This window comes from Methylobacterium sp. yr668, from assembly GCF_900116245.1.
Taxonomy (GTDB): domain Bacteria; phylum Pseudomonadota; class Alphaproteobacteria; order Rhizobiales; family Beijerinckiaceae; genus Methylobacterium.
This window is the reverse complement of sequence record NZ_FOZY01000001.1, coordinates 458426-514641: the sequence shown is the minus strand read 5'-3', so window position 1 is coordinate 514641 and position 56216 is coordinate 458426. Positions and strand designations below refer to the sequence as shown.

Here is a 56216-nt window from a genome sequence, read left to right as displayed (position 1 = left end):
AGAGGTGCTTCAGCGAGTCCTTGAGGGCCGGCGCGTAGGTCGACCCCATGCCGTCCGGGCCGTGGCAGACGTGGCACTCGGCGTGATAGCGGCGGTAGCCCGAGTAGGTGTACCAGTCGAGCATCTTGCCGTCCTGGGTCACATGGAACGTCGGGTGGCCCTCGGCGTCGAAGTACTTGCCGTCGTCGACCTTCACGGCCGCGTCCTTCTTCAGGAGCTTGTCATCCTGCTCGGCGGTCTTGTCGTTCGCGTTCAGCGAATTCGCCAGCTTGGGGTCGGCGGGCTTGGCATCCTCAGCATGTACGGCAACCGTCGAGACGGTCGCTAGGGCGAGGGCGGCGATAACCGGCCGCGTTACGATCTTGCTGAGGTTGAGCAACGCATGTGTCTCCCTTGATCGAGGCTCTTGGTCTCCCTCCGAGACGCAGCCTCTTGCGAGAAAGTCTAATCACAAGGATGCCGGCGCGGGAACCCGCGCCGGCACCATTTTTCACTTCAAACCCTGCGGCCGATTAGTTCGGCAGGGCGAAGACCGTCAGCTGACCGCCGAGGTTGGTGTACTGCGACAGAGCCGCGTAGCCACCCACCGCGCCGAGGCCGGCGTTCGGGTCGGTCAGGCCGGCCGCGAGGCCGATGCCGGCCCAGCCGCCGACGCCCGAGAGGACGCCCACGTACTGCTTGCCCTTGTGCTGGTAGGTCATCACGTTGCCGATGATGCCCGACGGGGTCTTGAACTTGAACAGCTCCTTGCCGGTCTTGTCGTCGACAGCCTTCAGGTAGCCCTCAAGCGTGCCGTAGAACACGACGTCGCCAGCGGTGGCCAGAGCACCGGACCACACCGAGAACTGCTCGGGGTTCGTCCACTTGATCTTGCCGTTGACGCCGTCCCACGCGATGAAGTTGCCCATGCCGCCGTGCGAGTTCGGGGCCGGGTACATCGAGAGGGTCGCACCGACGTAGGGCTGGCCCGGGGTGTAGGTCACCCGGAACGGCTCGTAGTCCATGCAGACGTGGTTGGTGGGCACGTAGAACAGGTTGGTCTTCGGCGAGAAGGCCGCAGGCTGCTGATCCTTGGTGCCCAGCGCCGCCGGGCAGATGCCCTTGGAGTTGGTGTCCTCACCGTTCTGCTCGGTCGAGTACTTCGACACGACCAGCGGCCGGCCGTAGTTCTTCGAGCCCTTGTCCATGTCGACCTTGGTCGCCCAGTTGACGGCCGGGTCGAACTTCTCGGCGACGAGGAGGGTGCCGTCCGCGCGGTTCAGCGTGTAGCCGAAGCCGTTACGGTCGAAGTGGGTCAGGAGCGGCTGCTCCTTGCCGTCGATCTTCTGATCCGTGAGGATCATCTCGTTGATGCCGTCGTAGTCCCACTCGTCGTGGGGGGTCATCTGGTAGACCCACTTGGCCATGCCGGTGTCCGGGTTACGCGCCCAGATGGTCATGGACCACTTGTTGTCGCCCGGACGCTGCTTGGGGTTCCAGGTCGAGGGGTTGCCCGAGCCGTAGTACATCAGGTCGAGCTTGGGGTCGTACGAGAACCAGCCCCAGGTGCAGCCGCCGCCGGTCTTCCACTGATCACCTTCCCAGGTCTTCAGCGAGGAATCCTTGCCGATCGGCTTGCCGAGCGAGGTGGTCTTCTCCGGGTCGACGATCAGCTGATCGTCCGGGCCCTCGGAGTAGCCGCGCCACACCTTCTTGCCGGTCTTCAGGTCGTAGGCGGTGACGTGGCACTGCACGCCGAACTCGCCGCCCGAGATGCCGACGATGACCTTGTCCTTGACCGGCAGAACCGTCGCGGTGTTGGTCTCGCCCTTCTTCGGGTCGCCGTTCACGACCGACCAGTTGACCTTGCCGGTCTTGGCGTCGAGCGACACGAGGGTGGTGTCGGCCTGGTGCAGGAGGATGGCGCCGTCGGCGTAGGCCAGACCACGGTTGACCGTGTCACAGCACATGACCGGGATCACGGACGGATCCTGCTTCGGCTCGTACTTCCAGACGATCTTCGCGTCGTGGTCGAGGTCGAGGGCGTACACGATGTTCGGGAACGGCGTGTGCACGTACATCATGTTGCCGACGACGAGCGGCGAGCCCTCGTGGCCGCGCAGCACGCCGGTCGAGAACGTCCAGGCGACCTGCAGGTCCTTGACGTTCTTGGCGTTGATCTGGTCGAGCTTCGAGTAGCGCGTATTCGCGTAGTCTACCGTTTGAAGAACCTGTTCCGCCGGGTTGGCGATGCCCTTCATGACGCTTTCATTGGCCAGCGCCGGCGCGGCGACGGCCGCGACACCTGCGCCGAGCGCAAGGAGATGTACCGCTCTCATGGGTTCCTCCGACAAGTCTTGAGAGTTCTCACGGCGCGCGAAGAGAGTGGCGTCGCTCGGACTCCGACCTGACTGTTTGCGACAGGGATGGACGCCTCGGTAGCGGGCATAGTGGACTTCGAGGAGATCTACTGATCCCCTAGCCAGGAGCCGCCATCCCTGAGGCGTCTCCCTCGAAACCGAGGCTTGCCCGGACCTTAAGAGATTTTTGAGCGCCGTCAACTCGCTGTTCGAGGCCTGTGGGCACACGGTGAAAGCTTCTTTTCGAGTGACACAGGCACGACGGATGTCATGCGTTTGCGAAAAGAAATGTTGCGACGCACAAGAGATGCTGCCTGCTCTGGCCTCGGTCTCACGGGGTTGTGTCCGTCTCCCATGCAGACCTTGCAAACAGGCGAGCTTTGCTGCGCTTAAGCATGCGTCCCCCGCGCGGTGTGCGGGATTCAGGCGCGCCCGGGCGCGCGGCCGTTGCGGGTCCGCGGACTGCACTGCAAGACGCTTCGGTGGCTATCGGTTGCCGAAATTTCCCGGGATCCGGCTGTGCGCCCAGTCGCCGCATCCCGTTTTTCCGCGGATCCCCGCGTGATCGGTGGGGTTCGCGCGCGACAAATTGCCGAATCATCCCGACTTCGGGAATCGGCATGGGTCGCGCACGCGGACCACGGGGTCGGTGGCGGAAGCTGCTGAACGGCTTTTGCCGGCGTCAGACCGCGCCGACCGGCCCGGTGCTCTCGAACTCCGCAGTGTCGCCGATCAGGTCGGTCACGGAGATATTGAGGCGACGGCCGTTGGACAGGCGGAGCTGGGCATCGGGCTCGAGCCAGACCGGTCGCAGGCCCGCGTAGCTGCCGTACAGATTGCCGTAAGCGACGACACCGCCTTCGCGCCTCTCGACCACGACCCGGTAGCGGACGCGGACGGCCTCACACCCTTCGGCCGACACGAGACCGCGTCCGGTCAGCGTCTTGAGGATCTCGTTCGGCTCGAACATACGCGGGACGCAGGGGCGGGATTAAGCGGCAACCGAATTGCCATTTAATCCCGGACCCGCGGCGAGTCACGCCCGCCAGTGCGGATTGTGCGGTCAGTGCCGCCGCGGCGTCATCGGTCCGGGTCGGCGCCGCTGCCGACAGGTTCGGCTTCCAGGGGACGGACCACGATGCGACCGGACTCGACCGAGAGGGCCAGCCGTCCCTGCTTCAGCGCCAGCGCCTTCTCGCCGAACAGCGTCCGGCGCCAGCCCTGCAGCGCCGGGACCTCGGCGTCGTCGTCGTCGGCGACCGCCTCCAGATCGTCGACCGTGGCGATGATCTTCGGCGCCACGCCCTCGGCCTCGCAGACCGCCTTCAGCAGGACCTTCAGGAGCTCGACGATCGCGCCGTTGCCGCCGCTCCGCCGCACGCGCTCGGGCATCCGGACGGCGCTCGTGTCGCGGGCGAGACCGCGCTCCACGGCGGCGACGATGTCGGCCCCCGTCCGGGAGCGCTCGAAGCCCGCCGGGATCGTCCGCAGCCGCCCGAGCGCCTCCGCGCTCCGCGGCGCCGCCGAGGCGATATCGATGACCGCCTCGTCCTTCAGGACGCGCCCGCGCGGCACGTTGCGCGTCTGCGCTTCGCTCTCGCGCCAGGCCGCGACCTCCATCAGCACGGCGATCTCCCGCGGCTTGCGCATGCGGCCGGAGAGGCGGCGCCACGCCTGCGCGGGATCGGCGCGGTAGGTCTCGGGAGACGTCAGCACCGCCATCTCCTCGTCGAGCCACGCGCCGCGGTCGGTCCGCAGCAGCTCGGCGACGAGGACTTCGTAGATCTTCACCAAGTGGGTGACGTCGGACAGCGCGTAGGTCAGCTGCGCCTCCGAGAGCGGGCGCCGCGACCAGTCGGTGAAGCGGGAGGACTTGTCGATCTTGGCCTTCGCGACGTCGTTGACGAGCTGCTCGTACGAGACGGAATCGCCGTAGCCGCAGACCATGGCGGCGACCTGCGTGTCGAAGAACGGGTGCGGCAGGATCCCGCCGATCAGCCAGATGATCTCTAGGTCCTGGCGGGCGGAGTGGAACACCTTGACGGTGCCCTCGTCGGCCATGAGGGCGATGAACGGCCCGAGGTCGATCCCCGGCGCCAGCGGATCCACCAGGACGCCGGTCCCGTCCGGTGCCGCCATCTGGATCAGGCACAGTTTCGGATAATACGTCGTCTCGCGCATGAACTCCGTGTCGACGGTCACGAAGGGCTGCTCGGCGAGACGTGTGCAGATCTGGCGCAGCGCGTCAGTGGTGGTGATCAGGTCCATGCACCGGCTATACGCAACCGCGGCGGACATGGGGAGACGCGGCTTCGCAGGTCCCCATCTTTCACGCGTTCACGGGCGGCCCGATGACCGCGATCACGCCACGGCCGCGACCGCCGCCTTCCGGCGCGCCCGCGCCTGCCGGCGGATCCGCAGCGCGTCGGCCCGACGCTGCGCCTCGGCGCGCGCGAGCAGGCGGTCGAGGATGCCGGTCTCGATCCGCTCGCCGGTGGCCCCGTCGACGAGGCGGCGGATCCGGTCGACCCGGAACCCGCGATAGCCGCCGCGCCGGGCATCGATGCCGCCGAGCAGCGTCCGCCCCGGCCCGAGCCTGAGCTCGCGGGCGTCGAGGGAGCGGTTGCTCCAGGCCCCGGCCGCGTCCTCGTAGACGAGGTCGAAACGGCCCTCGAGGGGCAGCGTCCGCCACCCGGCCGCGGCGCGTTCGGGCGCCGCCTTCGCGGGGCGCTCCAGATCGAAAAAGAGGTTGTCGTTCATGGAGATGATATGGGGATTCGGGGTCTTCTGCGGTAGGCCGGCAGGCGAGTCGCGCGCGGCTTTCGGCGCCGTTCTGCGCGCCCCGCGCTTGACTTGGGGGGCCTCGCGTGAATGGTGCCGGCCTTCCCACAGAAGAAGCCCGTCATGCACCGTTACCGTTCCCACACCTGCGGGGCGCTCCGCCCGTCCGATGTCGGGCAGAGTGTCCGCCTCTCCGGCTGGTGCCACCGCATCCGCGACCACGGGGGCGTGCTGTTCGTCGATCTGCGGGACCATTACGGCCTGACCCAGTGCGTGATCGATTCCGACTCCCCGGCCTTCAAGGCCGCCGAGGCCGTGCGCTCGGAATGGGTCGTGCGGATCGACGGGCGCGTGCGCACGCGCCCGGCCGGCACCGAGAATGCCGAGCTGCCGACCGGCGCGGTCGAGGTCTACATCGACGACCTCGAGGTGCTGGGTCCGGCGGGCGAGCTGCCGCTGCCGGTCTTCGGCGACCTCGAGTACCCGGAGGAGACGCGGCTCCGGTACCGCTTCCTCGACCTGCGCCGGGAGAAGCTCCACGCCAACATCATGAAGCGCGGCGCGATCATCGACTCGCTCCGCCGCCGGATGCGCGAGGGTGGCTTCTTCGAGTTCCAGACCCCGATCCTGACAGCCTCGTCGCCCGAGGGCGCCCGCGACTACCTCGTGCCGTCGCGGGTCCATCCCGGCAAGTTCTACGCGCTCCCGCAGGCGCCGCAGCAGTTCAAGCAGCTGACGATGATCGCGGGCTTCGACCGCTACTTCCAGATCGCGCCGTGCTTCCGCGACGAGGATGCCCGCGCCGACCGCTCGCCGGGCGAGTTCTACCAGCTCGACATCGAGATGAGCTTCGTCACCCAGGAGGACGTGTTCCAGGCGGTGGAGCCGGTGCTGCGCGGCGTGTTCGAGGAGTTCGCCGAGGGCAAGCGCGTCACCAAGGAATTCCCGCGGATCACCTACGCGGACTCGATGCTGAAATACGGCGTCGACAAGCCGGACCTGCGCAACCCGCTGATCATCGCCGACGTCTCCGACCTGTTCGCCCGCGAGGACGTGGCGTTCAAGGCGTTCAAGGGCGTGGTCGCCTCGGGCGGCGTCGTCCGGGCGATCCCGGCGACCGGCGCAGCGAGCCAGCCGCGCTCGTTCTTCGACAAGCTCAACGACTGGGCCCGCTCCGAGGGCGCGCCCGGCCTCGGCTACGTCGTGTTCGAGGAGGAGAACGGCGCGCTCACCGGCAAGGGACCGATCGCCAAGTTCATCCCGGCGGAGGTTCAGGCCCTGATCGCCGAGCGCTCCGGCGCGAAGGCGGGCGACGCCGTGTTCTTCTCCGCCGGTCCGGAGGCCAAGGCGGCCGGGCTCGCCGGCAAGGCGCGCGTCCGGATCGGCGACGAGCTCGGCCTCTGCGACAAGGACCAGTACGCGTTCTGCTGGATCACCGACTTCCCGATGTACGAGTGGAGCGAGGAGGAGAAGCGGATCGACTTCTCCCACAACCCGTTCTCGATGCCGAACATCGACCGCGAGGAGTTCCTCGCGCTCGATCTGGACGCCCTCGCGAGCGAGGACGAGAACGGCGCGAACACCAAGCGGATCCTCGGGATCAAGGCGTTCCAGTACGACATCGTCTGCAACGGCGTGGAGCTGTCCTCGGGCGCGATCCGCAACCACCGTCCGGACGTGATGGAGAAGGCCTTCGCCATCGCGGGCTACGGGCACGAGGTGCTGGAGCAGAAGTTCGGCGGCATGCTCAACGCCCTGCGCATGGGCGCCCCGCCGCACGGCGGCATCGCGCCGGGCGTGGACCGCATCGTCATGCTCCTGTGCAACGAGCCGAACATCCGCGAGGTCGTGCTGTTCCCGATGAACCAGCGCGCCGAGGACCTGATGATGGGCGCGCCCTCCGAGGCGACCCCCAAGCAGCTGCGCGAGCTGCACATTCGCCTCAACCTGCCCGAGAAGAAGGCCTGAGGCGCCCATAGTCCCCCGCGGTGGCGAGCCTCGTCGCGATCGTCGTCGCCCACGACAGCGCCGACGTGCTGCCGGCCTGTCTCGCGGCGCTCGCCGGCGAGCATGTGCCGGCGATCGTCGTGGACAATGCCAGCCGGGACGCCTCCGCGTCGGTCGCGGAGGCGGCCGGCGCGCAGGTGATCCGCAACGCCCGCAACGAGGGCTACGGCCGCGCCAACAACCGGGGCGTCCGCGCGGCCGAGACGGCGAAGCACGTCCTCGTCGTCAACCCGGACGTCGTGCTGCGGCCGGGCACCGTGGACGCCCTGCTGGACGCGGCCCGCACCTGGCCGGATGCCGGGCTTATCGCCCCGCGCCTCGTCGAACCCGACGGGCGCTTCTTCTTCCAGGCGCGGTCCCTGCTCGCGCCCTACCTGACCAATCCCGCGGGCCGGCTCGCGCTGCCGCAGGGCGATGCCTGCGCGCCGTTCCTCTCCGGGGCCTGCCTGATGATGCCGCGCGCCCTGTTCCTCGACCTCGGCGGCTTCGACGAGAACATCTTCCTGTTCTACGAGGACGATGACCTGTGCCGGCGCGTGGCCGACAGCGGCCGCGCCCTGATCCACGTCCACCGCGCCGAGGCGCTGCACGGTCGCGGCCGATCGTCGGCGCCGGAGCCGGGACGGGTGTTCCGCGCGCGCTGGCATCAGGCGTGGTCGCGCGCCTATGTCAGCCGGAAGTACGGCCTCCCGGACCCGAGCCTCGCCGTCCTGGGCGCCAACCTGCCGAAGGCGCTGCTGTCGGGTCTGGTCCTCCGGCGGGCCGGACTCGAGCGCTACGGCGGCTCGGCCGCGGGCGCCCTCGCCTTCCTGCGCGGCCGGACCGCGCTGGCCCGCGAGGGTCTGACCGGATGAGCGCGCCGACGATCGCGACCGCGCTGGCGCGCGGGCGCAACGGCTTCACCGGCCTGCGGCTGATGTTGGCTCTGGCCGTCGTGGTGTCCCACGCGTTCAGCGTCGCGACCGGCGCGGCGGGCGACGAGCCCCTCGCCCGGCTGACCGGCTACACGCTGGGCGAACACGCGGTGAACGGCTTCTTCGCGGTGTCGGGCTTCCTGGTCACCATGAGCTGCGACCGCCGCGGCCTCCGGGACTACGCCCTCGCCCGGACCCTGCGGATCCTCCCGGGACTCGTGGCGGCGACGCTCGTCGTCGCGCTCGGGCTCGGCGCGGCCCTGACCCGCCTGCCCGTCACCGAGTACTGGCGCGATCCCGCCCTGTGGTCGTTCATCCGCGGGACGCTGACGACCTTCAAGAGCAACGCCGCCCTGCCCGGCGTCTTCGAATCCCACCCCTACCGGGCACCCCTCGGCACGGTCTGGACGCTCAAGTACGAGGTGCTGTGCTACCTCGGCGTCCTCGTCGCCGCCCTGTGCGGCCTGCTCCGGCGCCGGTGGTCGGCGCCCCTGATCGTGGCCGGCCTGACGCTCGCCCTGACGATCGCCTGCGGCCTCCGCGGTCCGGACCTGCCCAAGGGCACCGAGACGGCGCTGCGCCTGCCGCTGATCTTCGCGGCCGGGGCGTGTCTCTACCTTGGGCGCGACCGCCTGCGTGTCTCGGCCGCGGCCCTCGCCTGCCTGGTCTTCGGCGCCTTCGTCCTCGCGCGGACGCCGGCCTACCCGGCCCTGCTGTTCCTCGCCGAGGCCTACGGCGTGGTCTGGCTCGCCCTCGGCCCCCTCGCGCGCGGCCTGTTCGACCCTGCGGCCGACCTCTCCTACGGGATCTATCTCTACGGCTGGCCGGTCCAGCAGACGCTGCACGCCCTGTGGCCGGCCGCCTCCGGGCCCGCGCTGCTGGTGCCGGCCCTCGCCCTCACGCTGCCGGTCGCGGCGCTGTCCTGGTACGGGGTCGAGCGGCCGGCCCTGTCGCTGAAGGCGCGGGCGCTCGGGCGGCGCCGCCTCGGCACGATCGAGCCGGCCGGGCCGTGACCGCCGACGGGCCTCTCCCGCCGCTGAAGACGCTCGCTCGCGCGGCGCGGATGCTGGAGGCGGACGGCTTCGCCATCGTCGCCCGGAACGAGCGCGGCGACAGCCTCTACCTGCGGCGACCGGACTGCGCCTGGCACCTGCGCGTCTCGAACCACCGGCGCACCGCCAAGCAGCGCGCTCGGCGCTCCGATATCCTCGCGAGCCTCGTCATCGACGGGCCGCGCTCCTCGGATCAGATCGGGAACCTCGTCCGCGAGGCCGTCCGGAACTTCGAGGCCGCCCTGGCGCGGGTGGCGGATCAGGCGTCCGCGGCGGGGTCGCGGAAGTAGGGCTCCACGGTGCCCTTCAGCTTCACCGTCATCGGGTTGCCGGCCCGGTCGAGGGCCTTGCCGGCCGAGAGGCGGACCCAGCCCTCGCTCACGCAGTACTCCTCGACGTTCGTCTTCTCGACGCCCTTGAACCGGACACCGACCCCGCGCTCCAGCACCTTCTCGTCGTAGAACGGGCTGTTCGGGTTGGAAGCGAGGCGGTCGGGGGGCGTGTCGGTCATCGTCCGGATCTCGGATGGTCTTCGTATGGGGCCCCGCCGGTACGGGAATCCGCGCCCGCGCGCAACGCCGCGAGCAGGTCGGCGATCCGCCCGCTCTGCAGCAGCGGCACCAGCCGCGTCACCGCGTCGTGCGGGAGATCCCACCACGCCGCCGCCACGAGCGCCTCGACGGTCGCCGCGTCGAAGCGGTGGCGCACGATCTTGGCCGGGTTGCCCGCCACCACGGCGTAGGCCGGCACGTCGCGGGTCACCACGGCGCGGGCCGCCACCACGGCCCCGTGCCCGACGGTCACCCCTGAGAGGATCATGCAGCCCGATCCGAGCCAGACATCGTGCCCGATCACCACGTCGCCCCGGGAGGCGTGGAAATCCTCCGGCGCCGCGGCGTCCGGGAACAGCCCGCGCATCGCCGCGAACGGATAAGTCGACGCCCAGTCGAGGCGGTGATCGCCGCCGAGCAGGATCTCGACCTTGTCAGCGATGGAACAATAGCGGCCGATCGTCAGCCGCCGCCCGCTCTCCGGGAAGCGGACTTTTGGACGCCCGTACGAATAAGCGCCTATGGAGAACCCGTGGGTCCTCGCCAGCTCGGCGAGGTGGATCCGGGTCTCGTTGTGCGGGTTGCGCCCCCTGCGCAGCCGGTGCAACAGACCGGTCATGACGCGAGCCCGCGCGATGCGCGACCGCGTCGTCCTCGGTGAAAAAGGTGAGCGGGAGCGTGGGCGATGGCCGATAACATGTCCGAGGACCTCAAGGCCGGGGCGCTCGTCTACCACCGCCTGCCCAAGCCCGGGAAGCTGGAGATCCAGGCGACCAAGCCGCTCGGCAACCAGCGCGACCTCGCCCTGGCCTACTCGCCCGGCGTCGCCGCGGCCTGCATGGCGATCCACGACGACCCGCAGCAGGCCGCCGAACTCACGGTGCGCCAGAATCTCGTGGCGGTGCTGTCCAACGGTACGGCCGTGCTCGGCCTCGGCGATATCGGCCCGCTCGCCTCGAAGCCCGTGATGGAGGGCAAGGCCGTCCTGTTCAAGAAGTTCGCCGGCATCGACGTCTTCGACATCGAGGTCGACCAGAAGGACGTGTCGAAGCTCGTCGACGTCGTCTGCGCCCTCGAGCCGACCTTCGGCGGCATCAACCTCGAGGACATCAAGGCGCCCGAGTGCTTCGAGGTCGAGGAGCAGTGCCGGGCCCGGATGAACATCCCGGTCTTCCACGACGACCAGCACGGCACCGCGATCATCGTGGCGGCGGCCGTCCTCAACGGCCTGGAGCTCGCCGGCAAGAATCTCGCCGACGTCCGGATCGTGACGTCGGGTGCGGGCGCGGCGGCGCTCGCCTGCCTCAACCTGCTCGTGTCGCTCGGAGCGACCCGCGAGAACATCACGGTCACCGACATCAAGGGCGTCGTCTACAAGGGCCGCGCCGAGCTGATGGACCGGTGGAAGGACGTCTACGCGCAGGAGACCGACAAGCGGACGCTCGCCGAGGTGATCCCGGGGGCCGACGTGTTCATCGGCCTCTCGGCCGGCGGCGTGCTGAAGCCCGAGTACCTGAAGGAGATGGCCGAGAAGCCTCTCATCATGGCTTTGGCCAATCCCTATCCGGAGATCATGCCGGATCTGGCCGAGAAGGAGCGGCCGGACGCGATGATCTGCACCGGCCGGTCTGACTTCCCGAATCAAGTCAACAACGTCCTGTGCTTCCCCTACATCTTCCGCGGCGCGCTTGATGTCGGCGCCCACAAGATCAACGAGGAGATGAAGAAGGCCGCCGTGAAGGCGATCGCGGGTCTGGCTCACGAAACGACCTCGGACGTGGTCGCCCGCGCCTACGGCGGCGAGGCCCGGCCGTTCGGGCCGAGATCCCTGATCCCGAGCCCGTTCGACCCGCGCCTGATCCTGCGCATCGCACCCGCGGTGGCGAAGGCCGCGATGGATTCGGGTGTCGCCGGTCGGCCGCTCCCGGATCTCGACGCCTACGTCGAGAGCCTCGACCGGTTCGTGCACCGGTCCGGCCTGATCATGAAGCCGCTGTTCTCGAAGGCGAAGGCCGAGCCCAAGCGCGTGATCTACGCCGAGGGCGAGGACGAGCGCGTGCTCCGCGCCGTCCAGGCGATCGTCGAGGACAAGGTCGCCCTGCCGATCCTGGTCGGCCGGCCGCGGGTGGTCGAGACCCGCCTGAAGCGCTTCGGCCTGTCGATGGTGCACGGCCGCGACTTCGAGCTGATCGATCCCGAGGACGATCCCCGCTACCGCGCCTACGTCCAGACCTACCTGGAAGTCGCCGGTCGCCGCGGCATCACGCCGGACGCGGCCCGGACCCTGGTCCGCACCAACAACACGGTGATCGGCGCCATCGCGGTCCGCCGCGGCGAGGCCGACGCGCTGATCTGCGGCCTGGAGGGCCGGTTCGAGACGCGCCTGCGCATCATCCGCGACGTGATCGGGCTCGCGCCGGGCGTGGAGCAGTGCGCCGCGATGAGCCTCGTGGTGACGCATAACGGCGCCTACTTCCTGGCCGACACCCATGTCCGCCAGAACCCCACCGCCGAGGAGATCGCCGACGTGGCGCAGGCCTGCGCCAGCCACGTCAGCCGGTTCGGGATGACGCCGAAGATCGCGCTCCTCAGCCACTCGGATTTCGGCCAGTCGGATTCGCCCTCCGCGATGAAGATGCGCGACGCCCTCGCGCTCCTGCACACGCGGAATCCCGAGCTGCAGGTCGACGGCGAGATGCAGGCCGATTCCGCCCTCAACGAGATGGTGCGCGAGCGCGTCCTGCCGGGCTCGCGCCTCAAGGGCGCGGCCAACGTCCTGATCTTCCCGAACCTCGACGCCGCCAACATCGCCTTCCAGTTCGCGAAGGTGCTGGCGGACGCGCTGCCGGTCGGCCCGCTCCTGATCGGCCCGGCCAAGCCCGCCCACATCCTGACGCCGTCGGTGACGGCGCGCGGCATCGTCAACGTCACGGCCGCCGCCGTGGTCGAGGCCCAGGCGGACGAGGCCGTCGCGCGCGCCGAGGAGGGCGGCGTCGGCATGCTCTCGGAGTGAGGGGCGCCCGTCGGCGGCCGCCAGCGTGGCCGTCGATTTGCTTGCCCGCCCCGGGACCACGAAACCACCGGGAGACGACGCGATGTGCGCGGGCGACGATCCAACCTGCCACGCCTTCGAGGAGCACCGCCGCCGGTTCCGGCGGGATCTCGAGCCTGAGCGGCGCGCCTTCCTGAAGAGCGGCTTCGCGGCGACCGGCGCCGCGGCCGCGGCCCTCGCGGCCGGCGGTCCGTCGCTCGTGAGCCCGGCCCTGGCCCAGGCGAGCGGCGCCAAGATCGCCGCCACGGCGCATTACCACCTGCCGGCGAATGCCGAGACGGTCCACTGGGGCTTCTTCAGCCGCAGCCTCAAGCCCAAGGTCGAGATCGGCTCGGGCGACTTCGTCACGATCGAGACGCTCACCCACCAGGCGAGCGACGATGCCGAGCGCATGATCCAGGGCGATCCGGGCGCCGAGAGCGTCTATCTCTGGACCAAGGACAAGATGGGCGTCTCGCCCCGCGGAGCCGGCGCCATGGACGCCAAGGTCGGCCCCGGCGGTGGCCTCGGCGTGCACATCTGCACCGGCCCGGTGGCGATCCGCGGCGCCGAGCCCGGCGACGTCCTGGAGGTGCGCATCCTCGACGTCGCCCCCCGCCCCTGCGCCAATCCCAGGTACAAGGGACTGGCCTTCGGCAGCAACGCGGCGGCGTGGTGGGGCTACCACTACAACGACCTGATCACCGGCGATAAACCCCGGGAGGTCGTGACCATCTACGAGGTCGACGCCACCGGCGAGCGCGACTGGGCCCGGGCGGTCTACAGCTTCCGCTGGCCCGGCGTGACCGACCCGTTCGGCGTCTCCCACCCGACCATCGACTATCCCGGCCTGCCAGTGGACCACACGAAGACCCAGAAGACCTTCGAGGTCCTGAAGGGCATCCGCGTGCCGATCCGGCCGCATTTCGGCACGATGGGCGTCGCGCCCGCCGAGGCCGACCGGGTGAACACGATCCCGCCGAGCTACACCGGCGGCAACATCGACAACTGGCGGATCGGCAAGGGCGCGACCCTCTACTACCCGGTGGCGGTGCCGGGCGCCCTGTTCTCCGTGGGCGATCCCCACGCCAGCCAGGGCGATTCCGAACTGTGCGGCACCGCGATCGAGTGCTCGCTCACCGGCACCTTCCAGTTCATCCTGCACAAGAAGGCGGACCTGCCCGGCACGCCGCTGGAGGCGCTCGACTTCCCGATGATCGAGACCCGGGACGACTGGGTTCTGTCCGGCTTCAGCTACCCGAACTACCTGCGGGATCTCGGTCCGGACGCGCAGAGCGCGATCTTCCAGAAATCCTCGATCGACCTCGCCATGCGCGACGCCTTCCGGAAGATGCGCCAGTTCCTGATGCACGCGAAGGGCCTCACCGAGGACGAGGCGATCTCGCTGATGTCGGTGGCGGTCGATTTCGGGATCACGCAGGTCGTGGACGGCAACTGGGGCGTCCACGCCGTGGTCAAGAAGGCGATCTTCTCCGATCGCGTCGCCTGACGCCTGACCCGGTCACGCGGCCTTCGCGGCTCCGGTCATCGTCATGAGGCCGGCGATGACCCGGTAGGTCTCGGTCCAGGCTTCCCGCACCTCCGGCGTGAAGTCCGGGCCGAGCCCCTGCTCCAGGGTCCAGAGCAGTGCCGCCCCGACCGCCTCGAAATGCGCCTGCAGCGCGCCGTAGCCGACGTGCCGGTCCCCGAGATCGCGCACGGCGGCGACGAGGGCCTCCGGCTTGTCGAGGTTGGCCACCGCCAGTGCCAGCATGGCGACGAGTTTGCGCTTCTGCGCGGTCATGTCGTCCGGGAAGAGCGACCGGACCTGCGGCGCGATGTCGAACAGGCGTCCGTAGAACAGCTCTGCCGCGGTGTCGCCGAGCGCCTGCACCGTCGCGAAGCTGCGCTGCACGATCGCGACCTGGGCGGCGGAGACCGCGTAGGACACGCGAACGCTCGCCAGGAACCGTTCGACCTCGGCGGTCAGACGGTCCGACTGGTCCGACAGGGCGGAGGCCGCCGCGAGAACCTGGCTCGCGGCCAGGCCGGTGCCCTCCGCCGCCTGCGCGACGCCGGTCATGGTCGTGGTGACCTCGCCTGTGCCGGTGGCCGCCTGCCCGACGTTGCGGACGATCTCCTGGGTCGCCGCACCCTGTTCCTCGACGGCCGCCGCGATCGTGGTCGCCGCCCCGTTGATCTCGCGGATCCGCGCGGTGATCGCCGCGATGGCCTCCACCGCCTGCCCGGTGGACGCCTGCACCTGCGCGATCTGACCGGAGATCTCGTCGGTGGCCTTGGCGGTCTGCGCGGCGAGGGCCTTCACCTCGGAAGCCACCACCGCGAAGCCGCGGCCGGCTGCGCCCGCGCGGGCCGCCTCGATGGTGGCGTTGAGCGCCAGCAGGTTGGTCTGCTCGGCGATCGACGAGATCAGCCCCACGACGGCACCGATCTGGTCCACGGCGCTGCTCAGGTCCTGAACGCGCGCGGCGGTCCGGTCGGCCTCGGCCGCGGCCCTCTGCGCGAGATCCGCCGATCCGTCGGCCTGCCGCCCGATCTCCTGGACGGAGGTGCCGAGCTCCTCCGCGGCCGCCGCCACGGTGTTGACTTTGCTCGAGGCCCGCTCGGCGGCGGCCGCGACCGCCGTCGACTGCCCGGCCGTCTGGGTGGCCGTCGCGGTCATCGTCTGCGCCGTGACCTGCAGGGCGTTGGCCGAGGACGCGACCGAGCCGATCATGCCTCCGACGGCCTCCTCGAACCGTTGCGCCATCTGGCGCAGGCTGTCCCGGCGCTGGTCGTCGGCGTCCAGCCGCGCCCGCTCGGCCCCGGCCTCGAGGTCGCGCGTGCGGATCAGATTGTCCCGGAAGGCCTGCACGGCCACCATGATCGGCGCGAACTCGTTCCGGTACGCTCGCACCGGGACGGCGACGGCGGTGTCGCCCCCCGTCAGCGCGCGCATCGCGGTGGCGATGATCCGGAGGGGGCGCAGCACGCCCCCGAACAGAGCCATGAGGCCCAGCCCGACGAGCAGCAGGACGGCCAGCAGCGCCGCGGCACTGTGCAGGAGAACGCCGTCCGCCTCCGCGGCGAGGCTCTCGGCCCGCGCCACCATCTCGGCGAGGGCGGCATTGGCGAGATCGACGATCGTCATCTGCTCGACGCTGTTTCGCTTTCGGAGGTCTTGGAACGCGATGGGGGACGCGCGATGCTGGCTCAGGGCGTCGAAGATCGCGCGCGCCGCCTCCGCCGCCTCGCCCTCGAAATTGCTGCGCTTGGCCTTCTCGAACGCGGACCGCACGGCGTCCGAGCTCTGGGCGGCGGCCTCGCTGGTGCTCGACCACGCCGACTGGACCCGCGCCCGCTCCTCGGCCGCCGCCACGGTCTCGGGCAGCGACCACGACGTTCCCGCCGCCAGCGAGGTCTGCACGCGCAGGGCGACGTTCCCGATCGCGACACGGGTCGCCCAGGCGGACCGCTTGAGGACGAGGTAGTGCTGCAGGATGGCGTCGGAGCGCGGAATAGCCGAATCCACGGCGTCCGTGGTCGCCGTCAGCGCGTCGAGAAGTTCCTGAAAGGCCGTCAGCACGGCGGGCAGCAGCGCCGGGTCCCGCTTCGGCTTCGGTACGCGCAGGGCTTCATCGATCCGGGGGCGGAGCAGGTTCACGGCGTCCTGAGCCGCGTTGAGCCTCGCCATCGTCGCCGTCACGGAGGGCAGATCCCGGTTCCGCAGCAGGTCCTGAACGCTCGCGAAGCCCGCGACCATCGCATCCCGGTTCGTCGCGTAGGCCTTCAGGCTCTCCGGGTCGGCGGACGCATCCCCGCCCAGGGCGAGCGCTGCCCCCCGCTCGAGGCGTGTCGGCAGGATCGTCCCGAGCAGCTGGCGACTCGCGCGGGTCAGCGTGACCGCGTCCCGGGCCTGTCGCGCCTGAAGACGCGCGTCGAGCAGAGCATTCCCCGCGTAAGCCAGTAACATCATCGCCATTGCGAGTATCGTCGTGCACATGACGACTCGAATCGAGACGTAGCCAAGCCATCTCATCGCGTGAACATTCCGATGTGCGAGTGGGATCTGCGTGTTGCTCGCATCATAGGGCGAACGGCGCGCGCGTTCACGCTGCCGCTCGGCAGTGTTCGACAGTCTATCGTGCCGACATATTTTGCGGGCGGCGCGCTTTATTCCGGATTCAGAGGAGAATCGACATCAACCAATAAAAAAGTTGGCTTGGTGAATTAAGCCGACGTTACCGCGGCGATCTCGGTCGGCAGGCGCACGCTCACCGTTCCGGCGGCGTGCGGTGAGCGCCGGTGCGACGGTCATGAGGCCGCCCTCGGCCTCGGCCCGCGTGAGCTCTCCCGCGCGACGGGCCCGGGCCATCGTGCGAGACCGGACCGCGGCGACGAGCGAGGCCCTGCCCGGGTTCGGCGCCCGCGCCGCGCGGATCAGGGCGCGTCGTCCGCGAGCTCGACCCGCCCGTCCAGGCCGATGATGCGCCCGAGGCCGCGGACGCGGTTCAGCAGGCGGTCCCCGTTCAGGGCCTCCCAGTCCCGCGGCAGGCGCAGCACCACCCGTCCCTCCTCGACGGTGAGCGGCGCCCGTCCGAGGGCGCCGTCCATGCCGGCCGAGATCGGGAAGGCGATCCGGAGCAGGGCGCCCAGGAGGCGGGCGCGCTCGAACAGGCGCGGGCCGGCCACGCTCCGGAGCATCGGGTTCGCCTTCTCGGGGGCCAGGCCGGTGTGCCTCAGGGACACCGCCAGGGCGAGATAGGCCCGGCCCGGATGATCCACGCCGACGAACGCGGCATTCTGGATCACCGCGATGCTCTGCTCACCGCGGTAATCCGGATGCGCCCGCCAGCCGACGTCGGACAGCAGGCAGCCGGCGTGCCGCAGACGGCGCTCGTCGGTGGTCTCGTGGCCGTCCAGGGTCGCGACGAACCGGTCCGTCCAGGTAATCAGCTCCTCGCCGTGGCGGGGCGAGCGCGCGCGCAGAACGTTGAATTCCGACGCCGAGGCCAGCAGCGGATCGATCAGACGGGTGTCCCGGTCGAGCTGCTCGAACAGCAGACCCTCGCGCACGCCCGATGCCGAGATCGCCACCTCGCGGGGGCGCCCGACCCGGATGATCTCCTCGAGGACGACGGCGCCGTAGGCGAGGAGCGGGCGCCGCGCCTCGGAGATCGCGTCGACGTCCTGCAGCAGCGCCACGTCGGTCTGCTCGACGACCTGCAGGAAGCTGAGTTCGTCGGTGGGCTCCACCGTGTAGCCGTGCATCACGTGGACGGGGTAGCCGCGGGCCGCCTGATGGAGCCGCGCGATGGCCCGCCACGTGCCGCCGACCGCGTAGAAGGTCCGCCCGCGCAGGGTCTCGAGCTGCGGGGCGGCCTTGCGCATGTACTCGCGGACGATCTTGGCGGCCTTCTTGACCGAGCCGCCGGACAGGTCCTGCAGGGCGAGGCCGCCGAGGGGCATGGTCACCCCCTGTCCGACGACCGCCCCGCGGACGTCCACGAGTTCGAGCGAGCCGCCGCCCATGTCGCCCACGACGCCGTTCGGCGCGTGGAATCCCGAGACCACGCCGAGGGCCGACAGCTCGGCCTCGCGCCGTCCGGAGAGGAGCTGGATCTCCTGGCCACAGGCCGCCTCGGCGGCGCGGAGAAAGTCGGGACCGTTCTCGGCGTCCCGCGCCGCCGCCGTGGCGAGGACGTAGACCTGCCTGACGCGCATCGTCTGGCACAGCACCCGGAACCGCGCCAGGGCGGCGAGTGCGCGCGTCACCGCCTCCTCGTTCAGGCGGCCGGTCGTCAGGACGTTGCGGCCCAGGCCGCAGAGCACCTTCTCATTGTAGAGCGGCGTCGGCGCCCGGGTCAGTCCGTCGTACGCGACGAGGCGGACCGAGTTGGAGCCGATGTCGATAATCGCCACAGGATGGCGCGCGGTGCTGTCGATCGCCTCCGCGTCGTGCGCGAGGGTGAGGTTGGCAAGAGGGCTGCCCAAACGTCCGAGTCCTTCATCAGCCCGGCGCGCCGCCGGCGCGCCGTGCGGGAGGTTTAGCCCAGCGACGCCGCGCAGCGAAACTCAGCTGCGTTGGGCGCGGCGGCTCAGCGCCCGCGGGCTCGACTTCTTCGAGGCCTTGCCGCGCCCAGAGAGGCTGGGATTGGTCATGAAATACTTGTGGGCGTTGAACGGCTCCTCGCCCTCGGCGGGCTGGATCCGCTCGCAGCCGCCCGAGGCGAGGAGCCGCCAGCTCTGGCGGTTGTCGAGCAGGTTGGCCAGCATGATCTGGTCGAGCACCTGCTGATGCACCGTCGGGTTGGTGATCGGCAGCAGCGCCTCGACGCGGCGGTCGAGGTTCCGGCTCATCAGGTCGGCGGAGGAGATGTAGACCGTCGCCTTGGGGTGCGGCAGCCCGACGCCGTTGCCGAAGGCGTAGATTCGTCCGTGCTCTAGGAAACGACCGACGATCGACTTCACCCGGATCGTCTCCGACAGTCCGGGGATGCCCGGGCGCAGGCAGCAGATGCCGCGGACCACGCAGTCGATCTGAACCCCGGCCGCCGAGGCGTCGTAGAGCGCATCGATGATCTGGCTGTCGACCAGGGAGTTGCACTTGATCCAGATCGCGGCCGGATGCCCGGCCTTCGCGTGGGCGACCTCCGCCTCGATGTGCTCCAGGAGGCGGTTCTTCAGGGTCAGCGGCGAGACCGCCATGCGCTCCAGCTCGGCCGGCTCGGCGTAGCCGGTGATGAAGTTGAAGATCCGCGACACGTCCCGCGCGATCGCGGGATCGGCTGTGAAGAACGACAGGTCCGTGTAGATGCGCGCGGTGATCGGGTGGTAGTTGCCGGTGCCGACGTGGCAGTAGGTGACGAGCCTGTCGCCCTCCCGCCGGACCACCAGCGACAGCTTGGCGTGGGTCTTCAGCTCGACGAAGCCGAACACCACCTGCGCGCCGGCCTTCTCGAGGTTGCGCGCCCAGCGGATGTTGGCCTCCTCGTCGAAGCGCGCCTTCAGCTCCACGAGGGCGGTGACGGACTTGCCGAGTTCCGCGGCCTCGGCGAGGGCCGCCACGATCGGCGAGTTGGACGAGGTCCGGTAGAGCGTCTGCTTGATCGCGACCACGTTCGGGTCACGGGCGGCCTGCGCGAGGAACTGCACCACCGAATCGAAGGATTCGTACGGGTGGTGGACGATGAAGTCCTTCTGCCGGATCGCCGCGAAGACGTCGCCGCCACTCTCGCGGATGCGCTCCGGGAAGCGGGGATTGTAGGGCTTGAACTTCAGGTCGGGACGGTCGATCCCGACGACCTGGGACAGCTCGTTCAGGGCCAGCATGCCTTCCACGAGGAAGATCGCGTCCGCGGCGATCTCCAGCTCGTCGGCGACGAAGCTGCGCAGATCCTCCGACATGCCCGCCTCGACCTCGAGACGGATCACGACGCCGCGCCGCCGCTGCTTCAGCGCCGTCTCGAAATGCAGGACGAGGTCCTCCGCCTCCTCCTCGATCTCCAGGTCAGAATCGCGGACCACGCGGAACGCGCCGCTGCCCTTGACGAGGTAACCCGGGAAGAGCCGCCCGGTGAACATCCCGATCACCTGCTCGATGGTGATCAGACGGGCGGAAGTCTCGCTGTCGCTCACCGGCAGGCGCACGAAGCGGTCGATGACGCCCGGCAGCCGGATCAGGGCGCGCAGCAGCCGGCCGTCCTTCGGCCGCACCAGCATCAGCGCGATGGTGGTGCCGAGATTCGGGATGAACGGGAACGGGTGGGCCGGATCGATCGCCAGCGGCGTCAGGACCGGGAAGACGTGGTTGAGGAAGTACTCCTCCAGCCACGCCGCCTGCTCGGCCGTGAGGGCCGCGGGCTCGACGATGTCGATGTCGCTCGTGTGCAGCTCCGTGCGCAGTTCCCGCCAGCGGGCCTGCTGGTCGGCGGCGAGGCGCGACACCTCGGCGCCGATCCGGACGAGTTGCTCGGACGGCGACAGGCCGTCCTGCGACGGGACCGTGATCCCCGCCCGGACCTGATCGATGAGGCCGGCGACGCGGACCATGAAGAATTCGTCGAGGTTGTTGGCCGAGATCGACAGGAAGCGGAGGCGCTCCAAGAGCGGGTGGTTGGGGTTCGACGCCTCTTCCAGCACCCGCCGGTTGAACTGCAGCCAGGACAGCTCGCGGTTCACGTACCGCTCCGGTGAGTGGCGCAGGGTTCGCCCGGCTTCCACCACCGGCTCGCGAGCCGCGCCGACCGGCGGCTCCGCGGGAGTCGCGGCCGCCGAGGCCGGCCACTCGTCGTTGGCGTCCGGAATGGCTTCCGCCGGAGCCGCCGCCCCCGCGACCGGATCGGCCTGCAGGCGCTTGGGCGCGACCGCCCGCCGCGTCGCCGGATTGGCCGTCGCGCGCCGACGGGGCTCGGGCGCCTCATCGGCGGCGTCGCGGTCCACGGGCTTCTGCGTCGATTCCATCCCGGATCCCTGTCTCTGCTCCTCGCGGCGGCGGAGCGTGTATCACCCTAGACCGGCGGCCTTCACGACAGTTTCGTGACGGCCACTGCATTCCTCCTTCAGGCGTTCGGGTCCGGCTCGTCCTCCAGCCCCATGCGGCGCAGGACGGCCAGCGCGAGCGGCCGGCTGATGCGGCGGCCGCGCCCGAGGGCGTCGCGGTCGAGCTCGGCGACGACGTCGCGGGCTCGGCCCAGCGACCGGTCGATCCGCAGGGCCAGCGCCTCGATGACGCCGAGATCGACCACCAGCTGCCGGTCCACGAACAGCTTGACCAGGACGGCACGCAGGAGCGCGTCGTCCGGCGCCTCGATGGCGATGCGCGGCGCGAGGCGAAGCCGCGAGCGCAGATCAGGCGTCGTGAGGCCGAGGGCGTCGATACCCGTGGCGCTGGTCAGCAGAACCGGGCAGCCTCGCTCGCGGGCGCGGTTGAGCAGGTGGAACAGCGCCGCCTCGTCGCGCCGCTCCGCCCGGTCGATGTCCTCTACGACCAGCGCCCCGTTGGAGACGAGGTGCTGGACCGCGTCGGCACCCAGCTCGGCGGCCGGGAGGGTCCAGGCGTGGGCCCGCTCGGCCCAGATCGCCGCGAGGTGGCTCTTGCCGCTGCCGGAGGGGCCGGTGAGGACCAAGACGCTGTCGGGCCAGTCCGGCCACGCCTCGATCAGCGCGTAGGCGGCCTCGTTGGCCGGTCCGACGAGGAAATCCTCGCGCCCGTAGCGGGGGTCGAGCGGCAGGTCGAAGGCCAGCTGCCGGGGTGGGGCGTTCTCGCGCATAGGCCGCTCAGGATCATCCCGCGCCCGCGGAGGTCAAGGCCGAAGCGTCCTTGCCCTCGTGCTCGATCAGGATCGGCTGCCCGGCGTGGTAGAGGCGGCTCTCCAGGTAGCGGGCCAGGGCGAAGCGGACCAGCACGCCGATCGAGGCCGCGATCGGGACGGCGAGCAGCAGCCCGACGAAGCCGAACAGCGTCCCGAAGGCGAGCAGGGCGAACATCAACCAGACCGGGTGCAGCCCAGTGGAATCGCCGACGAGCTTCGGCGAGATGACGTTGCCCTCCAGGAACTGGCCGACGAGGAAGACGGCGACGGTCAGGCCAAGATGCAGCCAGTCTCCGGAGGGCCAGAACTGGACGAGCGCGACGCCCACGGAGAGCATGAAGCCGGTGAGCGTGCCGACGTAGGGGATGAAGGTCAGGAACCCGGCGATCAGGCCGATCAGCACGCCGAAGTTGAGGCCGACCAGCCAGAGGCCGACGGCGTAGAAGCTGCCCAGGATGAGGCAGACCAGGGTCTGGCCGCGGACGTAGCCGGTGACCGCTCCGTCGATCTGGCGCGCCAGCTCCCGCACCGTCGCACGGTGCCGGGGCGGCACCCAGCCGTCGATGGCGGCGACCATCCGGTCCCAGTCGACGAGGATGTAGAAGGCGACGACCGGCGTCACGACCAGCAGAGAGGCGATCGAGATCAGCGCCTGGCTGCCCGACCAGAGCGATTTCAGGAAGGCCAGGAGCCACGTGCCGGCCTGGGTGGCGAGCGTGCCCACCGAGGATTGCAGCTCGTTGAGGACGTTCGCGCCGCCGACGCGCTCGAGCAGGGTCCCGGACCGCTCGGCAATGATCGCCTGGAGCCGCGACACCATCCCGGGCAGCGCGTTGACGAGCGCCACGACCTGGTTGGCCGTGAGCGGGATCAGGATCAGCAGCGTCACGACGAGGACGACGACGAACAGCGCCAGGATCAGCAGGCTGGCCGCCAGACGCCCGAGGCCGAGCCGCTCCAGCCGGTCTGCCAGGGGGTCGAGGAGGTAGGCCAGCGTGATGCCGGCCACGAACGGCAGCATCACCTCCCTCAGAAGATAGACGACCAATCCCAGGGCCACGACAGCGGCCAGCCCGATCACAGCCCGTGCGCGCACGATGACGCTCCCCCCAGCAGCACACCACGCCAGCGGGCAGAGTGGGTATGCGGAGCGCGCCGATCAAGGCGCCGCCGACACGACTCGCGCGGCGCGCGGGAAGCCGCTAGAGCGGGGCCAGTATTCAGCGAGGTGGCGCGGGCATGACGGCCAAGGATGGCAACGAGCCGAAGACGGGGCTGACCTACGCGGCGGCGGGCGTCGATATCGATGCCGGCAACGCCATGGTCGAGACGATCAAGCCGCTGGTGCGCTCGACCCGGCGCCCGGGCGCCGACGCCGAGATCGGCGGGTTCGGCGGCCTGTTCGACCTGAAGGCCGCGGGCTTCCGCGACCCGATCCTGGTCGCGGCCAACGACGGCGTCGGCACCAAGGTGAAGATCGCCATCGAGACCGGCCGCCACGACACGATCGGCATCGACCTCGTGGCGATGTGCGTGAACGACATCATCGTCCAGGGCGCCGAGCCGCTGTTCTTCCTCGACTACTACGCGACCGGTAAGCTGGTCCCCGGCGTCGGCGCCGACATCGTGCGCGGCATCGCCGAGGGCTGCCGGCAGGCCGGCTGCGCGCTGATCGGCGGCGAGACCGCGGAGATGCCAGGCCTCTACGACGGGTCCGACTACGACCTCGCGGGCTTCTCCGTTGGTGCCGCCGAGCGCGGCGCCCTGCTGCCGCGGCCCGGCATCCGGCCCGGCGACGTCGTGCTCGGCCTCCCCTCCTCCGGCGTCCATTCCAACGGCTTCTCGCTGGTCCGCCGGATCGTCGCGAAGACGGGTCTCCGCTGGGACGCGCCGGCCCCGTTCGCCCCGGGCCGCAGCCTCGGCGAGGCGCTGCTGGAGCCGACCCGGATCTACGTGAAGCCGCTGCTCGCGGCGCTGGGCGCCACCGACGGGATCCGGGCGCTCGCCCACATCACGGGCGGCGGCTTCCCCGACAACCTTCCCCGGGTCCTGCCGGACGATGTCGGCATCGCCGTCGACCTCGATGCCGTGACCCCGCCGCCGGTCTTCGGCTGGCTCGCCCGCGAGGGCGGCGTCGCCGAAGCCGAGATGCTGCGGACCTTCAACTGCGGGATCGGCATGGTGGTGATCGCCGCCGCCGACGCGGTCGACGACGTCGACGAGGCCCTGACCCGGGCCGGCGAGACCCCGGTCCGCCTCGGACGGATCACGGCGCGCCGCCCCGAGCCGGTGACCTTCAGCGGCCGCCTCGCCCTGTGATGGCGTCCGCCCGCAAGACCCGCGTCGCGATCCTCATCTCGGGGCGCGGCTCGAACATGCTGGCGCTGCTGGAGGCCGCGAAGGATCCCGCCTTCCCGGCCGAGATCGTGCTGGTCCTGTCGAACCGCCCGGAGGCCGCCGGCCTCGCCCGGGCGGCCGAGGCGGGCATCCCGACGCAGGCCATCGATCACCGGGCCTTCGCCGATCGGGCCGGTTTCGACGCCGCCCTCGACGCGGCGCTGCGCGCGGCGGAGGTCGACCTCGTTTGCCTCGCGGGCTTCATGCGGATCCTGACGACCGACTTCGTGGCGTCCTGGGCCGGCCGGATGCTCAACATCCACCCGTCGCTCCTGCCGCTGTTCAAGGGCACCCACACGCACCGGCAGGCGCTGGACGCGGGCGTGCGCCTGCACGGCTGCACGGTCCACTTCGTCGTGCCGGAACTCGACGCCGGACCGATCGTCGCCCAGGCCGCGGTCCCGGTCCGCCAGGACGACGATCCCGACAGCCTCGCCGACCGCGTGATCGTGCAGGAGCGGCGGCTCTACCCCGCGGTGCTCGCCCTGGTGGCGGGCGGCCGCGCCCGTCTGGACGGCGATCGCGTCGTGATCGACGAGAGGGCGCCGGACGGCGCTCTGTTCAGCCTCTAGGCGGCGGTAGCACGGGCGCTTCCGTCCGCGCGAGCGGGGCGCCGCGATCCGGCCGCGCCACGCTCGCCATGTTCCGCCCCCGGGGCTGCTCCGCCGACGAAGACGGTGCGCGAACCCGGAGGCCTTCGAAGCGCTGGGCGCTCAGACCGGGCGCTGGAGCTTGCAGCTGTCCAGGGCCGAGAGCGCCTTGGCGCGGGCGGTGTCGTTGAAGTAGCCGGTGGTCCGGTAGGCCTCGATCTCGGAGGCGTCGAGGCTGCGCAGCGTCTGCCGCGCGTAGCAGCCGCAGGGGCGCTCCAGGGAGGCCTCGCTGGCGCTGGTCATGCGGGCCTGGACGACCGTGCAGGCGTGGCGCACGCGGCCCTCGAGGTTGGTCTTGCTGGCGGTCTTGAGAGCGGGGTCCGGCTCGTACTGCTGGAACGGGGCCGAGGATCCGCCCGCGAGGGCGGCGGTCGCGCCGAGGGCGAACAGGCCGGTCGCGATCAGCAGGGGCAGGCGGCGCATCGTCATGGTCGGGGTCGTCCGGGGGCTGAGATTGGCTAAGCTCGGCCGTTGGACGCTCCCGGGCTCCGTCCCGTCAAGGACGACCCGGTCACACAGGGCGGCATTCCCGGCGCCGCCGGGTACGGGGCGCGCGAATGGCGGATCGGTGTGCCCAACCCGCCACCGCGCGTCGCCTCGCCTCAGGCGGCGATGTCGGAATCCTTGAAGAACTGCGCGATCTCGAGCTTGGCGTTCTCGGCGCTGTCGGAGCCGTGGACGGTGTTCTCGCCGACGGACTCGGCGAACCTCTTGCGGATCGTGCCCTCGGCGGCTTGGGCCGGGTTCGTGGCACCCATCACCTCACGGTACTTGGCGACGGCGTTCTCGCCCTCGAGGACCTGGACCACGACCGGGCCGGAGGTCATGAAGGTCACGAGCTCGCCGAAGAACGGGCGCTCCTTGTGCACCTCGTAGAACTTCTCGGCTTGCTCCTTGGTCATGCGGATGCGGCGCTGGCCGACGATGCGCAGGCCGGCCTCCTCGATGACGGCATTGACCGCGCCGGTCAGGTTCCGCCGCGTCGCGTCGGGCTTCAGGATCGAGAAGGTGCGCTCGGTGGCCATGGTGCGTCCGGTCTGTCTGTGGAAAAGATCTGCGGCGCGCCGGCAATCCGGACACGCCGCGGCAGCGAGAATTTCGCTTCGGCGCCGGGCTTATAGCGGGCGCCCCCCGGTGCCTCAAGCTGCACGGCGCGCCCTGGCGGGGCAAGCGCGGCCGTGGCTCTGCCGCAACACCGCCGAAAAATCGCCCGATTGCGGCGGCTCAGTCGCGCACCAACCGACTTCGTCCACCCCTCGGGCGCCCGCGGCGCCCCAATCCCGGAGACGAACCATGCGACTCGCTCTCAGCGCCAGCCTGCTTCTCGCCGGCCTCACCGCCGCCTCCGCCGACACGGGCAAGGACCCGTCCGGCACCTGGCTCACCGGCGACGGCCGCGCCAAGATCCGGATCGACCGCTGCGGCCCCGGCCAGAAGCTGGTCTGCGGCAAGGTCGTCTGGCTCAAGACGCCGACCTTCGACAACGGCGCCCCGCGCACCGACCTCAAGAATCCCGACCCGAAGAAGCGCGCCCGTCCGGTGATCGGTCTCCAGCTGATCGAAGGTCTGAAGCCGGACGACGCGAAATTTACCGGCGAGCTCTACAATATCGAGGAAGGCAAGATCTACACGGTCAGCCTTGAGCGGGAGAGCGAGGCCGAGCTCAACGTGTCGGGCTGCATGCTCAAGATCCTGTGCGGGTCGCAGACCTGGACCCGCGTGCCGGACGTGAACCAGCAGGCCGCCAATAAGAACTGAGCTTCGTCAGATCGCCGCGAGGCCGCGCTGCACTGCCGGCCTCGCCAGGATGCTCTCGAGCCACCGGGCGACGTTCGGGAGGGTGTCGATGTCGACACCCTGCTTGAAGTTGAGCTTCGCCCAAGTGAACGTCGCGATGTCGGCGACGGAGTAGTCCTCGGCCAGGAAGGCGCGCCCCTCGAGGCGCCGCTCCAGCACACCGTAGAGGCGCTTGGCCTCGGCGGTGAACCGGTCGATCGCGTAAGGCAGCTTCTCGGGCGCGTAGATCTTGAAGTGGTGTGTCTGCCCGAGCATCGGCCCGAAGCCCGCCACCTGCCAGAACAGCCACTCGTCGACCGCCACGCGGGCGCGCTCGTCGGTCGGGTAGAACTGCCCGGTCTTCCGGCCGAGATACTGCAGGATCGCGCCTGATTCGAAGACCGAGATCGGCTGTCCGCCCGGACCGTCCGGATCGACGATGGCCGGGATCTTGTTGTTGGGCGAAATCGCAAGGAAGTCGGGCGCGAATTGCTCGTTCTTTGCGATGTCCACCGGAACGATCCGATAGGGGAGCCCGCACTCCTCCAGCATGATCGGGATCTTCCAGCCGTTCGGCGTACTCCATGTGTGGACGTCGATCGGCCGCCCGGACACCGCTGCCATGCTCTGCCTGCTCCTGGACCCGATCGTCGGCGGCGCGGTGGTCCTCCGCCGTTTCCGAATTGCCCCGGCAGTGAAGACGATTTCCCGGCCGCGCTCAAGGGCACCGCGCCCGTAGACGCGGTCGCACGGCGAAGCTGCGCCGGGGCTGGCGGCGGCGGCGCGGCCGGGCTTGCCGGCGCCGCGGGAGAGCGGCGAGATTGCGGCTCGGGCGCCGGAACGGCGCCCGAGGGGGAACATCCGATGATCGATCGTCTCGTCAGGATCGCGGTCCTGTCCGCGCCGCTGCTCGCCGCCTGCCCGGCTCTCGCCAAGGAGCTACCTGCCAAGGAATCACCCGCCAAGGAAGCACCCACGAAGGCGCCGCCCGCCGCCGAGGCGCCGGCCGCCAGGGCGCCGAGCGCGGGCCAGTCCGCCGCCCGCGATCGCCAGAAGACCTGCGGCACCGAGTGGCGCGCCCTGACCGACGCGCAGAAGGCGGCGCAGGGACCGAAATGGCCGCAGTACTGGAGCAAGTGCAACAAGCGCCTGAAAGGTGGCGACAAGGCCTGATCGGCTAGAACCGCGGGGCGTTCCGTTCGTTCGAACATCCGCGGCGGGTTGGCAGGAGGCACGAGGCGATGACGGACTCTTCTCCGTCCGGTCGGGCGGTGGACAGCGCGCCGCGCGGGGTCCGGCATGGCTGAGGCCCCCGCCGGCTCCGTCGCAGATCGCCGCCCCGAACCGCTCGGCGACCGCATCCTGGCGTTCCTCGATGCCTGGGTGCCGAAACCGGCCGCCTGGGCCTTCGCGCTGCGGATCTGGATCGCCATGATGCTGGCGCTGGCCGCCGCATTCTGGCTCCAGCTCGACAGCGCCTCGTCCGCCGCCACCTGCGTGGCGATCCTCGCCCAGCCCAAGCGGGGGCAGGCGATCTCGAAGGCGGTCTACCGCCTGCTCGGCACGCTCGTCGGCGCGGCGGTGGCGCTCGTCTTCATGGCGCTCTTCGGCCAGGACCGGGTGCTGCTGCTCCTCAGCTTCACCGTCTGGCTCGGCCTCTGCGTCTTCGTCGCCCAGTTTCTGCAGGACACGCGGGCCTACGGCGCGATGCTGTCCGGCTACACTGTGGCGATCATCGCGCTCGGCCAGATCGACGATCCGCAGGGGACCTTCGACGCCGCCGTGTCCCGCGTCGCCGCGATCGTGCTCGGCATCGTCGTGATCACCTTCATCAACGACGCCCTCGCCTCGCCGAGCACGTGGCGGGCGCTGCTGCCGCAGCTGCGCGCGGCCTGGGACCAGACGCGCGGCTACGCCCGCGAGACTCTGGCGTCGGGGGATCTCGGCGCCCCGCGCACCGCCGCGCTGATCCGCGCCATCGCGCCGATGCGGGCCGATGCCAGCGCCATCGCGGGCGAGCTGGACGACGGCCGGTACCGCGCGGCCGGCGCGCGCAGCTGCATCGCCGCGCTCTACGTGATGGCGGCGTCGATCCGCGGCCTCGGGGCCGCGGCCGCGTCCCTGCGCGATCCGAGCCCGGCCGTCGCGGAGGCGATGGCGATCTGCCGGCGGGTGGCCGACGCGCCCGATCCCGACGCCCTCGACCGAGACGACGAGCGCCTGCGCGACTTGGTCGACGCGGCTATCCGCGACGGGACCCGTCCCCTCGATGAGGTCGTTGTGCTCCAGCGCGCCCTCGACTTCGTCTGCGCCGCGACCTTCGCGCAGGACGGCATCCGCGCCGTCGCCGACGGCCACAGGCCTCTGCGCGACGCCGAACTGCCGACGCACCGCGACTTCCCGGTCGCCCTCCGCGGCGCCCTGCGGGTGGCCCTGAGTTTCGCGGTCACCGCCGCCACCTTCGCGGCGCTCGGCCTGCCCCAGGCCTCGTTCGCACTGGTCCAGGTGGCCGCCACCGCGGCCCTGTCGTCGATGACGCCGGACCCGAAGAAGTTCGCGAACGGCGTCGTCGTCGGCATGACGCTGGCCGCCGCCCTGGCGGGCATCGCCCGGTTCGCGCTCCTCAACGGTGTCCAGGGCTTCCCGATGCTGGCGCTCGTGATGGCGCCGGTGATCTTCCTGGGCTGCTTCCTCTCGCTGAACCCGAAGACCTTCGGGGTCGGCTTCATCCTGATCGTGTTCTTCCCCGTCCTGCTGGGGCCCTCGAACCCGCAGACCTACGACGCCCTGAGCTTCCTGCTGAACGCGTTCCTCGTCGTCGTGGCGGCCGTGATCCTGTCGATCATCGTCCGCCTCATCCTGCCGATCTCGCCGGCCCAGCAGCGGGTCTTCGCCCTCGGTTCGGCGCGGCGGGCGCTCGCCGACGCCCTCGTCGGCCAGGGCGGCGACGCCACCACCCGCACGAGCCTGAATGCCGACCGACTGTTCCAGTTCGCCGCCTACAGCTCGGGGAGCGCGGCGGTGCGGCAAGCGAACCTGCACCACGCCTTCGCCCTCGCCCGCCTGGAGGCCGCCGCCGCCCGGGCCCACGCGGAACTGCGCCGCCTCTGGTCGGTCGGAGCCCTGCGCGGCGCGATCCCGCGGGCGCGGGACGCCCTCGCGGCGGGCGACGATCGCGGGCTCGAGATGGCGGCGCGCGACCTGATCCGCGCCGCCTCCAGCCAGGACCGGGCGGTGCGGCTCACGACGGCCCGTGCCGCCAGCGACCTCGTCACCGCGTCGCGGACCATCGCCCGCCACAGGCGATTCCTCCAACGCCTCGAGATCGCGCTATTCTGATTGCCGCTTCTTCCGGGGTAACCATGCACGAGGACATCCATGTCGGCGGGGTGCTGGTCACGGCCTTCGTCGCTTACGCGCTCGCCGCGTTCGTGATCCTGGTCGTCCTTCGCCTCGTCTTCGCCCGCATCCGCTTCAGCCGCTACGTCGCCAACGCCCCGCTCGCCGAAGCCGGCCTCTACGTCTGTGTCCTCGCCCTCCTGATCGCGTTCATCTGATGCCCGACACGACCGCCGACGAGGACGATCCGAAGTCCGCCGCCCGCGACGGCGCGCCCGGGCGGAGCGACCCCCTGCCCGCAGTGCCGCGCCGGGGCCGGGCCGCCAAGGTGTTCCGCCTCGCGGCCACCGGCGTGATCCTGCTCGCGGCGATCCTGGCGGGAGCCTTCGTGTGGGAATTCTACGTGGCGGCGCCCTGGACGCGCGACGGCACGGTCCGGGTCCAGGTCGCCAACATCGCCCCGCAGGTCGCGGGTCAGATCGTCGAGGTCCGGGTCCAGGACAACCAGAACGTCCGCAAGGGCGACGTCCTCTACGTCATCGACCCGGTCGATTTCGAGGTCGCCGTCACCTCGGCGGATGCCGAGGTCAAGAATCGCGAGGCCGATCTGCAGGTGAAGAACGCCGAGTCGGCCCGGCGCCAAGCGCTCTCGACCGTGTCGACCTCGATCGAGGAGAAGCAGCGATTCGCAGGCGCCGCGAAGATCGCCGAGGCGTCGCTGGAGAGCGCGCAGGCGCAGCTGCGGCAGGCCAAGGTGAATCTGGAGCGCACCCAGGTGAGGTCGACCGTCAACGGACGGGTGACCAACCTGCTGATGCGGGTCGGCGACTATGCCCGGACCGGCACCTCGAACATCAACGTGGTCGACACAGACTCCTTCTGGATCGACGGCTATTTCGAGGAGACCAAGATGTCCAACATCCGCGTCGGCGACCCCGCCGACGTGAAGCTGATGGGCTTCGATTCGCACCTGACCGGCACGGTCCACAGCATCACGCTCGGCATCTCCACGGCGAACGCCGCCGCCAGCACGCAGGGGCTGCCGGACGTCAACCCCGTCTACACCTGGGTGCGCCTCGCCCAGCGGGTGCCGGTCCGCATCCGCATCAACCACGTCCCGGCGGGCGTCCCGCTCATCGCCGGCATGACCGCGACGGTGTTCGTCCACGGCGGCCGCGGCCCGGCACCGAGCTGGTTCATGGACCTGCGCGACCGCGTCTCCGGCCTGGCAAAGCCGGCGGCCAGCCCCACCCGGGAGGCTGACCGGCGCTGAATCGCGGCGCGGACGCGATCCGGTTGGCGGGGGCGCGGTTTCCCGGACACGCATCCGCGCCGGAGATCACGATGAACCGACTGCTCGCACTCGCCACCGTCCTGCTGACCGCGGGACCGGCCGCGGCCGCGCCCCCGCGGGCCGCGGTATTCGATTTCCAGTTCTCGAACCTATCGCCGGTGCCGGGTGACGCCGCCGACACCGCGCGGCTGAAGCGGGTCAGCGCCGAACTGCGCGACCTCTCCAGAAGAAGGGCCTGTTCGTCGTGGTCTCGACCGAGCCGGTGCGGGACGAGGTCACCAGAAGTGCCGACCTGCGCCGCTGCAATGGCTGCGCGGATGACTTCGCCCGCAAGCTCGGCGCGGATGTCGCGATCACCGGCGAGGTGCAGAAGGTCTCGAACCTGATCCTCAACCTCAACGTCTACGTGAAGTCCCTCACCGGCGACGCGCCCGAGAAGGCCTACAGCGTGGACCTGCGCGGCGACACGGACGAGTCCTTCGACCGCGGCATCCGCTTTCTGGTCGAGAACAATATGGGCGCCGGCAAGTAGCTTGCGGGCCAATCAATATTTCGCAGCGCCACGGGATCGATCCAAGTGATTGAGCTCGCACGCGCTGCGGTGCGGCGGCGGGGGCAAGTGGATCGAAAAAGCCTTTTGCCGAGAAAATAGCTATTGACCGACTTGGAGGACGGGCGCAGTCTCCATCTGTGCTTAGCGAGAGCGGGCACGGACCGGCACGAAATCTTGACGCGATCAGGTTTCGCAGCGGTGTCGGTCGTCGGAAGCTGGAGGAGACAGGGATGACTCCACCGCAGCGGAATGCCGCCTAGACGGTTCAGGGACAGGTTCGGCCCGAGACCCAGCGGCACAACACGAACAGCCGGACGGACGCGGCTCCAGGGGCGCAGAAGCGGCCACGCATGGCACGCCTTCGAATGCGCGAAAGGCCCCACTTCGAGCCGTTCCGCCGCGGTTTTTCTTCGAGGATCTGTTCGTGGCCCACCTGCCCGGCATCGCCGCGGCGGGATCTCGTCGTGGCTTTGGCGAGCATGGGACTGGCCGGCGACGTCGAAGCGACGGCCATCCGATCCCGGCACTCATCCTGAGGCCGGGCGCGGACCGGCCGCTCGCCGCGGGCGGCTCACTCGATCCCGAGCTTCGCCTTGAGCAGCGCGTTCACCGCCGCGGGGTTCGCCTTGCCGCCGGTGGCCTTCATGGTCTGGCCGACGAACCAGCCGAGCAGGGTCGGCTTCTCTTTCGCCTGGGCGACCTTGTCGGGATTCGCCGCGATGATCTGGTCCACAGCCGCCTCGATGGCGCCCGTGTCGGTCACCTGCTTCATGCCGCGGCTCTCGACGACGGCGCGCGGGTCGCCGCCCTCGGTCCAGACGATCTCGAACAGGTCCTTGGCGATCTTGCCGGAGATGACGCCCTCGCCGATCAGGTCGATGATCGCGCCGAGCTGGTCCGCCGAGACCGGGGTCGCGTCGATGGGCAGCCCCTCCTTGTTGAGGCGCCCGAACAGCTCGTTGATCACCCAGTTGGCCGCGGCCTTGCCGTCCCGGCCCTTCGCCACCGCCTCGTAGTAGTCCGCGGAGGCGCGCTCGGCGACCAGCACGCCGGCATCGTAGGGCGAGAGGCCGAACGCCGAGACGAACCGCGCCTTCTTGGCGTCCGGCAGCTCGGGCAGCCCCTCGGCCAGGGCGTCGACGTAGGCCTGGTCGAATTCCAGCGGCAGCAGGTCCGGATCGGGGAAGTAGCGGTAATCGTGCGCCTCTTCCTTCGAGCGCATCGAGCGCGTCTCGCCCTTGGTCGGGTCGAACAGGCGCGTCTCCTGGTCGATCTTGCCGCCGTCCTCGAGGATGGCGATCTGGCGCCGCGCCTCGGTCTCGATCGCCTGCCCGATGAAGCGGATCGAGTTGACGTTCTTGATCTCGCAGCGCGTGCCGAGCGGCTCGCCGGGGCGGCGCACCGAGACGTTCACGTCGGCGCGGAGCGAGCCCTTCTCCATGTCGCCGTCGCAGGTGCCGAGATAGCGCAGGATCGTGCGCAGCTTGGTCACGTAGGCCTTCGCCTCCTCGGAGGAGCGCAGGTCGGGCCGGGAGACGATCTCCATCAGCGCCACGCCCGACCGGTTGAGGTCGACGAAGCTTCGGGTCGGATCCTGGTCGTGCAGCGACTTGCCCGCATCCTGCTCGAGGTGCAGGCGCTCGATGCCCACGGTGATCGAGGCGCCGTCGGCCAGATCCACCAGGACCTCGCCCTCGCCAACGATCGGGTCCTTGTACTGCGAGATCTGGTAGCCCTGCGGCAGGTCCGGATAGAAGTAGTTCTTCCGGTCAAACACGGAGCGCAGGTTGATCTTGGCCTTCAGGCCGAGGCCGGTGCGCACCGCCTGGGCCACGCACTCGGCGTTGATCACCGGCAGCATCCCGGGCATCGCGGCGTCGACCAGCGACACGTGGTCGTTCGGCTCGGCCCCGAACTCCGTCGAGGCGCCGGAAAACAGCTTCGCCCGGCTGGACACCTGGGCGTGGATCTCCATGCCGACGATCACCTCCCAGTCGTGGAGGCCGCCCTTGATCAGCTTCTTGGGGTCGACGGGTGCGTTCATGGTCGGTCCGAAAGGCGGCTGGCGTTCGAGGCGTCGCCGTCGTCGCGAGCGCAGCGAAGCGATCCAGGGAAGCGCGAGGCTTCCAGGCGTTGCGCCGCCGGATCGCTTCGCTGCGCTCGCAGAGACGGCGGAGGCGCCGCATGCGTCGAGCGAGTGATTTTCTAGGAGGCCCCTGCCCGCAGGGTCAAGCGCGGCGTCCGACCGCCTGCCGGGTGCCGTAACCCACGACGGCCCAGAGCAGGGCCGCGACGGCGCGGACCGGGAAGAAGGTCGGGCCGTCGCGGGTGATCGGCGCCGGCCACGGGATGCCGGCCGCGCTGACCGCGTAGGAGAACAGCACCGAGAAGCCGAGCGCCGCGATCGCCGCGATGAAGACCTTGCCGAACTGACTGGCGGTCCAGCCGAGATAGACCGCCACCACGATCAGCGCCGGATCGAATGCGGCCCAGATCCAGACCGTCCAGGGATAGTACGGGACGGTCATGACCACCACGGCTCGGGCAGGACGGTGCGACCGGCCGCGTCCTCGATCACCTGCGCGACCGCGAACAGCGTCTCCTCGTCGAAGGGCCGGCCGATGAGCTGGAGGCCCAGCGGGAGGCCCTGGCCGTCGAGCCCCGCCGGCACCGCGATGCCCGGCAGCCCGGCCATGTTCACCGTCACGGTGAACACGTCGTTGAGGTACATCTCCACCGGGTCGGCCGAGGCCTTCTCGCCGATGCCGAAGGCGGCCGACGGCGTCGCCGGCGTCAGGATCGCGTCGACCCCGGCCGCGTAGGCGGCCTCGAAGTCGCGCTTGATCAGCGTGCGGATCTTCTGCGCGCGGACGTAGTAGGCGTCGTAGTATCCGGCCGAGAGCACGTAGGTGCCGATCATGATCCGGCGCTTCACCTCGCGGCCGAAGCCGGCGGCGCGGGTGTTCTCGTACATCCCGGCGATGTCCTTGCCGGGCACGCGCAGGCCGTAGCGGACGCCGTCGTAGCGGGCGAGGTTCGAGGAGGCCTCGGCCGGGGCCACGATGTAGTAGGCCGGCAGCGCGTAGGCGGTGTGCGGCAGCGAGATCTCCCGGATCGTCGCGCCGGCGGCCTTGAGCCACGCCGCGCCCTCGTCCCAGAGCTTCTGGATCTCCGCGGGCATCCCGTCGACCCGGTACTCCTTCGGGATGCCGATGGTCAGGCCCTTCACGCCGCGCGACACGGCGGCCTCGAAATCGGGCACCGCGAGGTCGGCGCAGGTCGTGTCCCGGGCGTCGGCGCCCGCCATGGAGCCGAGCAGGATGGCGCAATCGCGCACCGTCCGGGCGATCGGGCCAGCCTGGTCGAGGGAGGAGGCGAAGGCCACCGTCCCCCAGCGCGAGCAGCGCCCGTAGGTCGGCTTGATCCCGACTGTGCCGGTGAAGGCGGCGGGCTGCCGGATGGAGCCGCCGGTATCGGTCGCGGTGGCGCCGAGGCAGAGGCGCGCGGCGACCGCCGCGGCGGAGCCGCCCGACGAGCCACCGGGCACGATCGGCGCGTCCGATCCGGCGCGCCGCCAGGGCGAGACCACGTTGCCGTAGGCGCTGGTCTCGTTCGACGAGCCCATGGCGAACTCGTCGAGGTTCAGCTTGCCGAGCATCACGGCGCCGTCGCGCCACAGATTGGCCGACACGGCCGATTCGTAGTGCGGCTCGAAGGTCTCGAGGATCTTGGAGCCCGCCGTAGTCGTCACGCCGTGCGTGCAGAACAGGTCCTTGATGCCGAGGGGGATGCCCTCGAGCGGCCGCGCCTCGCCGGACGCGATCTTCTGGTCCGAGGCTTCGGCCATCGCCAGGGCGCGGTCCGGGGTCTCCCGGATATACGCGTTCAGGACGCGGGCCTTGGCCATGGCGTCCAGATGGGCCTGGGTCAGCTCGCGGGCCGAGATCCGCTTCGCCTTCAGGGCGTCGCGCGCTTCGGCCAGGGTAAGTTCGTTCGGATCCACGCTGTTCACGTCCCCGCGCGCGCCGCCGCGCGCCTGCCCGCCAGAAATCCGGTCCGCAAGGTCCGGGCCGTCCTCGGCCTACTCGACCACCTTCGGGACCAGGAAGTAATTGTCCTCGGTCTCGGGTGCGTTGGCGACGACGTCGGCGGCGCGGCCGCCCTCCGTGACGACGTCCTCGCGCTTCTTCATCGCCATCGGCGTCACCGAGGTCATCGGCTCGACGCCCGCGACGTCGACCGTGCCGAGCTGCTCGACGAAGGACAGGATGGCGTTCAGCTCGCCCTGCAGGGGCCCGACTTCGTCGTCGGTGACCGCGATCCGCGCCAGATGCGCGATGCGCCGAACCGTCTTCTCGTCGACCGACATGCCGTCCCGTTCGTCCCTGCCCGGGAGCGCTCTCCCGAAGTCGGTCGCGCTATAGCATCGGCGCTCGACGCACCGCAACGCGGGTGGGCTATGCCGCGCCGCCCGCAGGGCGGCCGGCCGCGCGGGACCCGCCTGACCGCGCGCTCGGCGCGGGCGTGCGACGGGTGGATCAGGTCACGACGTGGTGGGGCGTCACCGACATCTCGATGGTGATTCCCGGTTGCCGGACCGGCTGGATCATGGCTTGGGTGAAGCCCGCGACCAGCACCTCGAAGGCGAGGAGCAGCATCCAGCGGTGCTTGCGCGGCATCGCCCGCCGGCGGCCGGACGGAGCGGAAGAGGAGAGCTGGCCGTTCGTCGACAAGGCGGACCCCTACAGCGTGGTTTAACGGAACATTAACCTACCTAGACGCGAACGGCTCCGCGCGCACCGGGGGCGATCTGCGGAGGGACCGAAGTCTGTGGACGGTGGAGCGGGAGCGATGTGGGAGACGGTCTTCGAGGAGCTCGCGCCGGGCTTCGTGCCGGACGAGGCGGCCCTCGACCGTGCGGCGGAGGCGCTGGGCTTCGCCCTGCCGGCCTCCTACCGCGGCTTTTGCCGGACCTGCGGCGTCGGCCTCGCGGGCGGGCAGTTCCGCGTCGCCGTGCCGGCACCGTTCGAGGCCTGCGATCTGGTGAGCCAAGCGGCCCTCATCGCCCACAGCGTCGGCGCCGCGGTCGCCATGCTGGAGGACGGGGCGGAGCCGCACCGCTTCGACGTCGAGGGCGGCGACGCCGGCGTCGTCGAGCGCGCCTGCTTCTTCGGCGCGGGCGAGGACGGCAGCTTCCTGTTCTGGGACGTCACCGGGACCGACGGCGAGTACGACGTCTGGCTGCTGGCGCCTGACCTGGAGACGGTGCGGTTCGGCGGCGAGAGCCTCGCCGACTTCTTCTCCCGGGTCACGGCGCCGTCCGCGGCCCTGGTCCTGGGACCGGGCTCGGAGCCCCTCCCCGCCCGGTTCGAGGGCGTCACCGAGGCCATTCTGGCGCGCGCCGCGCGGGCGGAACCATGAACTTCGACGCGATCCGCGCCTTCGCCGCCGAGTCTCGCGGCGGCGCCCGCCTGATCGGCATCGATCTCGGCACCAAGACGATCGGCCTCGCCCTGTCGGATCTCGGCCGCCAGATCGCGACGCCGCTGGAGACGATCCGCCGGGTGAAGTTCACCCCCGACGCGCAGCGGCTCGCCGCCCTGTGCCGGCAGCACGCGGTCGGCGGCCTCGTCGTCGGGCTGCCGCTCAACATGGACGGGAGCGAAGGGCCGCGGGTGCAGTCGACCCGCGCCTTCATGCGCAACCTCGCGCCGATCCTCCCCCTGCCCCACGTCTTCTTCGACGAACGCCTCTCGACCGCCGTGGTCACCCGCGCGCTGATCGAGGCCGACGCCTCGCGGGCGCGGCGCGGCGAACTCGTGGACAAGCTCGCCGCCGCCTACATCCTTCAGGGCTGCCTCGACGTCATGCGCAACCTCGCGGACGCCGATGCGGACGACGATCCCGAAGAGGACTCCCTCAGCGGCTGACCAGCGAGACGGTGCCGCTGCCGTGGCGCTCGATCCGTCCGTCGAGCTCCAGTTCCAGCAGCACGCTCTGCACGGTCCGGGCACCGACCCCGGCGCTCCGCGCCAGCTCATCGGTGCCGACCGGGCTCGGGCCGAGCAGGGCCACGATCCGCGCCCGGTCGTCCTCGGCCTCGGGCGGCTCGTCGCGCGCGGGATTGTCGGCGGACGCGCCGTCGGCTCGCTCCGGTCCCGGGTCGAGAGCCGCGTCGAGCGCGATCTCGTCCCAGAAATCCGGCTGCTCGGCCAGGTCCGGCCGCCCGCGCGCCGGGGCCGCCTCGGCGTCCGGGCCGCGCTCGATGATCGGTCCCAGCAACTCCAGCACGTGGTCCACCTCGGAGACCAGGGTGGCGCCCTGGCGGATCAGGTCGTTGGTGCCCTCGGCGCGCGGGTCGAGCGGCGAGCCGGGAACCGCGAAGACCTCCCGGTTCTGCTCCAGGGCGTAGCGCACCGTGATCAGCGAGCCGGAGCGGCGGGCGGCCTCCACCACCACCGTCCCGTAGGAAAGCCCAGAGATGATCCGGTTGCGCCTCGGGAAGTCCCGCCCCCGGGACTCCCAGCCCATCGGCATCTCCGCGAGGACCGCGCCGCCCTCCGCCAGGATGGCCTCGACCAGGGTCGCGTGGCTCGCCGGGTAGATCCGGTCCTGGCCGCCGGCCATGACGGCGATCGTGCCGGTCCGGAGGCTCGCCCTGTGGGCGCGCGCGTCGATCCCGCGGGCGAGGCCCGAGACCACCGTGAGGCCTGCCTCGCCGAGCCCGCGGGCGAGCCGCTTCGTGAAGGCGAGCCCCGCCGACGATGCGTTCCGCGAGCCGACGAGGGCGGCGGCCGGCCGGTTGAGGATCGGTGCGCCGCGCAAGGCCAGAAGCGGAGGCGCCGCGTCGACCTGTGTCAGGAGCCGCGGGTATTCCGCCTCGCCGGTGGCGATCAGCCGGCCGCCGAGGCGGGTCAGGGCCGCCAGCTCGGCCTCGGCCTCAGCGCGGGTGGGTGGCACGATCCGCCGTCCCTGGCGGCCGGTGAGCTCCGGCAGGGCGTCGAGGGCGGCGGCCGCGCCGCCGAAACGGTTCACGAGCCTCCGGAAGGTGCGGGGGCCGACGCCCTCGGTCCGGATCAGCCGCAGCCAGTCGAGCCGCTGGGCCTCGGTGAGCTGCATCCACCACCCCCACACCTGCCCGAAGGTCGGCGCGGCGCGCCGGCACTCAGCCCTTCTGGCCGATGCGCCCCTCGGTGCCGGACGCGAGTCGGCGGATGTTGGGCGCGTGCTTCCACCATAGCAGCAGGCCGAGGAGCAGGAACAGCAACGCCTGCGTCGGGGCATCCAGCGCCCAGAGGACGAGGGGTGTGGCCGCCGAGGCGGTGAGCGCCGCCAGTGACGAGTACTTGAGCGCGAAGGCGAGACCGAGCCAGATCGCCGCGAACGCCGCGAGGGCGGGCGGGCTGAAGGCGAGGAGCACCCCGATAAAGGTCGCGACGCCCTTGCCGCCCTTGAAGCCCAGCCAGACCGGGAAGAGGTGGCCGAGGAAGGCGCCGAGCCCGGCCGCGAGCGCCGGGCCCTCGCCCAACTGCCGGGCGATGAGGACGGCCGCCGTGCCCTTGAGGGCGTCGCCCAGGAGCGTCGCCGCGGCGAGGCCCTTGCGGCCGGTGCGGAGCACGTTGGTGGCGCCGATATTGCCGGAGCCGATCGCCCGCACGTCGCCGAGGCCGGCGAACTTCGTGAGGATCAGCCCGAACGGGATCGAGCCCAGGGCGTAGCCGAGGGCGAGGCCGCCGAGGGCGGCCGGGGTCGCGAGATCGGGGGGCATCATGCGGCGGCCGCGAGGTCGTCGACCGCGTGGACGATCCGGCCACCGACCAGCGTCAGCACCGCCGCGCCCTGGAGGCGCGCCTCGTCGAAGGGGGAGTTCTTGGAGCGCGACTTCAGCCGGCGCTTGTCGAGGACGTAGGGGAGATCGGGATCGATCAGCACGAGGTCGGCGGGGGCGCCGACCGCCAGCCGGCCGGCCTCGCGGCCGAGGATGCGCGCCGGATTCACGGTGAGCGCGGCGACGAGCTTGGGCAGCGCGAGGTCGCCGGTGTGGACGAGGCGCATGGCGGCGCCGAACAGCGTCTCGATGCCCAGCGCCCCGTCCGCCGCCTCGGCGAAGGGCAGGCGCTTGGTCTCCACGTCCTGCGGGTTGTGGTCGGACACGATCACGTCGATCACGCCCTCGTCGAGGGCGCGCACCACCGCCTGACGGTCGGTCTCGTGGCGCAGGGGCGGCGAGAGCCGGCAGAAGGTGCGGTAATGGCCGATGTCGTTCTCATTGAGGACGAGGTTGTTCACCGAGACGCCGCAGGTCACCGGCAGGCCGTCCTGCTTGGCGCGGCGGACGATCTCCACCGAATCGGCGCAGGAGATCATCGCAGCGTGGTAGCGGGCGCCGGTCAGCCGCACGAGGCGGATGTCGCGCTCCAGCATCACGGTCTCGGCCTCGCGGGGGATGCCCATGAGCCCGAGGCGCGAGGCGAGCTCGCCCTCGTTCATGACGCCCTCGGCGACGAGGGCGGATTCCTCCACGTGCTGCACGATCAGCGCGTCGAAATCCCGGGCGTAGGTCAGGGCGCGGCGCAGAACCTGGGCATTCGCCACGGCCCTGAGCCCGTCGGTGAACGCGACCGCGCCGGCCTCCTTGAGCAGGCCGAACTCGGTCATCTCCCGGCCGGCCAAGCCCTTGGTGATGGCGGCCGCCGGCAGGACGTTGACGCTCGCCGTGTCGCGGGCGCGGCGGAGCACGAAGTCGACGATGGCCGGCTCGTCGATCACCGGATTGGTGTCGGGCATGCAGACGAGCGTCGTAACGCCGCCCGCGGCCGCCGCGGCACTCGCCGAGGCCAGGGTCTCGCGGTGCTCGGCCCCCGGCTCGCCCACGAAGGCGCGCATGTCGATCAGCCCGGGGGTCAGCACGCGACCGGCGCAGTCGACGCGCTTCGCGTCGGCCGGAGCGCCCGGCGCCGCGCCGGCGGCGATGTCGGCGATGCGGCCGTCCCTCACCAGCACCGCGCCGGCGGTCTGGCGACCGGTCTCGGGATCGAGGAGGTCGGCGTTCGCCAGAAGGTAGCTGCTCACTGGGGCGCCCTCGCGGAAGAGGCCGGGCCGTCGAGGCGCATGGCGAGGCCGGCCGCCGCCATGTGCGCCTTCGCCTCGGCGACGCTCGCCTGCCCGAAATGGAAGATGGAGGCCGCCAGGACGGCGCTGGCGCCGCCCTCGGCCACGCCGGCCACGAGGTCGTCGAGGCCGCCGACGCCGCCCGAGGCGATCACCGGCACGGTGACGGCATCGCTGATCGCCCGCGTCAGGGCGAGATCGTAGCCGGAGCGCGTCCCGTCCTTGTCCATGGAGGTGACGAGCAGCTCGCCGGCGCCCTTCTCAGCCACCAGCCGCGCGAAGGCCACGGCGTCGATCCCGGTCGGGTCGCGGCCGCCATGGGTGAAGATCTCCCAGGCGGCCGGCGCGCCGGGGGACGACACGCGCTTGGCGTCGATCGCCACCACGATGCACTGCGCGCCGAACTTCTCGGCGGCCCGGGCCACGAGGTCGGGATCCTTCACCGCGGCGGTGTTGATCGCGACCTTGTCGGCGCCGGCGAGCAGCAGCGCGCGCACGTCCTCGACGGTGCGCACGCCGCCGCCGACGGTCAGCGGCATGAAGCAGGCCTCGGCGGTCCGGCTGACGATGTCGAGCAGGGTGCCGCGGGCCTCGCGGCTCGCGGTGATGTCGAGGAAGCACAGCTCGTCTGCGCCGGCCGCGTCGTAGACCTTGGCGGCCTCGACGGGGTCGCCGGCGTCGCGCAGGCCCTCGAAGCGCACGCCCTTCACGACGCGCCCGTCCTTCACGTCGAGGCAGGGAATGATGCGGGTCTTCAGCACGGGCGGAGTCTCATGTCGCGAGCCTCTGGATATCACGCCGTCGGGCCGCGCGCCGCAGCGATCGCCGCCAGGGCCGCCTCCGGATCGATGCGGCCGTCGTAGAGCGCCCGGCCGGTGATCGCGCCCGCGATCAGGGCGCAGTCGGGCTGCAGCAGCCGGTGGACGTCGTCGATCGAGGCGAGGCCGCCCGAGGCGATCACCGGGATGCGGACGGCCTGGGCGAGCGCCAGGGTCATCTCGACGTTGAGGCCCTTCAGGATCCCGTCGCGAGCGATGTCGGTGTAGATGATCGCCGCGACGCCCGCGTCCTCGAATCGGCGCCCCAGCTCCTCCGCGGTCATGCTGGAGGTCTGGGCCCAGCCCTCGACGGCGACGCGGCCGTCCTTGGCGTCGATCCCGACCGCGATCTTCCCGGGATACTTGCGGGCCGCCTCCCGCACGAAGCCGGGATCGCGCACCGCCGCGGTGCCGATGATCGCGCGGGCAACGCCCTTGCTCAGCCATCCCTCCAGGGTCTTCATCTCGCGGATCCCGCCGCCGAGCTGGACCGGGATCGTGACCCGCGCGAGGATCGCGTCGACGGCCTCGGCGTTCCGCGGGGCGCCCGCGAAGGCGCCGTCGAGATCGACGACGTGGAGCCAGGAGAAGCCCTGCGCCTCGAAGATCGCGGCCTGCGCGGCCGGATCGTCGCCGAAGACCTTGGCCTGCGCCATGTCCCCCTGGATGAGGCGAACGCAACGCCCCTCTTTCAGGTCGATCGCCGGGTACAGGATCACGGGCGCTTCCGTCCTTCTTGCCTGGGCCGAACGGCGCTCACGGGCGCCAGTTCAGGAAGTTGGCGATGAGCGCGAGGCCCAGCCGCTGGCTCTTCTCGGGGTGGAACTGCGTGCCGGCGACGTTGCCGCGGGCGACGAGGGCGGTGACCGGGCCGCCGTACTCGGCGCGCGCGACGACGTCGTCCGGGCGCGCCGCCTGCAGCGCGTAGCTGTGCACGAAGTAGGCGTGCAGCCCGTCCTCGCCGGTGGGAATGCCGGCGAGCAGCGGGTGGTCGCGCTCGGTCCGCAGGGTATTCCAGCCCATATGGGGGACCTTGAGGGCCGGATCCGACGGCCGGATCGGACCGACGTCGCCGGGAATCCAGCCGAGCCCAGGCGTGGTCGTGTACTCGAGCCCGCGGCTCGCCAGGAGCTGCATCCCCACGCAGATGCCGAGGAACGGGCGGCCCGCCCCGTGGGCGACCCGCGTCATCGCCTCGACCATGCCGGGGACGGAATCGAGCCCGCGGCGGCAATCCGCGAAGGCGCCGACGCCGGGCAGCACGACGCGGTCGGCCGCGGCCACCACCTCCGGGTCCGAGGTCAGGCAGATCCGCGCGTCGCGCCCGCTCTCGCGGGCGGCGCGCTCGAAGGCCTTGGCGGCGGAGTGGAGGTTGCCCGACCCGTAATCGATGATCGCGACGGTCTCGGTGGTCATGCGCGTCTCGCCCGGGAACTCACCGGGCGCCTTCCTGGGCGGGGAACAGCCCGATCACCGGCTCGGCCCGCCGGCTGGGGCCGCTCGGGAACGGGGCCCGGGGGGCGCTCGGGATCGCCTCGATCCAGCGGTTCAGCGCCCGGGCCTCGGCCTCCTCGGGCGTCGCGGCGACCACCGCGTCGCGCGCCGGCCAGCCGCGCCGCGCCAGGGTCCAGCGGCGCAGGCTGGAAGCCTCGAGGCCGATCAGCCAGGCGGCCAGCAGGGTGACGATCAGGCCGGCACCGGCCGGGAGCCCGAGGGCGATGCCGGCAGCGGCCAGCGCCACGAGGCCGACGAGGACGAGCAGGGCGGCGAGCCAGAGGCGGTGGAACAGGAACCACAGCACCGAGAAGGCGAAGGCCGGCCAGGAGAAGCCGTCGCGTACCAGGAGAGCCCGGTCGAGCCCGACCGTCTCGCCGGGCCGCGCATCGGCCGGCAGGTGGAGCGTGTAGCTGCGCATCCGCATCGCGAAACTCCGACAGCGCGCGCCGCGACGGCCGTGTGGCCGATCCGGGCGCCCGACGACAACGGGTCTACAGAGAGCCCTTGGTTGAGGGAACGCGCCCCTCCTCCCGCGGATCGATCGCCACGGCCTTCCGCAAGGCGCGGGCCAGCCCCTTGTAGCAGCTCTCCGCGATGTGGTGGGCGTTGTCGCCGTAGAGGGTCTCCACGTGGAGCGTCAGGCCGGCATTCATCGCGAAGGCCTGGAACCACTCGCGCACCAGCTCGGTGTCGAACTGTCCGATCTTCTCCACGCGGAACGTCGTGCGGAACACCAGGAAGGGCCGGCCGGAGATGTCGACGCAGACCCGGGTCAGCGCCTCGTCCATCGGCAGGTGGATGTCGGCGTAGCGCGTGACCCCGCGCTTGTCGCCGAGCGCCTTGGCAAAGGCCTGCCCCAGGGCGATGCCGCAATCCTCGGCCGAGTGGTGCTGGTCGATGTGCAGGTCGCCGTCGACCTTCACGTCCAGGTCGAACAGGGCGTGCCGCGCCAGCAGATCCAGCATGTGGTCGAGGAAGCCGATGCCGGTGGCGATCTTCGACCGCCCGGTCCCGTCGAGATTGACGGTGACCGCGATATCGGTCTCCGCGGTCTTCCGGCTGATGGAGGCGCTGCGCATTTCGGTCTGGACTTCGCGTCGGGGGCGGCCCGGGCCGCCCGCGCCTTCTAGAGGGAGTCGTCGCCGAATGGAAAGGCCGGCCGGCTAGCCGTTGAGAACCCGCCTCGCCACGGCGTCGAGCTTGGCGAGCAGCGCCGGATCCCGGACGGCGGGCGCCGTCATGATCGCGCCGTCCAGGGCCCGGTGCGAACCCGCCGGGCACGGCTCCCGCTCGCCCGGGAAATCGCGAGCGAGACGGGCGACGAGCCGCGCCGCCTTGTCGGCGTTGGCCCGGGCGACGGCGATCACCGCGGCGACGTCGACGGCATCGTGGCCCGGGTGCCAGCAATCGTAGTCGGTCACCATCGCGATGGTCGCGTAGGTGATCTCCGCCTCGCGGGCGAGCTTGGCCTCGGGCATGTTGGTCATGCCGATCACGTCGAAGCCCTGGGCCTTGTAGGCGCGGGATTCGGCCAGCGACGAGAATTGCGGCCCCTCCATGCACACGTACGTGCCGCCGCGATGGACCGCGATGTCCTCGGCCTTCGCGGCCTGGGCGATCCGCGCCTGCAGGCCGGGGCCCACCGGATGGGCGAGGGAGACGTGGGCGACGCAGCCGTCGCCGAAGAACGACGAGGCCCGGCCGTGGGTGCGGTCGACGAACTGGTCGACGAGCACGAAGAGGCCCGGCGGCAGGTCCTCGCGGAAGGAGCCGCAGGCCGAGAGGGCGACGAGGTCGGTGACCCCGGCCCGTTTCAGGGCGTCGATATTGGCGCGGTAGTTGATGCCCGACGGCGAGAGCCGGTGCCCCCGCCCGTGGCGCGCCAGGAACACGACCTTGGTGTCGCCGATGCGCCCGATCCGCAGGGCGTCCGAGGGCTCGCCCCAGGGCGACGCCACGCGCTCCTCGCGCACGTCCTCGAGACCCGGCAGGTCGTAGACGCCGGACCCACCCATGACACCCAGTACCGCTGCGCTCATGCCGGACTCCCTCAACGCGCGACGACTTGGCAGCGCGGCCTATCCCACCCGGCACCTCGTCCTCGGGTGCCGGACCCATGCGTAGGCCTCGACGGAGACCTCCGGACGCCGCTCTGATCCCTGAAGCCTTCCTGCGAGGCCCGCTGACGCGGTCACCTCAGGATGAGGTGGTGCAGGGGGCGGGCAGTCTCGGGAGGCGGACCGTCGCGGCGGGCGAGCGGTAGCATGGAGCGCCGGCCGAAAAAAAGATGGGCCTCCGCTAGGGAGGCCCATCCGAACTGCGAACCGATCCGGCCCGCCTCAGTAGGTCTTGTGCAGCTCCGGCTGGAGGCCGTGCACCTCGCCACCGACATCCGCCCAGATCTTCTTCTTCACGTAGTAGAGCAGACCCGACAGCACGATCAGGAACAGGATCACCCGGAAGCCCAGGGCCTTGCGGTCCATCATGTGCGGCTCGGCCGCCCACATCAGGAAGGCCGAGACATCCTTGCCGTACTGGTCCAGCGTCTCGGGCACGACCGGCTGGCCCTGATCGTTCTTCGGGTAGGAGACCTGCCCGTCGGTGATCGGCGGCGGCATCGCGATGATGTGGCCCGGATAGTACTTGTTGTAGTGGCCGCCCTCCGGCAGCGCGAAGTCCTTCGGCGGATCCTGGTAGCCGTTGATCAGGGCGTGGATGTAGTCCGGCCCCTGTTCCGAGTAGCCGACGAGCGGCAGCCAGTCGGTCAGGAAGTAGAGCGAGCCGCGGGAGAAGGTCCGCGCCTTGGCGATGACCGAGAAGTCCGGCGGGGCCTTGCCGCCGTTGGCCGCGGCCGCAGCCTGATCGTTCGGGAAGGGCGGCGGGAAGGTGTCGGCCGGGCGGCCCGGCCGCTCGAACATGTCGCCGGCGTCGTTCGGCCCGTCCTTCACCTGGTAGGTCGCGGCCAGCGCCTTGACCTGCCCGGCCGAGAAGTGCGGCCCGCCCTCCTGCGCGAGGTTGCGGAAGGAGACCAGCTTCATCGAGTGGCAGGCGGAGCAGACCTCCTTGTAGACCTGGAATCCGCGCTGCAGCTGCGCGGTGTCGAAGCGGCCGAACACGCCGGCGAAGCTCCAGTTCACGCGGGCCGGGATCGGCCCGCCATGCCCTTCCTGGGCGGAGACCGGCACGGCGCCGATCAGCAGGGCCGCCAGGGCGGCCGCGGCGGTCGTCGAGAGGACGCGGGTCATCATCATGGTCCTGTCGTCAGCCCGTCAGCCTTTGGTGGTCGGAGCGGCGGCGGCGCCCGCCGGCATGCCGGATCCGGTCACCTGCTTGCCCGGTCCGGTCACGCTCTCGAGGATCGAGCCCGGCAACTTCTTCGGCGTCTCGAACAGGCCGCAGAGCGGCATGACGATCAGGAAGTGCGCGAAGTAGTAGGCGGTGCAGACCTGGGCGGCGAGCACGTAGCCGCCCTCCGGGGGCTGCGAGCCGAGCCAGCCGAGGAGCAGGGTCGCGCCGATGAACACCCAGAAGAACTGGCGGTAGATCGGCCGGTAGTTGCACGACCGGATCCGCGACGTGTCGAGCCACGGCGCGAACGCCAGGATGATCACCGCCGAGAACATCAGGATGACGCCGCCGAGCTTGCTCGGGACCGCGCGCAGGATCGCGTAGAACGGCAGGAAGTACCATTCCGGCACGATGTGCGCGGGCGTCACCGCCGGGTTCGCCTGGATGTAGTTGTCGGCGTGGCCGAGATAGTTCGGCTGGTAGAACAGGAACCACGCGAACAGGATCATGAACACGCAGGTCGCGAACACGTCCTTGACCGTCGCGTAGGGCGTGAACGGCACCGCGTCCTTGCCCGACTTGATCGGGATGCCGGCCGGGTTGTTCTGCCCGGTGACGTGCAAGGCCCAGACGTGCAGCACGACCACGCCGGCAATCATCCACGGCAGCAGGTAGTGCAGCGAGAAGAAGCGGTTCACGGTCGGGTTGCCCACCGAGTAGCCGCCCCACAGCAGGGTCTGAATCGTGTCGCCGACCACCGGGATCGCCGCCAGGATGTTGGTGATGACGGTCGCGCCCCAGAAGCTCATCTGGCCCCACGGCAGCGTGTAGCCGAGGAAGGCGGTCGCCATCATCAAGAGGTAGATGACGACGCCGAGGATGTAGAGCACCTCGCGCGGCGCCTTGTACGACCCGTAATAGAGGGCGCGGAACATGTGCACGTAGACGGCCACGAAGAACATCGAGGCACCGTTGGCGTGCGCGTAGCGCAGGAGCCAGCCGTAGTTCACGTCGCGCATGATCTTCTCGACGGAGGTGAAGGCACCTGCCGCCGAGGGCTCGTAGTGCATCGCCAGCCAGATGCCGGTGACGATCTGGATTCCCAGGAAGGCGGCGAGGATCGCCCCGAAGGTCCAGAAGTAGTTGAGGTTCCGCGGAACCGGGTAGGCGATGAAGGACGAGTGCACCAGCCCGGCGATGGGCAGGCGCGCCTCGAACCATTTGGCCACGCGGCTCTTCGGGACGTAGGTGCTGGCTGTTCCGCTCATGCTTCCGTCCTCCTCAGGCCGCTTCCTTGCCGCCTTCGCCGATCCGGATCTTGGTATCGGTCTGGAAGGCGTAGGGCGGGATCGGCAGGTTGATGGGCGCCGGTCCGTGGCGCACGCGACCCACCGCGTCGAATTGCGAGCCGTGGCACGGGCAGGCCCAGCCCTCGAAATTGCCCTGGTGGCCGATCGGCACGCAGCCGAGATGCGTGCAGTTGCCGTAGACCACCAGCCACTGGTCGTGGCCGCTCTTGACCCGCGTCGGGAAGGCGGCCGGGTCGATCATGGCCGAGAGCGGGACCGCCTTCATGTCGGTCACTTCCTTGGCGGTCAGCTTGCGCACGAAGATCAGCTTGCCGCGCCAGAAGACGTTGATGATCTGGCCGTCCTGGATCGGTGTCAGGTCGACCTCGATCGGCGCGCCGGCGGCAATCGTGTCGGCGTCGGGCGCCATGGAGGAGATCAGCGGCCAGACGACGGCTCCCGCCCCGACCGCCAACCCGGCGCCCGTCGCCAGGAACAGAAAGTCACGGCGGCTGCCCTCATGACCAGAGACCGCGGCAGCGGCGGCTGATGTGTTCGCCAAGGTTCGGAACTCCATGCGTCGGCGTCAGGGCCGCAGGTGCCCTCGTCCCGGCTCGTCCCGGGAACAAAGCATTATGGTTCTAATCTGAGCAATGAGACCGTCTGCCGCCCCCGAGTCAAGCCGCAGTGTGCGGCGCGGCGATAAGGTCGCCCCTCGATCGTAGCGGTATGTTGCCGGCAATCTCGCTCCTCCGACGCTCAGGCGACGGCGCTGTCGTACCGGGCCGTCCCGTCGTCGAGAAAACCGCCCGACTGTCGAGTCCAGAGGCCAGCATACACGCCGCCGGCGGCGACCAGCTCGGCGTGAGTCCCCTCCTCGATGATCCGGCCTCGGTCGATCACAACCAGCCGGTCGAGGGCCGCGATCGTCGACAGGCGGTGCGCGATGGCCAACACGGTCTTGCCGGCCATCAGCGTGTCGAGGGATTCCTGGATCGCCGCCTCGACCTGGCTGTCGAGCGCCGAGGTCGCCTCGTCGAGAATCAGGATCGGCGCGTCCTTCAACATGACGCGGGCGATGGCGATGCGCTGGCGCTGGCCGCCGGACAGCTTGACGCCGCGCTCGCCGACCTGGGCATCGTAGCCGCGCCGGCCCTTGTGGTCGACGAGGTCGGCGATGAACGTGTCCGCGTGAGCGAGCCGCGCGGCCCGCTCGATCTCCACCTGGGTGGCGCCGGGGCGGCCGTAGGCGATGTTGTCGCGGATGGAGCGGTGCAGCAGGGAGGTGTCCTGGCTGACCATCGCGATGGCCTCACGCAGGGATTGCTGGGTCACCGTCGCGATGTCCTGGTCGTCCACCAGGATCCGCCCGCTCTCCACGTCGTAGAGCCGCAGGAGCAGGCCCGCCAGGGTCGACTTGCCGGCGCCGCTGACGCCGACCAGCCCGACCTTCTCGCCCGGACGGATCGTCAGGGAGAAATCCTCGATGACGGTGGCGTCGCCGCGCCCGTAGTGGAAGCCGACCTCCTCGAACCGGATCTCGCCGCCGGTGACGGCGAGCGTCCGCGCGTCCGGCGCGTCGACGAGGGCGTGCGGCCGGGCCATCGTCTGCATGCTCTCCTGGACCACGCCGACATTCTCGAAGACGCCGCGCACGGTCTGCATGACCCAGCCCGACATGGCGATGAGCCTGAGGACCAGGGCGAGCCCCGCCGATGCCTCGCCGGTCGTCATGCCGCCGTCGCGCCACAGCACGAGGCAGGCCGCGCCGGTAGCGATCAGGAGCCCGCTGTTGAGCAGGCCGAGGAGGCTCGTCGTCAGGGTGACCAGCCGGAACTGGTGGAGATAGGCGGCGGTGTGGACTTCCACGGCGTCCTGCACCGCGGCCCGCTCCTCGCGGTCGCGGGCGAAGAGCTTCACCGTCAGAATGTTGGTGTAGCTGTCGACGATGCGGCCGATCAGCGTCGAGCGGGTGTCGGCGGTCTTGTGCGAGCGCGCGCGGGCTCGGGGCACGAACCACGCGGTCAGGGCCGCGTAGGCGGCGATCCAGAGCAGCACCGGGACGGCGAGCCACGGCGAGATCGCGCTGAACAGCCCGACCGCGGTGATCGCGTAGATCGCCACGTACAGGAGCGTGTCGATGAAGACGACGGCGAGTTCCCGCACCGCCGGGCCCACCTGGACGACGCGGTTGGCGAGCCGTCCCGAGAAGTCGCCCTGGAAATACGAGAGCGCGTGCCCGAGGGTGTAGAGATGCGCCCGCCAGCGGATCTGGCTGGTCGATTGCGGCACGACGAGCTGGTTGGACAGCACCTCGTGGGCCCAGATCGACAGCGGTCGCACCACGGCGATCAGCAGGACCACCAGCCCGAGCTCGACCGCGTGGTCCGACAGCACCGTCGCCCGGTCGGCCGAGCCGAGCAGGTCGATGAACCAGCGCATCACGAGGTAGAGGGAGGCCTCGACCGTGCCGGCGATCACCGCGATGACGAACAGCGCCGCCAGGGCGGCGCGGATCGGGCGCAGGTAGAACCAGGCGAAGCCGAGCACCGACCGCGGCGGCATCCGCGCCTCGTCGAAGGGCGCGAAGGGGTCGACGCGGCGTTCAAGCCAATCGAGGAACATGTTGATGGGGGCGTGACGCGGCGGGAGCCCCTCATGTAAGCGCCTCCCGCCGCGCGCCAACCGCGCGGCGTGGTCGCGCCGCCCGGCCTCAGCGGTTCAGGGCGAGGGCCGCGCCGGACTTGGTGAGGGCGCCTTCCAGGCCGCCGCCGCCCTGGCGCAGCCGCGCCGCCACCGAGCCGCCCGGCTGGTAGAGGTAGACCTCGCCGTCGCGGAAGTCCCAGGCCGAGACCCGCGCGAGATCCTTGTTGGCGCAGCCCGCGGCCGTCGCCCGGTAGAGGTCGAGGGCCGGGGTGCTCGAGAGCGTGACCTTGCAGTTCGCACCGGTCGCGTCCCGCGCATCCCAGCTTCCGACCACCGATGAGCGGCCGCCTGTGGCGACCGGCGGCGGCGGCGCCGGCGGGGCGACCGGCTCGGCGATCACGGTGGGGCCGCCGGCGGGCGGCGCGGCCGCCTGGGCACCGGGCGGGGGCGGCGCGTCGGGGCTCGCCGCGACGCCGGGCGGCGGCGCCAGCGGGGCCGCCGTCACCGTGCCCGACGGCATGGCCGGCACCGTGTCCAGGGACGCCTGGGGCGACGGCCCCCGGGTGCGCGGCCCGTCGAGGCGGCTGGAGGCGCAGGCGCCGAGGCTGGCGGCCAGACAGAGAACGGCGAACGTCGACAGGCTCGGGCGCAGCATCGGTCCACTTCGGGTCAGGATTCACGGCGCGGAGGCGCTTCGATCCTGACTCCGTGGCAATTGCGCTGTCCGCAAGGCAGCCCTCTCAGCCTGGACCAACTCTGCTGCGGAGAGCCGGCCTTTTCGGCCGGGTGTGGCCCTCAGGCCTCAACACCCGACTCGACTGCGCGATCAGAGCGTGCGCTCGACCATCATCTTCTTGATCTCGGCGATGGCCTTCGCCGGGTTCAGGCTCTTCGGGCACGTGTTGGCGCAGTTCATGATCGTGTGGCAGCGGTACAGCCGGAACGGGTCGTGCAGCCCGTCGAGGCGGTGGCCCGTGTTCTCGTCGCGCGAGTCGATCAGCCAGCGATAGGCCTGCAGCAGGGCCGCCGGGCCGAGGAACTTGTCGCCGTTCCACCAGTAGCTCGGGCACGACGTGGTGCAGCACGCGCACAGGATGCACTCGTAGAGGCCGTCGAGGCGGGAGCGGTCCTCCGGCGTCTGGCGCCACTCCTTCTCGGGCGCGGGCGTCTCGGTCTGGAGCCAGGGCTCGATGGCGGCGTGCTGGGCGTAGAAATTCGTCAGGTCCGGCACGAGATCCTTGAGGACCGGCATGTGCGGCAGCGGGTAGATCCGGATCGCACCGTCCTTGTCCTTGCGGGTCATCACCGGCAGGGCGTTGTCGGGGCTCTTGCACTCGTCGATGCCCATCGTGCAGGCGAGCGCGTTCTGCCCCTCGATGTTCATCGCGCAGGAGCCGCAGATGCCCTCGCGGCAGGAGCGGCGGAAGACCAGCGTCGAGTCGACCTTGTTCTTGATCCACAGCAGCGCGTCGAGGACCATCGGGCCGCAATCCTCGCGGTCGACCTGATAGGTGTCGATCCGCGGGTTGGCCCCGTCATCCGGGTTCCAGCGGTAGATCTTGAAGGTCTGCAGGTTCCTGGCGCCGGGCGGGGCCGGCCAGGACTTGCCCTGGGTGATCTGGGAATTCTTCGGAAGGTTGAACTGAGCCATGGTTCTCGACGGCTTCCGCTGGAGCAGGACGCGGCGGCCGGAGGGGTGAGGCCCCGCCGCCGCAGTCGTTGTGCAGAGTTGCAGATCAGTACACGCGCGCCTTGGGCTCGATGTACTGGATCTCGTTGGACATCGTGTAGGTGTGGACCGGGCGGTAATCGATGACCACTTGGTGCTGGCCCTCGTCGAGCCAGGACAGCGTGTGCTTCATCCAGTCCTTGTCGTCGCGGTCCGGGAAGTCCTCGCGCGCGTGGGCACCGCGGGATTCCGTGCGGTTGGCGGCCGATTCCATCGTCACCACCGCCTGGCCGATCAGGTTGTCGAACTCCAGAGTCTCCAGGAGGTCGGTGTTCCAGACCAGCGACCGGTCGGTGATCTTCACGTCGGCGGCGGCGTTCCAGACCTTGTGGATCAGGCCCTTGCCCTCCTCCAGCACCTCGCCGGTGCGGAACACGGCGCAGTTGTTCTGCATCGTCTTCTGCATCTCGGCACGGAGCTCCGCGGTGGGGGTCGAGCCGTTGGCGTAGCGGAACCGGTCGAGACGCTCGAGGGCCTTGTCGGTCGCGCCCTTGGGCAACTCCATGGCCCGGCCGTTCGGCTCGACGATCTCGGCGCAGCGCTTGCCGGCGGCGCGGCCGAAGACCACGAGGTCGATCAGCGAGTTCGAGCCGAGGCGATTGGCGCCGTGGACGGAGACGCAGGCCGCCTCGCCGATCGCCATCAGCCCCGGGACCACCGTGTCAGGGTTGCCGTCGCGCAGCGTCAGCACCTCGCCGTGATAGTTCGTGGGGATGCCGCCCATGTTGTAGTGGACGGTCGGGATGACCGGAATCGGCTCCTTGGTCACGTCGACGCCCGCGAAGATCCGCGCGGATTCCGAGATGCCCGGCAGGCGCTCGTGCAGGATCTTCGGGTCCAGGTGGTCGAGGTGCAGGTAGATGTGGTCCTTGTTCTTGCCGACGCCGCGGCCGTCGCGGATCTCCATGGTCATGGAGCGCGAGACCACGTCGCGCGAGGCGAGGTCTTTCGCCGACGGCGCGTAGCGCTCCATGAAGCGCTCGCCCTCGGAATTGGTGAGATAGCCGCCCTCGCCGCGGGAGCCTTCGGTGATCAGGCAGCCCGCGCCGTAGATGCCGGTCGGGTGGAACTGCACGAACTCCATGTCCTGCAGCGGCAGGCCGGCGCGCAGCACCATGGCGTTGCCGTCGCCCGTGCAGGTATGGGCGGAGGTCGCCGAGAAGTAGGCGCGGCCGTAGCCGCCGGTCGCCAGGATGGTCATCTGGGCGCGGAAGCGGTGGATCTCGCCGGTGGCCTGATCGAGGGCGATGACGCCGCGGCAGCGGCCCTCGTCGTCCATGATCAGGTCGAGGGCGAAGTACTCGATGAAGAAATCGGTCTGGTTCTTCACCGCCTGCCCGTAGAGGGTGTGCAGCATCGCGTGGCCGGTCCGGTCGGCCGCCGCGCAGGTGCGCTGGGCGGTGCCCTTGCCGTAATCGGTCGTCATGCCGCCGAATGGGCGCTGGTAGATCTTGCCCTCCTCCGTGCGGGAGAACGGTACGCCCCAGTGCTCCAGCTCGTAGACGGCGGCGGGCGCGTTGCGCACGAGGTACTCGATGGCGTCCTGGTCGCCGAGCCAGTCCGATCCCTTCACGGTGTCGTACATGTGCCAGCGCCAGTCGTCCGGGCCCATGTTGCCCAGCGAGGCCGAGATGCCGCCCTGCGCCGCCACCGTGTGGGAGCGCGTCGGGAACACCTTGGTGATGCAGGCGGTGCGCAGGCCCGCTTCCGAGCAGCCCACCGTGGCGCGCAGTCCCGCGCCGCCCGCGCCGACGATCACGACGTCGAAGGCGTGATCGTGGATGGTGTAGGCAGGCCCGCTGCCGTTTGTGCCGTTGGCGGCCATGTTCGGCTCCTCGAGATCGATGTTGGCGGGGTCAGGCCGGCTGTCCGAAGCCGATGCGCAGAACCGCGTAGAGGCAGGCGACGGCCACGACGACCGCGTAGGCGTTGTTGGCGAACACCGCCGCGATCTTCGTCGCCGGCGCGTGCACGTAGTCCTCGATGATCACCTGCATGCCGAGGCGCATGTGGACCGTGACCGACAGTAGCGCCAGGATCAGGAGGATCGACACCAGAGGGGTCGCGACGAGGAGCCGCGCCTCCGGGTAGCCGCGGCCCGCCATCTTGGCGATGATCACCACGAAGCTCAGCATCAGCACGACGTTGGCGACGGCGGTCAGCCGCTGCAGCCACCAGTGCCCGGCGCCGTGATGGGAGACGCCGAGGCCGCGCACGCGGGCGCGCGGCGTGCGGATCGAGACGCGCGTGTCCTGCCGGACCTCTTCCTTAGCCATGTCGTCCTCCTCAGCGGACCAGAAGGGCGACCGCCCAGATGACGAGGGTGAGGGCCACCGAGCCGATCAGCGTCAGCCGGGCCATCGAGAGGCGCTTCTCCCGGTCGAAGCCGACGCCGGTGTCCCAGATCAGGTGCCGGATGCCGCCGAGCATGTGGTGCATCAGGATCCACGTGTAGATGAACAGGATCAGGCGCCCGAAGATCGAGCCGAAGAACCCGGCCACGTAAGAGTAGCCGGCCGGTCCCGAGGCCAGAGCCACGAGCCAGATCGCGACGAGAGCAGTCCCGCCGTAGAGCGCGGTGCCGGTGATGCGGTGGAACACCGACATCGCCATCGTCCAGGTCCAGCGATAGATCTGGAGATGCGGCGACATGGGCTGAGCCACTGTCGGGCGGGCGGTGGGTGCCATCGTGTTGAAGCCTCGCAGCTGCGAACTGGACCGTCTCTAATCTGGTAGCGCTAGAGCCTGAGCGGGCAACCCGCAATCCGTCATGGTGCGGCGCAATGTGCCCTCTGGGGCGACACTTTGCCGATTCTGTCACTTCAGCTGTCCCAGGAGGCGCCACCACGCGTAGTCGAGCGGCGCCGCCACGAGGAGCGACAGGAAATCGAAGCTCAGGGTGAGCCGGGTCGCGTCCCGGAGACGGACCCGCCCGAGCTCGCTGGCGAACACGATCGGGGGCGCCTGATAGGGGAAGAACAGAGTCGAGTAGCCGATCACCTGCAGCGAGACGACCGCGAAGGGTGACAGGCCGCTCGCCTCCGACATCTCGCCCGCGAGCGCCGTGTACAGGGCCGGGGCGCCGTTGGCGGTGACGAGGAGGGTCAGCACCGTGGCGATGCCGGTGAGCACCGCGAAGTTCTGCGTCGGCGCGTCGTGCGCCAGGGGGGCGACGGTCAGCAGCAGATGGCCGAGGCGCTCGCCGAGCCCGGTCTCGTTGACGAGGGCGACGAGGCCGAGCAGCGCCGCGATGTAGAAGCAGGTCCGCAGGTTCACCTGTTGGAACGCCTCCGGCGGCAGGACCCCGATCCGCGGCAGCAGGCAGACGACCGCGGCGGCGAGGCCGACCCAGGCGGGGGCAAGGCCGTGGAGGCTGTCGGTCATCCAGAGGATCAGCGTGCAGGCGAGGATCACCGCGAGGCGCCGCTCGGGCGCGGACAGCGGGGGAAGGTCCGGCAGGGCCGGAGCGGCGGAGCCGAGGTTGTCCGGGAACAGCCGGACGATGAGGCCGACGAGCAGCACGCCCTTCACCAGCGCCAGGACCGGGGCATGCAGGAGGAAGTAAGAGAGGTACGACAGGTGCAGGCCGAGCAGGTGCTCGGCCGAGCCGGCCATCACGAGGTTCGGGACGTTGGCGGGCAGGATCGCCGCAGAGAGGATCGGGGTGGCGGGGCCGACGGCCAGGACCGCACCCGTCCGCCCCGGGCGCCCGGCCGCGAGGCCGAAGGCGTCGCAGAGTGCGAGGGTGACGGGGATCATCAGGGCAATGCGGCCCAGATTCGACGGCATGACGAAGGCGATGAGGAAGCTCAGCGTCACCAGCCCAGCGATGAAGCGGCC

54 protein-coding genes and 1 pseudogene (2 of these 55 running past the window's edge) are annotated in these 56216 nt (G+C 70.5%); 16 read left to right on the top strand and 39 right to left on the bottom strand.

Annotation, left to right across the window (positions count from 1 at the left end):
* The 5 genes from BM419_RS02390 to BM419_RS02370 all read right to left on the bottom strand — a co-directional run.
* Positions 1-379, bottom strand: partial view of a c-type cytochrome, methanol metabolism-related gene (locus BM419_RS02390; protein WP_020091821.1) — the 5' portion only. 233 nt of this gene lie to the left of the window's left edge; only the first 379 of its 612 coding nucleotides appear in the window; the start codon lies at positions 377-379; the stop codon falls past the left edge of the window.
* Between the two features lie 133 nt (positions 380-512).
* Positions 513-2318 (bottom strand): lanthanide-dependent methanol dehydrogenase XoxF1, encoded by a 1806-nt coding sequence (gene xoxF1 / locus BM419_RS02385; protein WP_026604740.1) that lies wholly within the window; start codon positions 2316-2318, stop codon positions 513-515.
* A 703-nt stretch (positions 2319-3021) separates the two neighbouring features.
* Entirely contained in the window at positions 3022-3309 is a 288-nt protein-coding gene (locus BM419_RS02380) for a hypothetical protein (RefSeq protein WP_020091819.1), read from the bottom strand.
* 110 nt (positions 3310-3419) lie between these two features.
* A complete protein-coding gene (gene rnd, locus BM419_RS02375; RefSeq protein WP_020091818.1) occupies positions 3420-4607 on the bottom strand; it encodes a ribonuclease D in 1188 nt (395 codons plus the stop codon).
* A 93-nt stretch (positions 4608-4700) separates the two neighbouring features.
* Positions 4701-5099: a hypothetical protein gene (locus BM419_RS02370; protein ID WP_020091817.1), complete on the bottom strand. Its 399-nt coding sequence runs from the start codon at positions 5097-5099 to the stop codon at positions 4701-4703.
* A gap of 144 nt (positions 5100-5243) precedes the next feature.
* On the opposite strand from BM419_RS02370, the gene aspS reads away from it, so the two are divergent.
* From aspS to BM419_RS02350, 4 genes are read left to right on the top strand one after another with little or no spacing between them, the layout of a single operon-like run.
* Positions 5244-7088, top strand: a complete 1845-nt coding sequence (aspS, locus tag BM419_RS02365; RefSeq protein ID WP_091924808.1) for an aspartate--tRNA ligase — start codon at positions 5244-5246, stop codon at positions 7086-7088.
* Positions 7089-7108: 20 nt separating this feature from the next.
* Positions 7109-7981 carry a glycosyltransferase family 2 protein gene (locus BM419_RS02360; RefSeq protein WP_091924760.1) on the top strand — a complete coding sequence of 291 codons (873 nt, stop codon included), beginning with the start codon at positions 7109-7111 and terminating at the stop codon, positions 7979-7981.
* Positions 7978-9054, top strand: coding sequence for an acyltransferase family protein (locus BM419_RS02355; RefSeq protein WP_091924757.1), 1077 nt, complete (start codon positions 7978-7980; stop codon positions 9052-9054). Before BM419_RS02360 ends, BM419_RS02355 begins: the two co-directional genes overlap by 4 nt.
* Entirely contained in the window at positions 9051-9383 is a 333-nt protein-coding gene (locus BM419_RS02350; protein ID WP_020091813.1) for a hypothetical protein, read from the top strand. Before BM419_RS02355 ends, BM419_RS02350 begins: the two co-directional genes overlap by 4 nt.
* Here the strand turns inward: BM419_RS02350 and BM419_RS02345 are convergent.
* On the bottom strand, positions 9353-9604 hold the full coding sequence (locus BM419_RS02345) for a DUF3297 family protein (RefSeq protein WP_020091812.1): 252 nt from the start codon (positions 9602-9604) through the stop codon (positions 9353-9355). The two genes, BM419_RS02350 and BM419_RS02345, sit on opposite strands and share 31 nt — an antisense overlap.
* A complete protein-coding gene (locus BM419_RS02340) occupies positions 9601-10263 on the bottom strand; it encodes a CatB-related O-acetyltransferase (protein WP_175556256.1) in 663 nt (220 codons plus the stop codon). Before BM419_RS02340 ends, BM419_RS02345 begins: the two co-directional genes overlap by 4 nt.
* Positions 10264-10329: 66 nt before the next feature.
* Between BM419_RS02340 and BM419_RS02335 the strand changes: the two genes are divergently transcribed.
* Together BM419_RS02335 and BM419_RS02330 are read left to right on the top strand one after the other, a co-directional pair.
* The gene (locus BM419_RS02335; RefSeq protein ID WP_091924754.1) at positions 10330-12657 is read left to right on the top strand and encodes an NADP-dependent malic enzyme; all 2328 of its coding nucleotides are present in this window, start codon (positions 10330-10332) and stop codon (positions 12655-12657) included.
* 82 nt (positions 12658-12739) lie between these two features.
* Complete coding sequence (locus tag BM419_RS02330) at positions 12740-14185, top strand: acetamidase/formamidase family protein (protein ID WP_020091809.1); 1446 nt, start codon at positions 12740-12742, stop codon at positions 14183-14185.
* A 12-nt stretch (positions 14186-14197) separates the two neighbouring features.
* Here BM419_RS02330 and BM419_RS02325 read toward each other — a convergent pair whose 3' ends face one another.
* The 5 genes from BM419_RS02325 to BM419_RS02305 form a co-directional block, all read right to left on the bottom strand.
* Positions 14198-16714 carry a methyl-accepting chemotaxis protein gene (locus tag BM419_RS02325; protein WP_091924751.1) on the bottom strand — a complete coding sequence of 839 codons (2517 nt, stop codon included), beginning with the start codon at positions 16712-16714 and terminating at the stop codon, positions 14198-14200.
* A gap of 401 nt (positions 16715-17115) precedes the next feature.
* Positions 17116-18669, bottom strand: coding sequence for an exopolyphosphatase (ppx, locus tag BM419_RS02320; protein WP_020091807.1), 1554 nt, complete (start codon positions 18667-18669; stop codon positions 17116-17118).
* An 81-nt stretch (positions 18670-18750) separates the two neighbouring features.
* Positions 18751-21138: an RNA degradosome polyphosphate kinase gene (locus tag BM419_RS02315; protein WP_091924748.1), complete on the bottom strand. Its 2388-nt coding sequence runs from the start codon at positions 21136-21138 to the stop codon at positions 18751-18753.
* 98 nt (positions 21139-21236) lie between these two features.
* Positions 21237-21947, bottom strand: a complete 711-nt coding sequence (locus BM419_RS02310) for a P-loop NTPase family protein (protein ID WP_020091805.1) — start codon at positions 21945-21947, stop codon at positions 21237-21239.
* Positions 21948-21960: 13 nt separating this feature from the next.
* The gene (locus BM419_RS02305; RefSeq protein ID WP_091924745.1) at positions 21961-23085 is read right to left on the bottom strand and encodes an AI-2E family transporter; all 1125 of its coding nucleotides are present in this window, start codon (positions 23083-23085) and stop codon (positions 21961-21963) included.
* Positions 23086-23228: 143 nt separating this feature from the next.
* Here BM419_RS02305 and purM point away from each other — a divergent pair, with 143 nt between their 5' ends.
* Both purM and purN read left to right on the top strand, forming a co-directional pair.
* The gene (gene purM, locus BM419_RS02300; protein ID WP_091924743.1) at positions 23229-24308 is read left to right on the top strand and encodes a phosphoribosylformylglycinamidine cyclo-ligase; all 1080 of its coding nucleotides are present in this window, start codon (positions 23229-23231) and stop codon (positions 24306-24308) included.
* Positions 24308-24958, top strand: a complete 651-nt coding sequence (gene purN, locus BM419_RS02295; RefSeq protein WP_091924739.1) for a phosphoribosylglycinamide formyltransferase — start codon at positions 24308-24310, stop codon at positions 24956-24958. Before purM ends, purN begins: the two co-directional genes overlap by 1 nt.
* A 141-nt stretch (positions 24959-25099) precedes the next feature.
* On the opposite strand, the gene BM419_RS02290 is transcribed toward purN, so the two are convergent.
* On the bottom strand, positions 25100-25465 hold the full coding sequence (locus tag BM419_RS02290; RefSeq protein ID WP_020091801.1) for a hypothetical protein: 366 nt from the start codon (positions 25463-25465) through the stop codon (positions 25100-25102).
* A 173-nt stretch (positions 25466-25638) separates the two neighbouring features.
* Positions 25639-26061, bottom strand: coding sequence for a nucleoside-diphosphate kinase (ndk, locus tag BM419_RS02285; RefSeq protein WP_091924736.1), 423 nt, complete (start codon positions 26059-26061; stop codon positions 25639-25641).
* A 268-nt stretch (positions 26062-26329) separates the two neighbouring features.
* Between ndk and BM419_RS02280 the strand changes: the two genes are divergently transcribed.
* A complete protein-coding gene (locus BM419_RS02280; RefSeq protein ID WP_020091800.1) occupies positions 26330-26794 on the top strand; it encodes a DUF2147 domain-containing protein in 465 nt (154 codons plus the stop codon).
* 6 nt (positions 26795-26800) lie between these two features.
* Here the strand turns inward: BM419_RS02280 and BM419_RS02275 are convergent, their stop codons facing one another.
* Positions 26801-27436 carry a glutathione S-transferase N-terminal domain-containing protein gene (locus BM419_RS02275; RefSeq protein ID WP_056521224.1) on the bottom strand — a complete coding sequence of 212 codons (636 nt, stop codon included), beginning with the start codon at positions 27434-27436 and terminating at the stop codon, positions 26801-26803.
* A 240-nt stretch (positions 27437-27676) separates the two neighbouring features.
* Here BM419_RS02275 and BM419_RS02270 point away from each other — a divergent pair, with 240 nt between their 5' ends.
* The 5 genes and pseudogenes from BM419_RS02270 to BM419_RS02250 all read left to right on the top strand — a co-directional run bounded on the left by BM419_RS02270 (position 27677) and on the right by BM419_RS02250 (position 31977).
* Positions 27677-27985, top strand: coding sequence for a hypothetical protein (locus BM419_RS02270; RefSeq protein ID WP_091924733.1), 309 nt, complete (start codon positions 27677-27679; stop codon positions 27983-27985).
* 126 nt (positions 27986-28111) lie between these two features.
* Positions 28112-30151 (top strand): FUSC family protein, encoded by a 2040-nt coding sequence (locus BM419_RS02265; RefSeq protein ID WP_091924729.1) that lies wholly within the window; start codon positions 28112-28114, stop codon positions 30149-30151.
* A 23-nt stretch (positions 30152-30174) separates the two neighbouring features.
* Complete coding sequence (locus tag BM419_RS02260; RefSeq protein WP_020091795.1) at positions 30175-30369, top strand: DUF1656 domain-containing protein; 195 nt, start codon at positions 30175-30177, stop codon at positions 30367-30369.
* Complete coding sequence (locus BM419_RS02255) at positions 30369-31424, top strand: efflux RND transporter periplasmic adaptor subunit (RefSeq protein WP_091924726.1); 1056 nt, start codon at positions 30369-30371, stop codon at positions 31422-31424. The genes BM419_RS02260 and BM419_RS02255 overlap by 1 nt, the downstream gene beginning before the upstream one ends.
* 71 nt (positions 31425-31495) lie before the next feature.
* Positions 31496-31977 (top strand): annotated as a pseudogene (locus BM419_RS02250) (DUF3280 domain-containing protein).
* A gap of 592 nt (positions 31978-32569) precedes the next feature.
* On the opposite strand, the gene gatB reads toward BM419_RS02250, so the two are convergent.
* From gatB to BM419_RS31615, 5 genes are all read right to left on the bottom strand, one after another.
* The gene (gatB, locus tag BM419_RS02245; RefSeq protein WP_091924723.1) at positions 32570-34042 is read right to left on the bottom strand and encodes an Asp-tRNA(Asn)/Glu-tRNA(Gln) amidotransferase subunit GatB; all 1473 of its coding nucleotides are present in this window, start codon (positions 34040-34042) and stop codon (positions 32570-32572) included.
* A 184-nt stretch (positions 34043-34226) separates the two neighbouring features.
* Positions 34227-34526, bottom strand: a complete 300-nt coding sequence (locus BM419_RS02240) for a hypothetical protein (protein ID WP_091924720.1) — start codon at positions 34524-34526, stop codon at positions 34227-34229.
* Positions 34523-36001, bottom strand: coding sequence for an Asp-tRNA(Asn)/Glu-tRNA(Gln) amidotransferase subunit GatA (gene gatA, locus BM419_RS02235; protein WP_020091790.1), 1479 nt, complete (start codon positions 35999-36001; stop codon positions 34523-34525). The genes BM419_RS02240 and gatA overlap by 4 nt, the downstream gene beginning before the upstream one ends.
* Before the next feature lie 78 nt (positions 36002-36079).
* Positions 36080-36367 (bottom strand): Asp-tRNA(Asn)/Glu-tRNA(Gln) amidotransferase subunit GatC, encoded by a 288-nt coding sequence (gene gatC, locus BM419_RS02230; RefSeq protein WP_020091789.1) that lies wholly within the window; start codon positions 36365-36367, stop codon positions 36080-36082.
* Positions 36368-36536: 169 nt separating this feature from the next.
* Entirely contained in the window at positions 36537-36677 is a 141-nt protein-coding gene (locus tag BM419_RS31615; RefSeq protein ID WP_012317484.1) for a hypothetical protein, read from the bottom strand.
* A 172-nt stretch (positions 36678-36849) separates the two neighbouring features.
* Here BM419_RS31615 and BM419_RS02225 point away from each other — a divergent pair, with 172 nt between their 5' ends.
* On the top strand, positions 36850-37419 hold the full coding sequence (locus BM419_RS02225) for an SMI1/KNR4 family protein (RefSeq protein ID WP_091924717.1): 570 nt from the start codon (positions 36850-36852) through the stop codon (positions 37417-37419).
* A complete protein-coding gene (ruvX, locus tag BM419_RS02220) occupies positions 37416-37928 on the top strand; it encodes a Holliday junction resolvase RuvX (protein ID WP_020091786.1) in 513 nt (170 codons plus the stop codon). The genes BM419_RS02225 and ruvX overlap by 4 nt, the downstream gene beginning before the upstream one ends.
* Here the strand turns inward: ruvX and dprA are convergent.
* The 19 genes from dprA to BM419_RS02125 all read right to left on the bottom strand — a co-directional run.
* A complete protein-coding gene (gene dprA, locus BM419_RS02215; protein ID WP_091924715.1) occupies positions 37918-39117 on the bottom strand; it encodes a DNA-processing protein DprA in 1200 nt (399 codons plus the stop codon). The two genes, ruvX and dprA, sit on opposite strands and share 11 nt — an antisense overlap.
* 46 nt (positions 39118-39163) lie before the next feature.
* The gene (gene plsY, locus BM419_RS02210; RefSeq protein WP_244540690.1) at positions 39164-39766 is read right to left on the bottom strand and encodes a glycerol-3-phosphate 1-O-acyltransferase PlsY; all 603 of its coding nucleotides are present in this window, start codon (positions 39764-39766) and stop codon (positions 39164-39166) included.
* Positions 39766-41070 (bottom strand): dihydroorotase, encoded by a 1305-nt coding sequence (locus BM419_RS02205; protein ID WP_091924709.1) that lies wholly within the window; start codon positions 41068-41070, stop codon positions 39766-39768. Before BM419_RS02205 ends, plsY begins: the two co-directional genes overlap by 1 nt.
* Entirely contained in the window at positions 41067-41870 is an 804-nt protein-coding gene (hisF, locus tag BM419_RS02200; protein ID WP_091924706.1) for an imidazole glycerol phosphate synthase subunit HisF, read from the bottom strand. The genes BM419_RS02205 and hisF overlap by 4 nt, the downstream gene beginning before the upstream one ends.
* A 32-nt stretch (positions 41871-41902) precedes the next feature.
* Positions 41903-42646 carry a 1-(5-phosphoribosyl)-5-[(5-phosphoribosylamino)methylideneamino]imidazole-4-carboxamide isomerase gene (hisA, locus tag BM419_RS02195; protein WP_020091781.1) on the bottom strand — a complete coding sequence of 248 codons (744 nt, stop codon included), beginning with the start codon at positions 42644-42646 and terminating at the stop codon, positions 41903-41905.
* A gap of 37 nt (positions 42647-42683) precedes the next feature.
* Positions 42684-43343 carry an imidazole glycerol phosphate synthase subunit HisH gene (gene hisH, locus BM419_RS02190; protein WP_091924703.1) on the bottom strand — a complete coding sequence of 220 codons (660 nt, stop codon included), beginning with the start codon at positions 43341-43343 and terminating at the stop codon, positions 42684-42686.
* Positions 43344-43362: 19 nt separating this feature from the next.
* Positions 43363-43848: a DUF2628 domain-containing protein gene (locus tag BM419_RS02185; protein ID WP_091924700.1), complete on the bottom strand. Its 486-nt coding sequence runs from the start codon at positions 43846-43848 to the stop codon at positions 43363-43365.
* Positions 43849-43915: 67 nt separating this feature from the next.
* Complete coding sequence (gene hisB, locus BM419_RS02180; protein WP_020091778.1) at positions 43916-44503, bottom strand: imidazoleglycerol-phosphate dehydratase HisB; 588 nt, start codon at positions 44501-44503, stop codon at positions 43916-43918.
* A gap of 84 nt (positions 44504-44587) precedes the next feature.
* Entirely contained in the window at positions 44588-45463 is an 876-nt protein-coding gene (locus BM419_RS02175) for an S-methyl-5'-thioadenosine phosphorylase (RefSeq protein ID WP_091924697.1), read from the bottom strand.
* A 300-nt stretch (positions 45464-45763) separates the two neighbouring features.
* Complete coding sequence (locus BM419_RS02170) at positions 45764-46675, bottom strand: cytochrome c1 (protein ID WP_056521259.1); 912 nt, start codon at positions 46673-46675, stop codon at positions 45764-45766.
* Between the two features lie 18 nt (positions 46676-46693).
* The gene (locus BM419_RS02165) at positions 46694-47980 is read right to left on the bottom strand and encodes a cytochrome b (RefSeq protein ID WP_091924694.1); all 1287 of its coding nucleotides are present in this window, start codon (positions 47978-47980) and stop codon (positions 46694-46696) included.
* A gap of 13 nt (positions 47981-47993) precedes the next feature.
* The gene (petA, locus tag BM419_RS02160) at positions 47994-48578 is read right to left on the bottom strand and encodes a ubiquinol-cytochrome c reductase iron-sulfur subunit (protein WP_165923088.1); all 585 of its coding nucleotides are present in this window, start codon (positions 48576-48578) and stop codon (positions 47994-47996) included.
* 182 nt (positions 48579-48760) lie between these two features.
* Positions 48761-50626 (bottom strand): ABC transporter ATP-binding protein, encoded by a 1866-nt coding sequence (locus BM419_RS02155; RefSeq protein WP_091924691.1) that lies wholly within the window; start codon positions 50624-50626, stop codon positions 48761-48763.
* An 88-nt stretch (positions 50627-50714) separates the two neighbouring features.
* Entirely contained in the window at positions 50715-51302 is a 588-nt protein-coding gene (locus BM419_RS02150) for an AprI/Inh family metalloprotease inhibitor (protein ID WP_020091772.1), read from the bottom strand.
* 171 nt (positions 51303-51473) lie between these two features.
* On the bottom strand, positions 51474-52298 hold the full coding sequence (locus BM419_RS02145; protein ID WP_024831121.1) for a succinate dehydrogenase iron-sulfur subunit: 825 nt from the start codon (positions 52296-52298) through the stop codon (positions 51474-51476).
* An 85-nt stretch (positions 52299-52383) separates the two neighbouring features.
* Positions 52384-54201: a succinate dehydrogenase flavoprotein subunit gene (gene sdhA / locus BM419_RS02140; RefSeq protein ID WP_056521268.1), complete on the bottom strand. Its 1818-nt coding sequence runs from the start codon at positions 54199-54201 to the stop codon at positions 52384-52386.
* Positions 54202-54232: 31 nt separating this feature from the next.
* On the bottom strand, positions 54233-54652 hold the full coding sequence (gene sdhD / locus BM419_RS02135) for a succinate dehydrogenase, hydrophobic membrane anchor protein (protein ID WP_042674306.1): 420 nt from the start codon (positions 54650-54652) through the stop codon (positions 54233-54235).
* 10 nt (positions 54653-54662) lie between these two features.
* The gene (sdhC, locus tag BM419_RS02130) at positions 54663-55064 is read right to left on the bottom strand and encodes a succinate dehydrogenase, cytochrome b556 subunit (RefSeq protein ID WP_091924687.1); all 402 of its coding nucleotides are present in this window, start codon (positions 55062-55064) and stop codon (positions 54663-54665) included.
* Positions 55065-55193: 129 nt separating this feature from the next.
* Positions 55194-56216: the 3' portion of an SLC13 family permease gene (locus tag BM419_RS02125; RefSeq protein ID WP_091924686.1), read on the bottom strand. It continues 279 nt past the right edge of the window; only the last 1023 of its 1302 coding nucleotides appear in the window; the start codon falls outside the window, past its right edge — the gene reads right to left on this strand; the stop codon is at positions 55194-55196.

Bases quoted from the DNA above. Each gene is read 5' to 3' on its own strand.
- xoxF1 (WP_026604740.1), bottom strand. From the start codon at position 2,318: ATGAGAGCGGTACATCTCCTTGCGCTCGGCGCAGGTGTCGCGGCCGTC.
- BM419_RS02380 (WP_020091819.1), bottom strand. From the start codon at position 3,309: ATGTTCGAGCCGAACGAGATCCTCAAGACGCTGACCGGACGCGGTCTC.
- rnd (WP_020091818.1), bottom strand. From the start codon at position 4,607: ATGGACCTGATCACCACCACTGACGCGCTGCGCCAGATCTGCACACGT.
- BM419_RS02370 (WP_020091817.1), bottom strand. From the start codon at position 5,099: ATGAACGACAACCTCTTTTTCGATCTGGAGCGCCCCGCGAAGGCGGCG.
- aspS (WP_091924808.1), top strand. From the start codon at position 5,244: ATGCACCGTTACCGTTCCCACACCTGCGGGGCGCTCCGCCCGTCCGAT.
- BM419_RS02355 (WP_091924757.1), top strand. From the start codon at position 7,978: ATGAGCGCGCCGACGATCGCGACCGCGCTGGCGCGCGGGCGCAACGGC.
- BM419_RS02345 (WP_020091812.1), bottom strand. From the start codon at position 9,604: ATGACCGACACGCCCCCCGACCGCCTCGCTTCCAACCCGAACAGCCCG.
- BM419_RS02340 (WP_175556256.1), bottom strand. From the start codon at position 10,263: ATGACCGGTCTGTTGCACCGGCTGCGCAGGGGGCGCAACCCGCACAAC.
- BM419_RS02335 (WP_091924754.1), top strand. From the start codon at position 10,330: ATGGCCGATAACATGTCCGAGGACCTCAAGGCCGGGGCGCTCGTCTAC.
- BM419_RS02330 (WP_020091809.1), top strand. From the start codon at position 12,740: ATGTGCGCGGGCGACGATCCAACCTGCCACGCCTTCGAGGAGCACCGC.
- BM419_RS02325 (WP_091924751.1), bottom strand. From the start codon at position 16,714: ATGAGATGGCTTGGCTACGTCTCGATTCGAGTCGTCATGTGCACGACG.
- BM419_RS02315 (WP_091924748.1), bottom strand. From the start codon at position 21,138: ATGGAATCGACGCAGAAGCCCGTGGACCGCGACGCCGCCGATGAGGCG.
- BM419_RS02310 (WP_020091805.1), bottom strand. From the start codon at position 21,947: ATGCGCGAGAACGCCCCACCCCGGCAGCTGGCCTTCGACCTGCCGCTC.
- purM (WP_091924743.1), top strand. From the start codon at position 23,229: ATGACGGCCAAGGATGGCAACGAGCCGAAGACGGGGCTGACCTACGCG.
- purN (WP_091924739.1), top strand. From the start codon at position 24,308: ATGGCGTCCGCCCGCAAGACCCGCGTCGCGATCCTCATCTCGGGGCGC.
- BM419_RS02290 (WP_020091801.1), bottom strand. From the start codon at position 25,465: ATGACGATGCGCCGCCTGCCCCTGCTGATCGCGACCGGCCTGTTCGCC.
- ndk (WP_091924736.1), bottom strand. From the start codon at position 26,061: ATGGCCACCGAGCGCACCTTCTCGATCCTGAAGCCCGACGCGACGCGG.
- BM419_RS02280 (WP_020091800.1), top strand. From the start codon at position 26,330: ATGCGACTCGCTCTCAGCGCCAGCCTGCTTCTCGCCGGCCTCACCGCC.
- BM419_RS02275 (WP_056521224.1), bottom strand. From the start codon at position 27,436: ATGGCAGCGGTGTCCGGGCGGCCGATCGACGTCCACACATGGAGTACG.
- BM419_RS02270 (WP_091924733.1), top strand. From the start codon at position 27,677: ATGATCGATCGTCTCGTCAGGATCGCGGTCCTGTCCGCGCCGCTGCTC.
- BM419_RS02265 (WP_091924729.1), top strand. From the start codon at position 28,112: ATGGCTGAGGCCCCCGCCGGCTCCGTCGCAGATCGCCGCCCCGAACCG.
- BM419_RS02260 (WP_020091795.1), top strand. From the start codon at position 30,175: ATGCACGAGGACATCCATGTCGGCGGGGTGCTGGTCACGGCCTTCGTC.
- BM419_RS02255 (WP_091924726.1), top strand. From the start codon at position 30,369: ATGCCCGACACGACCGCCGACGAGGACGATCCGAAGTCCGCCGCCCGC.
- gatB (WP_091924723.1), bottom strand. From the start codon at position 34,042: ATGAACGCACCCGTCGACCCCAAGAAGCTGATCAAGGGCGGCCTCCAC.
- BM419_RS02240 (WP_091924720.1), bottom strand. From the start codon at position 34,526: ATGACCGTCCCGTACTATCCCTGGACGGTCTGGATCTGGGCCGCATTC.
- gatC (WP_020091789.1), bottom strand. From the start codon at position 36,367: ATGTCGGTCGACGAGAAGACGGTTCGGCGCATCGCGCATCTGGCGCGG.
- BM419_RS31615 (WP_012317484.1), bottom strand. From the start codon at position 36,677: ATGCCGCGCAAGCACCGCTGGATGCTGCTCCTCGCCTTCGAGGTGCTG.
- BM419_RS02225 (WP_091924717.1), top strand. From the start codon at position 36,850: ATGTGGGAGACGGTCTTCGAGGAGCTCGCGCCGGGCTTCGTGCCGGAC.
- ruvX (WP_020091786.1), top strand. From the start codon at position 37,416: ATGAACTTCGACGCGATCCGCGCCTTCGCCGCCGAGTCTCGCGGCGGC.
- dprA (WP_091924715.1), bottom strand. From the start codon at position 39,117: ATGCAGCTCACCGAGGCCCAGCGGCTCGACTGGCTGCGGCTGATCCGG.
- plsY (WP_244540690.1), bottom strand. From the start codon at position 39,766: ATGCCCCCCGATCTCGCGACCCCGGCCGCCCTCGGCGGCCTCGCCCTC.
- hisH (WP_091924703.1), bottom strand. From the start codon at position 43,343: ATGACCACCGAGACCGTCGCGATCATCGATTACGGGTCGGGCAACCTC.
- BM419_RS02185 (WP_091924700.1), bottom strand. From the start codon at position 43,848: ATGCGGATGCGCAGCTACACGCTCCACCTGCCGGCCGATGCGCGGCCC.
- hisB (WP_020091778.1), bottom strand. From the start codon at position 44,503: ATGCGCAGCGCCTCCATCAGCCGGAAGACCGCGGAGACCGATATCGCG.
- BM419_RS02175 (WP_091924697.1), bottom strand. From the start codon at position 45,463: ATGAGCGCAGCGGTACTGGGTGTCATGGGTGGGTCCGGCGTCTACGAC.
- BM419_RS02170 (WP_056521259.1), bottom strand. From the start codon at position 46,675: ATGATGATGACCCGCGTCCTCTCGACGACCGCCGCGGCCGCCCTGGCG.
- BM419_RS02165 (WP_091924694.1), bottom strand. From the start codon at position 47,980: ATGAGCGGAACAGCCAGCACCTACGTCCCGAAGAGCCGCGTGGCCAAA.
- petA (WP_165923088.1), bottom strand. From the start codon at position 48,578: ATGGAGTTCCGAACCTTGGCGAACACATCAGCCGCCGCTGCCGCGGTC.
- BM419_RS02155 (WP_091924691.1), bottom strand. From the start codon at position 50,626: ATGTTCCTCGATTGGCTTGAACGCCGCGTCGACCCCTTCGCGCCCTTC.
- BM419_RS02150 (WP_020091772.1), bottom strand. From the start codon at position 51,302: ATGCTGCGCCCGAGCCTGTCGACGTTCGCCGTTCTCTGTCTGGCCGCC.
- BM419_RS02145 (WP_024831121.1), bottom strand. From the start codon at position 52,298: ATGGCTCAGTTCAACCTTCCGAAGAATTCCCAGATCACCCAGGGCAAG.
- sdhA (WP_056521268.1), bottom strand. From the start codon at position 54,201: ATGGCCGCCAACGGCACAAACGGCAGCGGGCCTGCCTACACCATCCAC.
- sdhD (WP_042674306.1), bottom strand. From the start codon at position 54,652: ATGGCTAAGGAAGAGGTCCGGCAGGACACGCGCGTCTCGATCCGCACG.
- sdhC (WP_091924687.1), bottom strand. From the start codon at position 55,064: ATGGCACCCACCGCCCGCCCGACAGTGGCTCAGCCCATGTCGCCGCAT.